Source organism: Collinsella sp., from assembly GCF_052346665.1.
In the GTDB taxonomy this organism is placed as follows: domain Bacteria; phylum Actinomycetota; class Coriobacteriia; order Coriobacteriales; family Coriobacteriaceae; genus Collinsella.
Window position 1 is genome coordinate 1 of record NZ_DAWDUX010000007.1, and the last position, 57671, is coordinate 57671.

General features: G+C 62.3%; 42 protein-coding genes and 2 tRNA genes (1 of these 44 running past the window's edge). 10 read left to right on the forward strand and 34 right to left on the reverse strand.

What is annotated here, in order from left to right; genetic code table 11:
* Positions 1–119 precede the first annotated feature (119 nt).
* From ACT8II_RS02075 to ACT8II_RS02100, 6 genes are all read right to left on the reverse strand, one after another.
* Positions 120–566, reverse strand: a complete 447-nt coding sequence (locus ACT8II_RS02075) for a GatB/YqeY domain-containing protein (RefSeq protein WP_118652183.1) — start codon at positions 564–566, stop codon at positions 120–122.
* Between the two features lie 9 nt (positions 567–575).
* Positions 576–1784 (reverse strand): peptidylprolyl isomerase, encoded by a 1209-nt coding sequence (locus ACT8II_RS02080; protein ID WP_443812899.1) that lies wholly within the window; start codon positions 1782–1784, stop codon positions 576–578.
* A 214-nt stretch (positions 1785–1998) separates the two neighbouring features.
* Complete coding sequence (locus ACT8II_RS02085; RefSeq protein ID WP_443812900.1) at positions 1999–6939, reverse strand: discoidin domain-containing protein; 4941 nt, start codon at positions 6937–6939, stop codon at positions 1999–2001.
* 518 nt (positions 6940–7457) lie between these two features.
* Positions 7458–8114, reverse strand: coding sequence for a phosphoribosylglycinamide formyltransferase (gene purN / locus ACT8II_RS02090; RefSeq protein ID WP_233546015.1), 657 nt, complete (start codon positions 8112–8114; stop codon positions 7458–7460).
* Positions 8115–8268: 154 nt separating this feature from the next.
* Complete coding sequence (gene purM / locus ACT8II_RS02095; RefSeq protein WP_330006476.1) at positions 8269–9375, reverse strand: phosphoribosylformylglycinamidine cyclo-ligase; 1107 nt, start codon at positions 9373–9375, stop codon at positions 8269–8271.
* A gap of 260 nt (positions 9376–9635) precedes the next feature.
* Positions 9636–11285 (reverse strand): amidophosphoribosyltransferase, encoded by a 1650-nt coding sequence (locus ACT8II_RS02100; RefSeq protein ID WP_118652171.1) that lies wholly within the window; start codon positions 11283–11285, stop codon positions 9636–9638.
* A 294-nt stretch (positions 11286–11579) separates the two neighbouring features.
* Between ACT8II_RS02100 and ACT8II_RS02105 the strand changes: the two genes are divergently transcribed.
* Positions 11580–12035 (forward strand): hypothetical protein, encoded by a 456-nt coding sequence (locus tag ACT8II_RS02105; RefSeq protein ID WP_443812901.1) that lies wholly within the window; start codon positions 11580–11582, stop codon positions 12033–12035.
* A 14-nt stretch (positions 12036–12049) separates the two neighbouring features.
* A complete protein-coding gene (locus ACT8II_RS02110) occupies positions 12050–13510 on the forward strand; it encodes a cysteine desulfurase family protein (protein ID WP_118652165.1) in 1461 nt (486 codons plus the stop codon).
* A gap of 440 nt (positions 13511–13950) precedes the next feature.
* Here the strand turns inward: ACT8II_RS02110 and ACT8II_RS02115 are convergent, their stop codons facing one another.
* On the reverse strand, positions 13951–15645 hold the full coding sequence (locus ACT8II_RS02115) for a phospho-sugar mutase (RefSeq protein ID WP_118652162.1): 1695 nt from the start codon (positions 15643–15645) through the stop codon (positions 13951–13953).
* A gap of 281 nt (positions 15646–15926) precedes the next feature.
* Here ACT8II_RS02115 and ACT8II_RS02120 point away from each other — a divergent pair, with 281 nt between their 5' ends.
* Positions 15927–16793: a bifunctional hydroxymethylpyrimidine kinase/phosphomethylpyrimidine kinase gene (locus ACT8II_RS02120; RefSeq protein WP_118652159.1), complete on the forward strand. Its 867-nt coding sequence runs from the start codon at positions 15927–15929 to the stop codon at positions 16791–16793.
* A gap of 115 nt (positions 16794–16908) precedes the next feature.
* Here the strand turns inward: ACT8II_RS02120 and ACT8II_RS02125 are convergent, their stop codons facing one another.
* The 14 genes from ACT8II_RS02125 to ACT8II_RS02190 form a co-directional block, all read right to left on the reverse strand.
* Entirely contained in the window at positions 16909–17817 is a 909-nt protein-coding gene (locus ACT8II_RS02125; RefSeq protein ID WP_118652156.1) for a hypothetical protein, read from the reverse strand.
* A 3-nt stretch (positions 17818–17820) separates the two neighbouring features.
* The gene (locus ACT8II_RS02130; protein WP_118652154.1) at positions 17821–19596 is read right to left on the reverse strand and encodes an ABC transporter ATP-binding protein; all 1776 of its coding nucleotides are present in this window, start codon (positions 19594–19596) and stop codon (positions 17821–17823) included.
* A gap of 183 nt (positions 19597–19779) precedes the next feature.
* Positions 19780–20439: an NUDIX domain-containing protein gene (locus tag ACT8II_RS02135; protein WP_369834756.1), complete on the reverse strand. Its 660-nt coding sequence runs from the start codon at positions 20437–20439 to the stop codon at positions 19780–19782.
* Between the two features lie 124 nt (positions 20440–20563).
* The gene (gene purD, locus ACT8II_RS02140; RefSeq protein WP_118652152.1) at positions 20564–21871 is read right to left on the reverse strand and encodes a phosphoribosylamine--glycine ligase; all 1308 of its coding nucleotides are present in this window, start codon (positions 21869–21871) and stop codon (positions 20564–20566) included.
* 187 nt (positions 21872–22058) lie between these two features.
* Complete coding sequence (locus ACT8II_RS02145) at positions 22059–23345, reverse strand: adenylosuccinate synthase (RefSeq protein WP_118652150.1); 1287 nt, start codon at positions 23343–23345, stop codon at positions 22059–22061.
* Between the two features lie 261 nt (positions 23346–23606).
* Positions 23607–25001 carry a replicative DNA helicase gene (gene dnaB / locus ACT8II_RS02150; protein ID WP_199588915.1) on the reverse strand — a complete coding sequence of 465 codons (1395 nt, stop codon included), beginning with the start codon at positions 24999–25001 and terminating at the stop codon, positions 23607–23609.
* Between the two features lie 579 nt (positions 25002–25580).
* Positions 25581–30959, reverse strand: coding sequence for a discoidin domain-containing protein (locus ACT8II_RS02155; protein WP_443812902.1), 5379 nt, complete (start codon positions 30957–30959; stop codon positions 25581–25583).
* A gap of 480 nt (positions 30960–31439) precedes the next feature.
* On the reverse strand, positions 31440–31964 hold the full coding sequence (rplI, locus tag ACT8II_RS02160) for a 50S ribosomal protein L9 (protein ID WP_118654073.1): 525 nt from the start codon (positions 31962–31964) through the stop codon (positions 31440–31442).
* Between the two features lie 11 nt (positions 31965–31975).
* Complete coding sequence (rpsR, locus tag ACT8II_RS02165; RefSeq protein WP_006721901.1) at positions 31976–32242, reverse strand: 30S ribosomal protein S18; 267 nt, start codon at positions 32240–32242, stop codon at positions 31976–31978.
* 62 nt (positions 32243–32304) lie between these two features.
* Positions 32305–32784, reverse strand: coding sequence for a single-stranded DNA-binding protein (locus ACT8II_RS02170; RefSeq protein WP_118654072.1), 480 nt, complete (start codon positions 32782–32784; stop codon positions 32305–32307).
* Between the two features lie 55 nt (positions 32785–32839).
* On the reverse strand, positions 32840–33133 hold the full coding sequence (rpsF, locus tag ACT8II_RS02175) for a 30S ribosomal protein S6 (protein WP_118654071.1): 294 nt from the start codon (positions 33131–33133) through the stop codon (positions 32840–32842).
* A 399-nt stretch (positions 33134–33532) separates the two neighbouring features.
* Positions 33533–34792 carry a DUF4013 domain-containing protein gene (locus tag ACT8II_RS02180; RefSeq protein WP_118654070.1) on the reverse strand — a complete coding sequence of 420 codons (1260 nt, stop codon included), beginning with the start codon at positions 34790–34792 and terminating at the stop codon, positions 33533–33535.
* Between the two features lie 374 nt (positions 34793–35166).
* A tRNA-Ser gene (locus ACT8II_RS02185) sits at positions 35167–35257 on the reverse strand.
* A gap of 53 nt (positions 35258–35310) precedes the next feature.
* Positions 35311–35401, reverse strand: a tRNA-Ser gene (locus tag ACT8II_RS02190).
* A 718-nt stretch (positions 35402–36119) separates the two neighbouring features.
* Here ACT8II_RS02190 and ACT8II_RS02195 point away from each other — a divergent pair.
* Positions 36120–36974, forward strand: coding sequence for a trimeric intracellular cation channel family protein (locus tag ACT8II_RS02195; protein ID WP_294122266.1), 855 nt, complete (start codon positions 36120–36122; stop codon positions 36972–36974).
* A 230-nt stretch (positions 36975–37204) separates the two neighbouring features.
* On the opposite strand, the gene ACT8II_RS02200 is transcribed toward ACT8II_RS02195, so the two are convergent.
* Positions 37205–38101, reverse strand: a complete 897-nt coding sequence (locus ACT8II_RS02200) for an aldose 1-epimerase family protein (RefSeq protein ID WP_407496215.1) — start codon at positions 38099–38101, stop codon at positions 37205–37207.
* Between the two features lie 407 nt (positions 38102–38508).
* Between ACT8II_RS02200 and ACT8II_RS02205 the strand changes: the two genes are divergently transcribed.
* The 3 genes from ACT8II_RS02205 to ACT8II_RS02215 are packed head-to-tail and all read left to right on the forward strand — an operon-like array spanning position 38509 to position 42653.
* On the forward strand, positions 38509–38985 hold the full coding sequence (locus ACT8II_RS02205; RefSeq protein ID WP_118654067.1) for a MarR family winged helix-turn-helix transcriptional regulator: 477 nt from the start codon (positions 38509–38511) through the stop codon (positions 38983–38985).
* On the forward strand, positions 38978–40741 hold the full coding sequence (locus tag ACT8II_RS02210) for an ABC transporter ATP-binding protein (RefSeq protein WP_443812903.1): 1764 nt from the start codon (positions 38978–38980) through the stop codon (positions 40739–40741). The genes ACT8II_RS02205 and ACT8II_RS02210 overlap by 8 nt, the downstream gene beginning before the upstream one ends.
* On the forward strand, positions 40734–42653 hold the full coding sequence (locus ACT8II_RS02215; protein WP_118654065.1) for an ABC transporter ATP-binding protein: 1920 nt from the start codon (positions 40734–40736) through the stop codon (positions 42651–42653). Before ACT8II_RS02210 ends, ACT8II_RS02215 begins: the two co-directional genes overlap by 8 nt.
* 91 nt (positions 42654–42744) lie before the next feature.
* Here ACT8II_RS02215 and ACT8II_RS02220 read toward each other — a convergent pair whose 3' ends face one another.
* The 7 genes from ACT8II_RS02220 to ACT8II_RS02250 all read right to left on the reverse strand — a co-directional run bounded on the left by ACT8II_RS02220 (position 42745) and on the right by ACT8II_RS02250 (position 48991).
* A complete protein-coding gene (locus ACT8II_RS02220) occupies positions 42745–43134 on the reverse strand; it encodes a type II toxin-antitoxin system Phd/YefM family antitoxin (RefSeq protein ID WP_443812904.1) in 390 nt (129 codons plus the stop codon).
* A 161-nt stretch (positions 43135–43295) separates the two neighbouring features.
* Positions 43296–43487, reverse strand: coding sequence for a hypothetical protein (locus ACT8II_RS02225; RefSeq protein ID WP_118654063.1), 192 nt, complete (start codon positions 43485–43487; stop codon positions 43296–43298).
* Positions 43488–44369, reverse strand: coding sequence for a cytochrome c biogenesis protein CcsA (ccsA, locus tag ACT8II_RS02230; RefSeq protein WP_233546210.1), 882 nt, complete (start codon positions 44367–44369; stop codon positions 43488–43490).
* Between the two features lie 45 nt (positions 44370–44414).
* Positions 44415–45251 (reverse strand): heme exporter protein CcmB, encoded by an 837-nt coding sequence (locus ACT8II_RS02235; protein ID WP_294122254.1) that lies wholly within the window; start codon positions 45249–45251, stop codon positions 44415–44417.
* Complete coding sequence (locus ACT8II_RS02240; protein ID WP_118654061.1) at positions 45252–46031, reverse strand: ABC transporter ATP-binding protein; 780 nt, start codon at positions 46029–46031, stop codon at positions 45252–45254.
* On the reverse strand, positions 46028–48226 hold the full coding sequence (locus ACT8II_RS02245) for a heme lyase CcmF/NrfE family subunit (protein ID WP_443812905.1): 2199 nt from the start codon (positions 48224–48226) through the stop codon (positions 46028–46030). Before ACT8II_RS02245 ends, ACT8II_RS02240 begins: the two co-directional genes overlap by 4 nt.
* An 81-nt stretch (positions 48227–48307) precedes the next feature.
* The gene (locus ACT8II_RS02250; RefSeq protein WP_443812906.1) at positions 48308–48991 is read right to left on the reverse strand and encodes a cytochrome c maturation protein CcmE domain-containing protein; all 684 of its coding nucleotides are present in this window, start codon (positions 48989–48991) and stop codon (positions 48308–48310) included.
* Positions 48992–49144: 153 nt separating this feature from the next.
* On the opposite strand from ACT8II_RS02250, the gene ACT8II_RS02255 reads away from it, so the two are divergent.
* Positions 49145–49909 (forward strand): type III pantothenate kinase, encoded by a 765-nt coding sequence (locus ACT8II_RS02255; RefSeq protein ID WP_294122247.1) that lies wholly within the window; start codon positions 49145–49147, stop codon positions 49907–49909.
* 111 nt (positions 49910–50020) lie between these two features.
* Here ACT8II_RS02255 and folP read toward each other — a convergent pair whose 3' ends face one another.
* Positions 50021–51778, reverse strand: a complete 1758-nt coding sequence (gene folP / locus ACT8II_RS02260) for a dihydropteroate synthase (protein WP_443812907.1) — start codon at positions 51776–51778, stop codon at positions 50021–50023.
* 173 nt (positions 51779–51951) lie between these two features.
* On the opposite strand from folP, the gene ACT8II_RS02265 reads away from it, so the two are divergent.
* Positions 51952–52788, forward strand: a complete 837-nt coding sequence (locus ACT8II_RS02265; protein ID WP_302741968.1) for an exodeoxyribonuclease III — start codon at positions 51952–51954, stop codon at positions 52786–52788.
* On the opposite strand, the gene ACT8II_RS02270 is transcribed toward ACT8II_RS02265, so the two are convergent.
* The 4 genes from ACT8II_RS02270 to ACT8II_RS02285 form a co-directional block, all read right to left on the reverse strand.
* Complete coding sequence (locus tag ACT8II_RS02270; RefSeq protein ID WP_443812908.1) at positions 52680–53759, reverse strand: cation:proton antiporter domain-containing protein; 1080 nt, start codon at positions 53757–53759, stop codon at positions 52680–52682. The genes ACT8II_RS02265 and ACT8II_RS02270 overlap by 109 nt on opposite strands.
* Before the next feature lie 65 nt (positions 53760–53824).
* Positions 53825–54586 carry a DUF6580 family putative transport protein gene (locus tag ACT8II_RS02275; RefSeq protein WP_443812909.1) on the reverse strand — a complete coding sequence of 254 codons (762 nt, stop codon included), beginning with the start codon at positions 54584–54586 and terminating at the stop codon, positions 53825–53827.
* 5 nt (positions 54587–54591) lie between these two features.
* Positions 54592–56283: an ABC transporter ATP-binding protein gene (locus ACT8II_RS02280; RefSeq protein ID WP_443812910.1), complete on the reverse strand. Its 1692-nt coding sequence runs from the start codon at positions 56281–56283 to the stop codon at positions 54592–54594.
* Positions 56280–57305: an energy-coupling factor transporter transmembrane component T gene (locus ACT8II_RS02285; protein WP_443812911.1), complete on the reverse strand. Its 1026-nt coding sequence runs from the start codon at positions 57303–57305 to the stop codon at positions 56280–56282. The genes ACT8II_RS02280 and ACT8II_RS02285 overlap by 4 nt, the downstream gene beginning before the upstream one ends.
* Positions 57306–57436: 131 nt before the next feature.
* Between ACT8II_RS02285 and glmU the strand changes: the two genes are divergently transcribed.
* Positions 57437–57671, forward strand: the beginning of a protein-coding gene (glmU, locus tag ACT8II_RS02290; RefSeq protein WP_443812912.1) for a bifunctional UDP-N-acetylglucosamine diphosphorylase/glucosamine-1-phosphate N-acetyltransferase GlmU. It continues 1166 nt past the right edge of the window; only the first 235 of its 1401 coding nucleotides appear in the window; it begins with the start codon at positions 57437–57439; its stop codon lies off the right edge, out of view.

A 57671-nucleotide genomic window follows, 5' to 3' on the forward strand; every position in this document is an offset into this window, starting at 1 on the left:
GAGGCCGCTTAGCGGTTATGATTTATCGCGTCCAAGTTTCGGGGCGCAGTTCACTCCTGCTGCCCGTGATGTGTAAAAAGGGGTTTGTCCCCATTTTGCACGTGCCCTTTTTACACGCGCTATGCCAGGCGGGCTCCCACCATCTGCGCGGCGGCTGGCTTGTCAAAGTTCCCGTTCGTCGCCTTGGTAAGCGCACCCATCACGCGGCCCATGTCCTTCTTGGACTCCGCGCCGATCTCGGCGATAACCTGGTCAATCAGGGCCGCGAGCTCGTCGCCGGACACCTGAGCGGGCAGCAGGCTCTCGAGCACGGCCACCTGCTCGCGAAGGTTCTCGGTGCGCTCGGAGTTATTACCCGCCTTCTCAGACATCTCGAGTGTCTCGTTGGTCTGCTTGAGCGTGCGCTTGATCTGGGCGGTCGTCTCCTCCTCGGTGATCTCATGCGCCCCGCCGCGCGATGCGGCGTTCTTGAGCTCGCCCAGCACCAGACGGGTGACACCCAGGCGGACCTTGTCCTTCGCCTTCATCGCGGCGACCATCTCGGCATGAAGCTCTTCGTACGTCATAGCTATCCCCTACTCCTCGGAATCCGTGCCCTCGTCCGCTTTCGCCTTGCTCATATCGACGTTGTACGGAACATCCTCGGGCATCTCGTTAATCTTGATGTCGGCCTTGTCAATGTAATCATTCAGCCAAGTGGAGTACTTCGCACTCTCCTCCTCGGTCTTGATCTTGCTCGAAATCGCATCGCGGATGGCCTCGGGAATCTCGTCAGCAGAAGAAACGCTCTCAACGTTGAACTGATCGGTGCACAGAATGATGTGGTACCCGTAGGTCGTCTTTACCAGACCGCTCATCTGCCCCGTGGAGAGCGCGCTGAGCGCATCCTGATACTCGGTCACAAAGGTGGTGAGCTTATCCCAGCCCACGTCGCCACCGTCATCGGCGGATGAGTCCTCGGAGTACTCTTTCGCCGCATCGGCGAACTCGATCTCGCCGGCGTTCAGCTTGTCAAGCACCTCCTGAGCCTTGGCCTCAACCTCAGCGCTCTCTTCATCAGTTGCATCGTCGGCGACCTTGAACAGGATGTGGGACGAACGACGGGCGTCGTTGTAGGTGTCGAGGTTCTCATTGATGTAGGAGACGATCTGGTCATCGGTGGGGTCCTCGACAGATGCGACCTTCTCACGCAGCCTCTCTTGAGCGAGCGAGCTCTTGGTGTTCTCCTGGTAGGTCTCTTTGGTGAACCCGAACTGGGTAATCATATCAACAAAGGCGTCCTCGTCGCCGCCGTAGTTTTCAACCGCCTCGTCCCAGGCCTCGTCAAGATCATCTTGGGAGACGGTGATGTCGTACTCCTTCTCCGCCTGCGTGAGCAGGTACTGGCGGGCGATGGAATCGATGACGTTCTCGCGATAGCTCTCGGGCGTAAGCCCCTGTTGAGACAGGTACGTCGCCCAGTCTTCATCGCTCTCGTACGAGCTCTGGCGCAGACTCATGATCTGCTCGGTGACGGTGTCTTCCTTAATGTTGACGCCGTTCACGGTTGCCGCGACGCCGCCCGTGAGCTTATAGTCCTCCTGGCTCTGCACCTGGTTGAGCACGCCGGAACACGCCATCGCACTCACGGAAAGCAACATGGCGGCGATGCCAATCACCACGAGCACAATCTTGCCTGCTTTGGAAAGCTTTTCCTTGCGCGCCTGCTTCACCTGCTTTTTGCTTGGCGCCGCCTCGGGCACCGGGTCGCGCTTGATCTTGGCGCTTCGTTTACTCACTGCCATTTGAGGTCTTCTTTCGTAGCTCTGTATGGTTCGTCGCTTGGGCGACGAGTCCCGTGTTCACACATTTGGTTATTGTCTCACACGCACTTTTAGATGCGGATGGTATTCGAGCATTCCCACACACTTCCCTTTACGGGGCCCTCAGCACACAAGGCACGGGGCCCTCCGCATGCGCAGAGAGCCCCGTGCCACCAAGGGAGTGCGGGGGACGACGCTAGCGCGTCTTGCGGCTGTGGGCAATCATGACCGCACCTGCCGCAACTGCGATGACGGCAGCTGCGCCCACACCCACCACCAGGAGCATGGAATTGTCTCCGGTGGTCGGCAGTCCGCCGTTGGGCTTGTTCGCGCCAGGCTCATCGGAAGGATCATCGGGCGTCTCGGGAGCAACGGGAGCATCCCCGTCCTCGACCCACTTGGCCGTGAGCATAAGGTCGCTCGTGACCGGCGTGTCGAAGTCCCACTTGTTCTTCCAACCGCCCTTATAGCCATCGGTGAACCAGCCGTCGAACAGATATCCGGCAAGCTCGGGCATGGGCTGAACGGGGACCTTGTCACCCCTCTTGACCACGATTACACGATCCTCATGTCCGGGAATGCGATCGTCGAAGGTGACGGTGAACTCGTCCTCGTCGGGATCGGCTGTCTTCTCGTCAAGACGCAGAGACTCAATTGCCTGAGCGAGCTCGCCCTTGAGTGCGAAGACGGAGTTGACGTCGCCGCTCTGATCGGCAATGACCTTCTCGGCCTCGGCGATCTTGGCCTGCAAGGCATCCCATGTCTCGGCCGTGAAGGCATCGTGCTCGCACGAACCGTCCTTCTGAATGGCCTTCGCGGCGTCAACCAGCGTCTGCAGGGTCGTGTAGTCGGGCTTTACATCGGCGTTGATCAGATTGAGCTCGGCGGCGCTGCCAAAGCCGCCCTTGCCCTCATCGACAACGAGCTTGATCGCCTTTGCCCTGACAGGCTTATCGAAGGTGATGGTTTGCGCACCATCGGCATCCTTCAAAGAACCCTTAGCCACCTCAACCATCGATTCGTCAGTGCCAGCTTCTGATGCCATAACCGTATACTTGAGAACCGTACCGTTACCGTGGCCGCTGCGAGCGGTGTACACCAGTCCGCCAAGCGTCATGACGTCCTCTTTGCTGGTCAGAGTAATGCTATGTGGGCCACTGGGCTTGCTGGGGCTGTACATGCTGTGCCAGTACGTACCAAGGTTGCCATCGAGAACATTTGAGGCCTTACCGTTTTCTCCTTCAGTCTGCTCCGAGTTGGCGGTTGCTGCAAGCTTGCCCTGATCAACAAGCGTGAGGTCGCCTCCCGTCTTGAGCTCGAGCGCGTCAAGCGCGCTCACGATGGCACTCTCATACGAATCGACCGTGGACTGCATGCCCGCAGGCAGGTTCTCGCGGACTTGAGCCCATGCGGCCTGAACGCGCGCAACAGACGCGTCGGTAAAGAGCTCGTTCAACAGTGCTGCGGCGTCACCGTCAAGCTGAAGCTGCGCGTAGGCGTCAAGGCGACAGTAGTCGGCAGCCTCGTAGGAAGGCTTGCCGTCCTGGTCGGTTAGCAGAGCGTTGATCTGCGCAACCAGGTTGTCAATGTCTGCCTTGGCCGGATTGGCGTTCAGGAACAGGGCATATGCCTGCTCAAGAAGTGCGCGCAGCCCGGGGACGTCCTGCTCGGCAAGAACCTTCTCAGCGGTGATGACCGCGTAGTCGAGAGGCATTGTCGAAGCAAGCGGCTCTTCGGAGGCTTCGGTCACGCGTACATCGTCCACATAGCCCTCAAAGGCGTTCGTGGCAGAGCCCAGCGTATTGACCGGGAGCATGCACGTGGCCTTGAGCTTGCCGCGGCTACCGTTACCGGTCGAGCCGATAGTCTCTACTTTCTCGCCGTTGACATACAGCGTAGTGACTTCGAACTCGTTCTTGAACTCAAGCTCAACCCACTCGTCGACCGGCAGGGTGTAGTTGAAGGAGTAATCGCGGTTCTCGCGGGTGATGCCGACCTTGCCGGTGTCCTTCTGAACCGCCTTGATAGCACCGTACTCGGACTCGAACAGAACCTGCTCGTCAGTCGACGCGCTCGTACGCTTAACCTTCACGCGCAGATCGCTGCCCAAACCGAGGGTGGTAAGGGCGTCGTCCTTGACGGACACGTAGGATTCGCCGCCGTTGAGCTTGAGGGCACTGCGGCCGTCAACCTTCTCAATCTTGGCGTTCTCGCCCTCGACAAGGTCGCGTTTCAGGCCAGAGGCGTCCGACAAGTCGTCCATGTTCCACTGAGCGATGGTGCCATCCTCGGTAGTTGCGACGTCGTAACCAAAGTTGCTACCGGGGGCGTCACCGAGCTTGGCAACGATCTCCTTGGCGGCAGCGGTATCAATCGAGCCGCTCTTGCCCCAACTGTTGGCACCGAACAGACCAGCGGAGCGGTTGATGCGGTCATAGATGTCATACTCGGACATGCCGTTTTCCTGGTTGTCGCACATGTCGTTCCAGACGGCAAATGCACCACCGATCATCTGCGGATCGCCAGCGGGAACAGAGTACCCACTAATGCTGTTCAGTCCGTCGGTGTAAGCAGCATCGCCCAGGTAGTCGTAGTAGTACGTTGCATTCGGAACGACGTAGAAGACACCGTCCTGACAGTCGATAAGCTCGAAGCCCAAATCGTACATCTGCTTAAGATCGGCCCAACCAGGGTTCCAAAGATTCATCTGGCGGCGCTGGCCAGACTCGGAGATGCCGCTGACATTAACTGTACCCTTGATGCTCGTGAGGGAACCCCACACACGAGCAGTCTTTCCGTTCCCTTCGGCATACTTGAACATATCGTTCACGAACGTGCGGTATGCGTTGCCGTCGGCACTGTACTCATCCGCGCCAATATGAATGACATCTGAGCCGGCGAAAACGGCATTTTCGCCACCCTTCACGTACTCGTCAAAGATGCTCTGGACGAACTTGAGGCTATCGTTATACAGCGTAGTGAGATTGAGATGGTCGTTCTGGCGTCCATCGGTGCCGTGACGCAGGTCGGGACGCACCTTGGTCAGCGCCAGCGAATGCGCCGGGGTATCGATCTCGGGAATGATGTTCACGCCAAGCGCCTTGGAGTGCTCGATGTACTCCTTGAAGTCGGCCTTGGTGTACCACACGTCGGTGGAGGTGAGGTCGGCCTGGTTCTTGCCGTCGTTGCCGCCCTTCTTGATGTCGGACTCAAGACGGAAGCCAGAGTACGCCTGGAAGACATCCTTCCCCGCTTTGGTGTACTCCTCGAGCGGAATATAGTTGTCGTTCAGGTGAATCTGGAAGTCGTTCAGCTTGAACCATGCCATCTGCTCGGTCATCTGCTTGAGCCAGTCGAGCGTGAAGGTCTTTCGACCCACGTCGAGGATGAGACCGCGCACCTTGTAGAGGGGGTAGTCGCGGGTGGTGCCCACCGGGAAGGTGGAGTTGCCCGTCTTCATACCCTGGAGGATGGTCTTGCCGCCCCAGTTGGCGCCCGCCACGGCCTCGGCCTTGACGGTGATGCTGTTGGCGCTCGCCTCGAGCAGGTAGCCCTCATCCTTGAGGCCCCGAGCCTTGTCGGCGCCGAGCGTGAAGAAGATGTCGCCAGCTTGGGCTGCGGTGCCCTGGACCACCTCGAGCTTAACGCCCGTGATGATTTGGAAATCCGCGGCAAAGTCCTCGGCCATGACCTTGAGCGAGTCCTGACCGTACACTACGCGCTTGGCGGCAGATGCGGCGAACTGTCCCTCGCCACCAACCCACTCGCGGAGCTCAGGCAGAATCTGCGGCGCGGCATTAGCCTCGGCCTTGGCGGTCATGCTGCCGGGGACCTTGACGTCGAACTCCTTGAACGCGTAGTCCGTGTTGTCCTTGGTGTTCTCGATCTTGAAGGAGGCCTTGACGGTCACGTCGGAGATCGGACGGTAGATGGTGCCATTCAGATCGATGACCTGCTCGTAGTCGGTGCCGTTGTACTTGATCTTGTAGCCCTCGGGAACGTCTTCAGGCAGGGTATAGGAGAGCGTCTTGGTGTCGGCAGTGACCTCGGCGACCTTGATGTCGTTGAGGTAGTCCGCAGGCTGCTTCTCAGGTGCAGCGGGCACTTGGTTCCATGCCTCGAACTCCATGCAGGAGACACCATACCCTGTGCTCATACCGGTGACGCGCAGTAGGAGGTAACGACCGGTCGCAGGAGTCTTCAGGGTAATCTCATTGAGACCCTTAGTGTTGTTCTGCTCATTGACAACCGGGGCGCCCCAGCTCTGGTAGTTGTCGCCCTCGGCGTTCCAGACGCTTTCATCGTTGGAGACGTACACCTCGAACTTGGTTGCGTAGTTGGAGGCATCTTCCCACTGGATGTTGAAGTGCTTGATGGTTTCTTCCTTACCCAGATCAACGCGCAGCCACTGGGTCGGCGCGGTCTCGGTCATCCAGCGATCGTTGCTCTTGCTCTCCTTCTTGCCATCGACTGCACGGGCACCGTTCTTGTTGTGGTAGTCCTTGCTGGCCTTGGTGGCCTTCTTGAGTGCGAGGTTGGTTGCCTCGGTAGTCGGCTCATCAGGCGTCTCTGTCTGCTTGTCGGCATATACCTCGAGCTCGTAAATGGAGACCGCATCCCAATCGACGGCATCGCCATACGGGTCATTGCCCGTGAAGCCGGTGATCAGAAGCCGAACATAGCGCGCAGACGTCGTATCGAAATTGATGACGCTCGTCTTGTCCTTGGGGCGCTCGGTCGTCGTATAGACGTCCTTCCAAGTCCACTTGGTCGAGTCGTTATCCTTTGCATCTTCGGCCTTCGCGACCTGGATCTTGAATCCCGTGGCCTTGCGGGCCTCCCAGTAGACCTTTGCGGACGAGACCTGCTCGTCCTTGCCCAGATCAACGTAAATCCAATGCTCGCCATGGCTGGCGTCAACCGCACTACCCCAACGAGACGACTTCGAAGTCGTGTCGCCATCGGTCGCGTTCTTCGCCTTAACCGAATCGGCCTCTTGGCTGTCGGCAACGGCGTTTTTGTTCAGCGCCAAGTTGCCTTCGGCGGCGTACACCTTCTGCGCAGGCAGGAGCATCGTCGCGGCACACAGCGCCGAAAGGCACCACGCGACGACTCCTCCCCAGCGTAGCTTCTTCATACGCATCCCCTTCCGTTTGCGTATCCCCGTCTCGGCAAGGAACCTTACCGGCTGGCGTCCGAGCGCCAATCCGCAGCAACCAACGCCTTGCCGATCCATGGGCATCCCCAACATAGATTGCTTCACTGTACGGATTCACGTTGGTGCGCGTGAAGGAGAAATCCACTCGGATTATGCATCTTCTATTCAATTTTATTCATTTTTTATTGGTTTTTTCAGAAAGATACCAGCTTTGTTGTTATGCATATACAAATGTGCATTTGACACTGAGGGTCTTTCGCCCCCCAATTGTTTAACCCACTAGCCAGGAAGGCATTCTAGGGGCTTTCTTCCGATTTTTCTGATTCCCGCCACATTTATGTGAAATGGCAGACGGACGGAATACGTCGGTAAACGGCGCACCCTATGGAAGAGCGGTGCTTCAAAAGGAAGCGAGAAGAGAGCTCGAAAGGTCGACCATGGCGAGTTGCAAATAACGCGCGCCGGATAAGACACCGGCGCGCGCTTCTCGTACACGACTAACGCACTTCGACCGTAAGGTTCTCCCGCACGTGGACACGACCATCGGCGAGCATTTGCACCACCTCGGGATACAAAACATGCTCGATGGCGTGGATGTGCTCTTCGAGGGTATCGACGTCCCAGCCCTCCTCGACCACGAGCGCACGCTGGGCGATGATCGGGCCCATATCGTACACCGCGTTGGCAATGTGCACCGTAACGCCCGTCACCTTGACACCGCGATCGAACGCGTCCTGGATACCATGGGCACCCTGGAAACTGGGAAGTAGGGCGGGGTGGATGTTAATCACTCGATCAGGGAACGTGACGAGCAGTGGTGCATGCACCATGCGCATATAGCCCGCCATGATCACGTATTCGCAACCGGCAGCCAGAAGCTCGTGCGCGATGACTTCATCCGCCTGGATGGGGTCGGCATAGGTCTCCTTGGAGAGCGTGAGGGTCTGAATACCCGCAGCCTCGGCGCGCTTGAGGCCGTACGCGGAAGGACGACTCGCCACCACGAGCTTGATCTCCGCGTTGAGCTCGCCGGCGTCGATTGCGTCAATAAGCGCCTGGAGGTTGGTGCCCGAGCCCGAGAGCAGCACACCAATGGGCAACGGGGCACGGTCCGCCTGGTCCTGCGCGGCGCGTTCGTCTTGCAGCTCGTTGATACCGGGTCGCGCATGCGAAGCGGCGGTATTTCCGGCATCCACTTCGCGCTCTGCGGCATCGCCAAAAAACGCGTCGCTCGGAAGCGCCTCGGGGGCGAGGGCCGCCTCCTCGATGAGGCGACGGTACTCGTCGGCGGCCGCCTGGGCCTCGTCCCTACTGCTCATCTGCGTACTTCACCTCGCCGGAGCCCGCAACGCAGGTGCCCACGCGGAAGGGCTTCTCGCCCATGGCGACGAGGGCCTCGGTGACTGCGGCCTCATCCTCGGCAGAGACGATGAGCATCAGGCCGACGCCCATGTTGAAGGTCTTGCAGGCCTCGTTGGGCGCGAGCTCCGCATGCTCGGAGATGTAAGTGATGACCGGAGGAACGTCCCAACCCATCTTGGCACCGTCGCGCAGCACGAGGGCGTCAACGTCCTTGGGCAGGGCGCGGTTAAGGTTCTCGGTGATGCCGCCGCCGGTGATGTGGGCGATGGCGTGCACATGCTTGCCGGCCTCGCCGCGGAGCAGCTCGAGGATGGGCTTGACGTAAATGCGGGTGGGAGCCAGCAGCGCGTCGGCGAGGAGGACGCCGGGCGCGACCTCGATGGTCTCGAGCTCAGCCTTCTTGGCCTCTGCCTCGGGCGTGCCCGGCACGATGCCGTCGACGCCGATGACCTTGCGCACGAGCGAGTAGCCGTTGGAGTGGACACCCGTGGACGGCAAGCCGATGATGACATCGCCCTCGCGCACGTTGGCTGGATCGATCATCTTGGGGCGGTCGACGACGCCGACGGTGAAGCCAGCGAGGTCGTAGTCGTCCGGACGCATGACGCCGGGGTGCTCGGCCATCTCGCCGCCCACGAGCGCGCAGCCTGCGAGCTTGCAGCCATCGGCGACGCCCTTGACGATCTTGGCCATGTGCTCAGCCTCGATGTGGCCGATGGCGACATAGTCGAGGAAGAACAGGGGCTCGGCGCCGGAGGCGAGGATGTCGTTCACGCACATGGCGACAAGATCCTGGCCCACAGTCTCGTGACGGTCGAGGATCTGGGCGAGCACGAGCTTGGTGCCCACGCCGTCCGTGCCGGAGATGAGGATCGGATCCTCCATGTCCTTGAGCGCCGCGGCGGAGAATAGGCCGCCAAAGCCGCCGATACCGCCAATGACCTCGGGGCGGTTGGTCTCCGCGACCATCTGCTTGATCGCATCGACCGCGCGGCCGCCCTCGGCGGTGTCGACGCCGGCGTCCTCGTACGTAACGTGCTTGCTCTCGGCCATGTGAGGTTCCTTTCGACCCAGGGAATTCCTAGTACAGCATGATAGCAGGGCACAGCCCGCATCGACCAAACCCCTCAATTGGGAGCGGATGCGGCCAGTCGCGGGCGCCTCGTTGCAGGGCCGCGCGTGCAACGTCGAAAAAATCGCGATTGAAGCGCGTCATTTTCGACATTACACGCGCGCACCCGTTCTATTCGCATTACGCGTGACGCGTGCCAAAGGGACACGTCCCCAATTGGCACGCGACGGCACGCCTCGTCTTAGCCCTCGTGCGCCTCTTCCCAGCTGCGGTCCTCGGCCTTATCAACAACGCACGTCTCGGTCACGAGCTCGGGCTTGGTCAGGTTGCGCGGCACGTATCCCTTGATGAACTTCTCGCGACCGAAGCTCTCGGGAATCGCGACCGGATACTCACCGGTGAAGCAAGCGGTGCAGTAACCCGCCTTGGGTACGCATTCGAGCAAAGCGTCCACAGACAAGAATGCGAGCGTGTCGGCGCCGATGAACTCGCAGACCTCCTCGACCGACTTGGTCGCGGAGATGAGCTGGCTCTGCTCGCCGGTGTCCACGCCGTAGAAGCACGGCCAGATGTCCTCCGGGCAGTTGATGCGGATGTGAATCTCCTTGGCGCCCGCCTGGCGCAGCATGCGGACAAGCTGGACCATGGTGGTGCCGCGCACAATCGAGTCGTCCACGACAACGATGCGCTTGCCCTCGATCACATCGCGCAGAGGATTGAGCTTGAGGCGCACGCCCATGGCTCGCAGCTCCTGCGTGGGCTCAATGAACGTGCGGGCAACGTAGCGGTTCTTGATAAGGCCGGTGCCGTAGGGGATGCCGCTCTCGAAGGCGTATCCCTCGGCGGAGGGCAGGCCGGAGTCGGGCGTGCCGATGACCATGTCGGCTTCAACGGGGCACTCGAGCGCCAGTTTGCGACCCATATCGTAGCGGCAGGCATAGATGGACTTGCCATCCACGATGGAATCGGGACGGGCGAAGTACACCTGCTCGAAGATGCAGTGGGCGCTCTTCTCGGCGGCAGGGACACCCTGCTCGGACACGAGACCCTCGGCGCTGATGCGCAAGATCTCGCCGGGACGGATATCGCGCACGTACTCGGCGCCGATGATGTCGAGCGCGCAGGTCTCGGAGGCAACGACCCAGCCTGCGGTGGAGGCGAGCACCTCATCGCCCACCAAGTCCTCGGCGGACGCGGCATCACTCGGCAGCGCGGAGGCCGCGGCGGCGGCATCGGCGGCGGCGAGGCCCTCGTCGCTGGTCAGACGGCCGAGCACCAGCGGACGAACACCGTGCGGATCGCGGAAGGCGTACAGTGCCTCCTCGTTGATAAGCGCCATGGCGTAGCCGCCGCGAATGAGCTCCATCGTCTTGCGGATACCCTCGCGCAGGTGATGCGTCTCCTGCGTGAAGTAGCCGATGAGCTTGACTGCGACCTCGGAGTCGGAATTTGAGTTGAAGGGAACGCCGAGCTCGATGAGCTGACGGCGCAGCTCGTCGGTGTTGACAAGGGTGCCATTATGGGCAAGGGCGACGATGACCTCCCCGATAGTGGCAAGGTGGGGCTGCGATGCCTCCCAACTCTTAGCGCCGGCGGTGCCGTAGCGCACGTGACCCACAGCGAGCTGACCGGGCAGCGAGCAAATGTCGGCGTTGGAGAAAACGCGGCTCACCAGGCCCAGGTCCTTGCGGACCATGACGGTTCCGCCATCGCCCACGGCGATGCCGGCGGATTCCTGGCCGCGGTGCTGCAGAGCGCGCAGGCCGAAATAGGTGAGACGGGCGACGTCGCGGTCGGGCGCCCAAACGCCGAACACGCCGCACTCGTCGTGCGGATGATCGGTGTCGGAATCGAACGCGGTGAATTCGGACAGGTTGGTGTCGAGAGACATGCGGCTTCCCCTCTGGATACCATGCGCGGTCATACGTTGGGAATTATACGCTCGCAAAGCGTTCTGCCTGCGCGCACGCCGAAACGACATGGCTTCGCGACTCAAATCCCATTCATTCAAATCCCATTCATTCAAATCCCATTCATGGCCTCAATTTAGCGCCTGTCCCTCAATTGAGGTCGCGGCGGTATGGTGAAACGGGGCGTTTTGGAACGAACAGCGGCACCACGGGCGCACTCCCGCATGATTCACCATACAATGGCGGTATTACACCCGCTATCCCACGAGGTGGACATGGACGAGCAGAACGCACCGCGCCCAACGGCAGTCCCGCGCGGAGTCTCCGAGGGCGCGCACCAGCGACCCGGTCGCAAGCACATGGGCATCGCAACCAGCGACCCCACCTATCTGCCGCCCGTCGACAACCCTCGAGCACCTGCGAGCAATCGCGCGACGCACATACCCAGACGCAAGGCATCGCTTGGAAAGGGTGGTTCCGCCCAGGCGAGTGGCGGCACGGCACGCACGGGCGGATACATCCCGCCGAGCACTCCCACGCTGCAGGTTCGCGGGCGCGGCGGCGAGCAGGGCCTCGGCCAGCCGAGCAGCTATATTTCTCAGCCTAAAAAAGGGCGATCCATCTTCGTGTCCCGGCATGATCGCGCACGCAAACGCGTGCAGCTCCTCCTGCTCATCTTGATACTTGCCGCCATCGCCCTCGCCCTGTTCTGGTTCTTCGTTCTTCGATAGCGCCATTGACCGCCATGACCAACGCCAACGAACCCTATGTGTACGCCGACAGTGCGGCAACCACACCGCTCTCGCCCCGTGCGCTTGAGGCGATGATGCCGTACCTGACCACGAAGTTCGGCAACCCAAGCGGGATCCATCGCATGGCGCGCGAGACGGCCAGCGCGCTCGACGGAGCACGCAACGACATGGCGCGCCTCCTTGGGGCGGCGAACGCGTCGGACATCTACTTCACGAGCGGCGGATCCGAGTCGGACAACTGGATACTACGCGGCGCCGTGCAGCGCTACCGGGACCTCTACGGAGCGGCTACGCCCGTTCGGATTGTCACGAGCGCCATCGAGCACCATGCGATCCTCCACTGCTGCGAGGCGCTCGAGCGGGAAGGCGTCCAGGTGACGTACCTGCCCGTTGATCGCCAGGGGCTCGTGCACGCCGAGGACCTCGAAGAGGCACTCACCGCCAACGAACGCGCCGCCGCATGCGGTATCGAGGCTCCCGGATTCGCCGCGGCTCCCGGGCACACCACTGCCTCCGCGGGTGGCGATGCCCCTGGACTCGCCACCCCGCCCGCCACTGCCTTGGTCTCGATCATGCTTGCGAACAACGAGGTCGGCACCATCGAACCCATCCGCGAGCTCGCCGCCGTTGCCCACGCCCACGGTGCTCCCTTCCACACCGATGCGGTGCAGGCCGTGGGGCACATCCCCGTCGACGTACAAGAACTGGGCATCGACGCCCTTTCGCTCTCCGCGCACAAGTTCCACGGCCCACGTGGCGTTGGGGCGCTCTATCTGCGCAAGGGCTTCTCCATTCCACCGCTCATCACCGGCGGGGCCCAGGAACGCGGTGAGCGCGCCGGTACCGAGAACGTCGCAGGCATCGTGGGCATGGTCACCGCCCTCGAGGAAGCGTGCGAAACGCTCCGGTCCGACATCCTGCGCATCTCATCCTTACGCAATGAGCTCATTCGCCACCTTCTCGGCGAGGTCGAGGACATGGCCCTCACCGGCACGCCAATCAAATACGCCTCAGCCGATGGCACGAAAACCCCGTGCACCCCGGCCTGCGATGCGTCAGCTCTCCCGGACCGCAATGCACCAGTCTCCCGCGCCACAGATGGCGGCGCGACCGGTGAACCCAGCGCTGCCTCCGACGGAGAGGCCCTAGACCGCTCTCCCTCAATCGGCCGTCTCCCCTCGATCGCATCCTTCACCTGCGACGACGTTGACGGCGAGCTCCTCGTGGTCCTGCTCGACCGGGCAGGCGTCGCGGCGGCAACCGGTTCTGCCTGTTCCACCGGCTCAACCGAACCTTCGCACGTACTCACTGCCATGGGGATTCCCGCGCAGCGCGCCCGCGGTGCGCTGCGCCTTTCGCTCGCGAGCGACATCACCGCCGAGGACGTCACCCTCCTCAGCAAGCGTATCCCCGCCTGCATCCGCAAAGCGCGCCTCATCAGCTCCATACGGTAAAGGGCGGTGGTCGAAAGCGCGGTTGCCGAACGGGCAGCTGTCGGACGACGGCCCTCCGTCCATCAGCTCGCCCATCAACCCGCTCTCATCATCGGACTTCACAGCCCCTCGCGATCGGCATGGCCACGCCGACCGCCAAGTTCGATGAGGTTTTTCGTATCAATTTTGCAATTCCGCGAGTACAAGGTAATTTCAGCTGAGTCCGACCTGCGTTTTTCATTGCAAACCATGTCTGCTACCAACCGAAATTAAAAATCAATACGAAAAACCTCACCCAACTCGCGCTCGGCGCGTCTCAACCGCCCGCCACGCGCCCCAAGCGCAGCCGAACATCAAAAGACGGACCGCCCGCAAAAGCGAGCGGCCCGTCTTCAGCTCCAGGACACGCGCGAAAACGCATGTATAAAACGCACCCGTCCCTAATTGCACATCACTGCGCGCTAGGACAGCAGCTTGCGGCCATCTTCCTCGATTGCGGCAATGAGTGCATCGGCGGCCGCGGCGTCCTCGCCCTTGGCAAAGATGTAGAGCTTGATCTTGGGCTCGGTGCCGGAGGGACGCACGATGGCCTTGTTGCCGCCCTCGAGGTCGAACTCGATAACGTCGGCCTTGGGCAGGCCATTCACGCAGTTCGCGTAGTCCACGACCGCCTCGACCTTGGCGCCGGCGATCTCAGAGGGGGCCTCAGCGCGCAGGGCTTTCATGATGCCGGTCATCTTGGCGGCGCCGTCGGCGCCGGGATAGCTCAGCGAGACGGTCTTGTTGTGATAGTAGCCGTACTTCTCATACAGCGCGCGCATGGCCTGAACCAGGTTGAGGCCCTGCAGTTTGTAGTACTGGGCCATCTGGCAGATGAGCATGGAGGCATTGACGGCGTCCTTGTCGCGCACGTGGTCGCCGGACAGATAGCCGTAGCTCTCCTCGAAGCCAAAGATGAAGCGGTCGACCTCGCCGGCGTCGGACAGGCCGGTGATGATGTCGCCGATGTACTTGAAGCCGGTAAGGCAGCGGCGCAGCTCAAAGCCGTACTCCTCGGCCAGCGCGTCAACCATGGCAGAGGACACGATGGTGGTGACGGCGACCTTGCGGGAGAGATCCTCGCCACGCTCGGCGCGCATCTTGCAGATGTAGTCGAGCAGCAGGACGCCCATCTCGTTGCCGGTCAGCAACGTGTAGTCGTCACCATCGGCGCAGGCCACGCCCACACGATCGGCGTCGGGGTCGGTCGCGAGTAGCAAGTCGGGCTTGACCTCCTGGCACAGATCGATGCCCTTCTGCATGGCCTCGCGGATCTCGGGGTTGGGATACGGGCAGGTGGGGAAGTCGCCGTCCGGGTCGCGCTGCTCGGGGACCACGGTGATGTCGGTCACGCCAACCTTGTTGAGGACGGTAGTGACCGGAATCAGACCCGTGCCGTTGAGCGGCGTGTACACGAGCTTGAGCGGGGCGTTGGCGATCTGCTCGGGCGTGAGGTTGTTCACGGACTTGGCGGCCACGGCGTCGTAGTAGGCGTCCAGCACCTCGTCGCCGATCCACTTGACCAGGCCCTGCTCGACGGCGGCGTCGAAGTCCATGGTCTTGACGTCATGGAACGGGTCACACGCGTTCATGGCGGCGGAGATGGCGTCAGCGGCCTCAGAGGTGATCTGGCAGCCGTCGGGGCCGTAGGCCTTGTAGCCGTTGTAGGCGGCGGGGTTGTGGCTCGCGGTCATGCAGATGCCGCCGGAGCACTCGAGGTAGCGGGTGGCCCAGGAGAGCGTGGGCACCGGGGAGATCTTGGGGTAGACGTAGGAGGTCACGCCGTTCGCCGCGAGGATGGCAGCGGTGGTCTTAACGAACAGCTCGCCATTGTTGCGGCTGTCGCGCGCGATAGCGACCGTGGGGTTCTCGAAGTTCTTCACCAGGTAGTCGGCGAAGCCCTGCGTGGCGCGGCCGACGGTGTAGATGTTCATGCGGTTGGTGCCGGCCCCCAGCGTGCCGCGCAAGCCCGCAGTGCCGAATGCGAGGTCCTGGAAGAACGCATCGGTGATCGCGCTCTCGTCGCCCGCCTCCTTCATCGCCTTCAGCTCGGCGAGAAGCCCTTCATCAGTGACATTCTCGATCCACGTGGCGAGAAGCTCATGCACATCAGCCATGGTCTTACCTTTCCCAATCCAACTTACCGTGCGGCGCCCGCCCAAAACGGACGCGGATATCTGCATCATACGCCCTCATGCCGCCAGGCGTGGCAAATTCCCCGAGTCGCAAGCGGAATATTCGGTGAGGGGTCAAAAGGGCAAATGGCGCGATTTTCCCAACTCACATCTAGCCCAAATGCAAGATGAACATTTGTAAAACTCCTACGTACCTTATCGGGAATTGACCTATCCTGTTGAGCCGTACGCTGGTCCATAAGTCCGCGGAAAGGAATTGAATCATGACCAAACTCTATCAGCGTGAAGGCGCGTACATTCCGCGCGTGGCGGCCGTGCACGACATGTGCGGTTACGGCAAGTGCTCACTCGGCGTGGCGATCCCCGTGCTCAGTGCGGCGGGCGTCGACGTCTGCCCGGTGCCCACGGCCCTCTTTAGCGCCCACACCAAGTTCCCCGTCTTCCACATGCACGACACCACCGACATGCTCGAGGCCTACCTCGACGCCTGGCGCGAGGAGAACGTGGAGCTCGACGGCGTGTATTCGGGCTTCCTTGGCTCGGCCGAGCAGGTCGCCGTCATCCAGCGCCTGTACCGCGAGTACCCGAACGCCCTGCGCATCGTCGACCCCGTCATGGGCGACGGTGGCGTGAAGTACCCCACCTACACCGACGAGTTGTGCAAGGCCATGGCCGCGCTCGTCGACGGTGCCGACGTCCTCACACCCAACCTCACCGAGGCGTCCATCCTCACGGGCATCCCCTACGAGGGTCAGGACGTCTCCATTGAGTTCGTGCAGAAAAACGCCAGCGCCCTACTCGACATGGGCGCCAAGACCGTCGTCATCAAGGGCGTCGTGCACGAGGGCGAGCCCATCATCCGCAACTACATCGCGAGCGCAGCCGACGGCGGCGCCGTGGAGGAGGTCTCCAGTGAGCTTCTCCCCTACATGCTCCATGGCACGGGTGACCTGTTCGCCAGCGCGCTAACCGCCGCCATCTACACCGGCCGTACCACGCGCGAGGCCGTTGAGTTCGCGGGCGACCTCGTCCGCGACGCCATGCGTGTGACCGTTGAGCAGCCCGATTTCGAGATGCGCGGCGTCTCCTTCGAGCCCACCCTCGGCAAGGTCGCAGCTCTGCTGGGCTAAGCCCGCGTGCGCCGCACCCGCGGTGCACCCCTGGGTGTGCCAAAGGGGCACGTCCCCAATTGGCACGCCAAATGCCCCGGACCGGACTGGCACGGCCGACGCCGCGGCCCGCTCCCTACTCCGCCAACAGGGCGTCTTTGTCGCGCAGGGTGAGTTCCTCGTCGATCTCGCTCTGCGTGGCGCCGGGGTTCTCCGTGAGCGAGCTCACCGAATTCACCTGCTCCTGAATAGCCTCGGCAAGGTCGTCATCCATACCGATGATCTTGAGCTCCCAGTCGATGTTCGTCGGCGTGCTCGACTGCGACTTGGTCCACACAAACGTGAGCATCGCGCGACGCGTTCCACGCGCGGGAACAAAGCCGAACAGGCTATCGTGCTGATACGCGCCTTTGCTATCCACAAGCGCGTACACGTTGTAGACAACACGGTTGATCTTATCGTTGAGCAGCGCGTTGGTCGCCAAGGCGCTCGCCTGAATCTGCGAGTTCGACAGAATCTCAAGCTCGTTGCGCGAATCCGTGTCCACCACGGAGACCTCGACCGCTCCGGTCTTCTCGCTCGCCTCATCCACCGTGAAATCGTCGGGAAACTGCGTGAAGCCGTTACCCCACTCCACGCCCGATTCCATTGCGTGCGAGACCGTGTCGACGTTGGTGCGCTCGGACAGGTTCGCCGTGTTCAGGCGCCTGCTCACGCCGTACACGATCTGCATGCCCATCACAAACACGAATACGCCCAGGATAACCGCAATGGCGGTGCGGGAAATCGCCTTACTTACCTGCGAGCCCGACGGATCTTGCTCTGACAGCGGGTCGATTTTGCCGGCACGCGCCTGCGAGCGCTCGTGGTCGGCGGCATCGCGCTCAGCTTCCGCGGCCTCGCCCGCCGTCCGTCGCGCGAGCAGCCGACGCTTGAGCCTCCCCTCGCGCGCTGCTGCTCGATTGGGATCGAGTACGCCAGAGGAATCGAGTTCGGAAAAAAGCTCCTCCGCCTCGTCGGGTGTCATATTGTGCTTGCTGCTCATCGCCTACCTCACGTCGCGCGCCCGCGTGCCCTCAAACTGCATCCGATAGTAACGGGCATACGTACCGCCGCGCGCGAGAAGCTCGTCGTGCGTGCCGCGCTCCACAACGCGACCATGCTCAACCGTCGCGATTTCATCCGCGTTTTTAATGGTGGAGAGACGGTGCGCGATGATGATCGTGGTGCGGTCGGCAGCAAGGCGCTCGAGAGATTCCTGAACGGCCTCCTCGCTCTCGTTGTCGAGGGCAGAGGTCGCCTCGTCCAAGATTAGGATCGCGGGGTTCTTGAGGAACACGCGCGCAATGGCCACGCGCTGCTTCTGGCCTCCGGAAAGGCGACTGCCGCGCTCTCCCACCAGCGTGTCGTATCCCTCAGGCAAGCTGGCAATGAAATCATGGATGTTCGCTTTACGCGCCGCGTCCTCGATCTCCTTGTCCGTCGCGCCCGGGCGGCCGTAGGCGATGTTCTCGCGCAGCGTGCCGTCGAACAGATAGACGTCCTGCTGCACCAAACCGATGGCGCGGCGCAGGCTCTTTTGCGTCACCGAGCGCACGTCCTGGCCGTCAATGGAAATCGATCCGGACGTCACATCGTAAAAACGCGGAAGCAGCGAACACGTGGTGGACTTACCGCCACCGGAGGGCCCCACGAGCGCGATCGTCTCGCCCGGGCGAATGCTGAGGCTCATGTGGTCGATGACCGGTCGCTCGCGCTCGGCGCCGTCCTCTCCGATCTCGGCGTCGGGGTAGGAGAAGCAGACGTCGCGATACTCGATGGCGCCCTGGCGTACCTGCAGCTCGGTAGCACCGGGCCTATCCTGGATGTCGGGGGCTGTCTGCAGCACTTCGTCCATGCGGTGGAAACCTGCGGCGGCCTTCTGGAAGTTCTCCGTGGAGTTCACGAGCGTCTCGATGGGTGTGGCGAACAGCGAGATGTACAGCGCGAACGTCGCCATGTCGACGGCCGTCATCTGCCCCTGAGCCACCAGATAGCCGCCGAGCACCACGATGGTCACGTACAGCACGCCAGTCATGAGCGCGCTGGTGGCCTGGTAACTTCCCATCACGTGGTACTGCGCGACCTTGGAGTCGAGATAACGGTCGTTGGAGGCGCGGAACTTGGCGCGCTCCGTTTCCTCGTTGGCAAACGACTTCACCACGCGCATCCCGGCGAGCGAGTCTTGGAGCTGCGCATTCACGTCGGAAATGCGATGGCGGTTGTCGGCGAACACGGCGCGCATATGGAAGTTCTGGCGCACCATGATCACAACGAACACGGCGGTGATGAGTGCCATCGCGCCCGCCAGCACCGGAGAAATGGTGAAGAGGATCACGAAGGCGCCGATGATCTCGATACCGCAGATGATGATCCACTCGGGCACGTGGTGCGCCGCCTCGCAGATGTCGAACAGGTCGTTGACCACGCGGCTCATCATGTCGCCGGAGTTGTGGGCGTCGAAATAGGCGAAGCTGAATCGCTCGTACTGGTCGAACAGCTCCTCGCGCATACGCGACTCCATGCGGGCGCCCATGATGTGGCCCTGCGCCGACACGAAGTACCGGCACGCGCAGCGAATCGCGTAGAGAATGATGAGGCCAGCGGCGATATACCCCAGCGCGCCCATAATGGCGGCCTGCCCCTCGGTGAACAGCCCGTTGGTCAGGCCGCGCAGGATGCTCGGAAACGCCAAGTCAATGCCAGCAAGCACCAGTGCACACAGCGTGTCCGCAATAAAAAGCCCCTTCTCGGGCCCATAATAGGAAAGAAACCGTTTGAACATAGGCAAAGCCCTCAACAAACCCTTCACTCTAGCAAACCCGACCGTCCCACGGGCGCTCTCCCCCGCGCCGCAATCTCGCCGAGCAGGTCAACGCAGGTGGCGGGGGAGGGTTTTTGCGCCTGGGCGATTCCGCAGGAACGAGGACCAGCCCAGGTGTAAATACCCTCCCCCGCCGCCGGCCAGCTACAGCCGATGCGAGATCGCGTCGCAGGCGAGCGCGCCCACGACGGTCTTTGCGTCCTCGATCTTGCCGTCGAGCACCGCATCGATGAGCTCCGCAAGCGGCACCAGGTCCACGTTCACGAACTCGTCGTCATCCGGGTGCGCGCCGGCAAACGTGAGTCCCGTGGCCATGTAGATGTGAATGACCTCATCGCAAAAGCCGGGCGTGGTCGCAATCGTGGTGAGGTACTGAATGCGCGATGCCTTAAAGCCTGTTTCTTCAAGCAGCTCGCGCTTTGCGCATTCGATCGGGTCCTCGCCCGGATCGAGCTTTCCGGCGGGTATCTCAACCGTCACGCGATCAATCGCCGTGCGATACTGACGCACCAGCACAATCTTGCCGCTTGAGGTGAGCGCAACCACGGCGGAGGCACCCGGATGCCGAACCAGATCGCGACCAGCGATGCGCCCGTTCGGCAGCTCGACCTGAGCGCTGCGCACATCGAGGAACTTGCCCTTCCAGGCCTGCTCCTCCGAGAGGATGCGCTCGTGCAGCCCAGCATCGCGCGGATCGTCGTCGCCGAGCACCAAGGCGGGCTCGGTCTGCTCCATCTCGTTAGCCTCCGCTTCAACGACCTCGGCTTCGAACTCCTCGTTCCGCCCTTCGTCCATCATCGTCATCCTCCTACTTGCATCTTTGAAATGAGAGGTAGGAATGTCGAAAAAACGTCGAAATTTGACGCCGATTTTCGACATTCCTACCCTCTTCGTCCCATGAGAGCGGTCAGCGCAAAGTACGGCGACCCTATGCGTCCCAGGCGTCGCGGCCGCGCAGGGCGCGCAGACCGATGTCGTGACGAAGCGTCTTGCCCTCGAAGTCGATCTTATCGCAGGCAGCGTACGCCAAGTCGCGGGCGGCCTCAAAGGTGTCGCCCAACGCCGTCACGTCGAGCACGCGGCCGCCCGAGGTCACGAGCTCGCCGGCGTCGGTCATGGCGGTGCCGGCGTGGTACACGGTCACGTTCTCCATGGCCTCGGCATCCTCGATACCGGTGATGGCCTTGCCCTTTTCGTACGAACCGGGGTAGCCGGCGCTCGTGAGAACCACGGAGACGGCCCACTCGTCGCGCCACTCAAGCTCGATCTCATCCAAACGACGCTCGGCGCAGGCCAGCATGACCTCGACCAGGTCGCTCTTAAGGCGCGGCATGAGGACCTCAGTCTCGGGGTCGCCAAAGCGCGCGTTGTACTCGATCACCTTGGGGCCCTGGGGCGTGAGCATGAAGCCGCCGTACAGGCAGCCACGATAGTCGATGCCCTCACGCTGCGTGGCGGCGATGGTCTCCTCGAGGATGCGGCACATCTCGGCATGCTCCTCGGGCGTCACGATCGGCACCGGGCTGTACACGCCCATGCCGCCGGTATTGGGGCCCAAATCGCCCTCGAGGGCGCGCTTGTGGTCCTGCGAGGTGGCCATGGGGCGAACCGTCTTGCCGTCGGTGAAGGCCAGCAACGTGCACTCGGGGCCGGTGAGCATCTCCTCAATGACCACGGTGCTGCCCGCGTCGCCAAAGGCGCCGTCGAAGCATCCGTGCACGGCGTTCAGCGCCTCGTCGAGTGTGAGCGCCACCACGACGCCCTTGCCTGCCGCAAGGCCATCGGCCTTCACGACCACCGGGGCGCCCTGCTCGCGCACGTACGCAAGTGCCTCATCCTCGCTGGTAAAGGAGCCGTACGCCGCTGTGGGAATGCCGGCGCGGGCCATGAGCTCCTTGGAGAAGCGCTTGGAGCCCTCAAGCTGAGCACCCTCGGCACCCGGGCCAAAGCACGGGATGCCAGCTGCGCGCACCGCGTCGGCGACGCCCACCACGAGCGGAGCCTCGGGGCCAATGACGACCAAGCCGCAGCCGGTCTCGCGGGCGAAGTCCGCCACGGCGGCGGGGTCCTCGGCATCAAGCGCCACGTTCTCGCCCACGGCAAGCGTTCCGCCATTGCCCGGGGCGATGTACAGGGTGCCGCAAAGCGGGGACTCGGCAAGCTTCGCCGCCAGGGCGTGCTCGCGACCGCCGCTGCCGAGCAGCAGGATGTCGATAGTGTTCTCGGTTGCGCTCATGCGTCCTCCTTATGCACGAACGGGCCCCAAACGGAGCCCGCTCAAAATTAACTCAACCAGAGATGTATCTCAGGTCCGAGGTAACGGGCTTTCCAGGTGCCGAAGATCGGGGTGAACGAGGAGGGAGCACGCCTAGCGTGCGGCGACCGACGAGTGAACCCCGAGCTTCGGGTGGCTGGGAAGTCCGTTACCAGTCGCGGACGATGGTCTGTTCACGATCCGGGCCCACGGCAACGAACGAGATCTTGCAGCCGGCGAGCTTCTCGATGTAGGCCACATAATCCCGCGCTGCTTGGGGCAGCTCATCGAACGTACGGCATCCGGTGATGTCGCACTTCCAACCGGGCAGCTCCTCATACACCGGCACGGCGCTCGCGAACGCGGCGGCGTGCTCGGGTACGCTCGTGTAACGAACGCCGTCGCAGTCGTAGGCCACGCAGACCTTGATGGTGTCGAACTCGGACAGCACATCGAGCTTGGTGAGGGCGATGTCGGTCAGGCCGTTCACACGCGTGGCATAGCGGGCAATCACGCCGTCGAACCAGCCGCAACGACGGCGGCGGCCGGTGGTCACGCCGTACTCGTAGCCGACCTCGGTAAGAGTGCGGCCCTCTTGGCTCGTCTCATAGTCGAGCTCGGTGGGCATGGGGCCGGAGCCCACGCGGGTGATGTATGCCTTCATGATACCCAGCACGCGGTCGATGTTCTTCATGCCCACGCCGGAGCCCGTCACGGCACCACCAGCGGTGCAGTTGGACGAGGTCACAAACGGGTACGTGCCGTGGTCGATATCGAGCAGCGTGGCCTGCGCGCCCTCGAACAGAATGGTCTTGCCCTGCTCGACCAGATCGTTGAGCAACAGTCCCGTCTCGCAGATGTAGGGACGCAGGCGCTCGGCCATGGGGAGGTAGGTCTCGGAAATCTGGTCAACCGTGTAGGTGGGCAGGTTGAAGATGCGCTCGAGCTGAGGATTCACGCGGTCGAGAACCGCGGACAGCCTGGACCGGAACGTCTCCTCGTCCAGCAGGTCCTGCATACGGATGCCGATGCGCGCCATCTTGTCCTGATAGCACGGGCCGATACCGCGCTTGGTGGTCCCGATGCTGTTCTTGCCGAGCAGCTCCTCGTACGCGCCGTCGAGGTCGATGTGATAGGGCATGATCACGTGCGCGTTGCCGGAGACCTTGAGGTTGGCGGTGGAGATGCCATCGCCCTCGAACATGTCGATCTCCTCAAGCAGGACCGCGGGGTTCACCACGCAGCCATTGCCGATGACCGAAATGCATTCGGGATACATGATGCCCGAGGGAACCTGGTGAAGGCCGTACTTCTTATCGCCCACCACGATGGTGTGACCGGCGTTGTTGCCGCCCTGATAGCGAACGACGCAATCGAACTCGGGAGCGATCAAGTCGCAGATCTTGCCCTTGCCCTCGTCGCCCCACTGGGTTCCCACCAACACTGTTGACGGCATGACTACTCCTCATTCCGTGCGCGCGGAGGCTTGATCCGCACGAGTCGTCTTGTACGCCGGGGGTTTATCCGGCACGGCCGGGCAAAATCGACCCAGCGTTCCCATTATAGGCGTACTACGGCCCCGCGCCGCCAGCGATGCGGCACGGGACCTCATTCCACCATTACTCAATAGGGCTAGACACGCCCCCTGCCGGCGAACACGCTGCGACACGTCTGCGACAAAATGTCGCAGACGTGGGGGGGTTGGGCTGAACGCGCATTACTCGGCGGCGTGTTCGTCAATCTCGTAGAACTTCGTGGAAGCGGGCAGGAACATCAGGTCCACATCTCCGATGGGGCCCGAACGGTTCTTCGCCACGATCACGCGCGTGATGCCAAAGTCCGGGCGGTCTTCTCGCTCTGCCTCGCTCTCGGTGCTCGAGCGGTCCAACAGCATGACGATGTCGGCGTCCTGCTCGATGGAGCCCGATTCACGCAGGTCGCTCATTTGCGGGCGCTTGCCCGTACGTCCCTCGAGCGAACGGTTGAGCTGGGAGAGCATGATCACGGGGACGCCGAGCTCCTTGGCCATGATCTTGAGGCCACGACTCATCTCGGAGACCTCGACGGCGCGGTTGCCGTTGTAGTTCTTGCCCGCCGGAGGATTCACCAGCTGCAGGTAGTCCAGGATGATGACGGCCCGCTCCTTGTTGTGGAGCATACGGCGCGCCTTGGCGCGGATCTCGGTGACCGTGGTGCCCGGCGTGTCGTCAATGAGGATATCGAGGCGGCTGAGCTCGCCGATCGCCTCGTTGATGTTCGCCCACTCCTCGGGCGAGATGCGGCCGGTACGAAAGTTCGACATGTTGACCATGGCCTGAGCGCAAATGAAGCGCTGCGCGATTTCCTTGCCGCTCATCTCCAGGGAGAAGAAGCCGACCGTGTAGCCATCGGCGGCGGCGTTGAGTGCCAAGTTGAGTGCGAACGAGGTCTTACCGACTGCCGGGCGGGCACCCAGGACCACGAGCTGGCCCTCGCGCAGGCCCATGAGCATGCGGTCGAGGCTGGGATATCCGGTGGGGGCGCCATGGACGTCGCCGCCCGCGCGCGCGACCTCCTCGGCCTCCTGATACGCCTCGGTCATGAAGTCCGTGAGACCCTTGTACGAGCTCTTGACCTCGCGCTCGGTGACCGAGAGCAGCATGGACTCGGCGCGCTCGATGACCTCCTTGGTGTCGAGCGGAGAATCGTAGGCGAGCGCGCTGATCTGATTGGTCGCGCCAATGATCTCGCGCAGCATGGCATCGCGACGCACGATCTCGGCATGATGCTGCCAGTGCGCAAGCGCGAGCGTGTTGCCCATGAGTTCGAGGATATAGGCCTCGCCGCCCACCGATTCAAGCTTGTCGATGGAGCGCAGATAGTCGATGAGCGAGATGGAGTCGATGGGCATGCTGCTCTCGTACATGCCGGACATCGCCGTGAAGATCGTCTTGTGCGAGGGACGGTAGAAGTCATCGGGGAGCAGCTCGACGAGGGCCTCCTCGACAACCTCGCCCGAGAGCATCATGGCGGCTAAGACGTTGCCTTCGGCCTCTATGTTGTTGGGCAACCCCTTAAGGGCTCCCAAATCGGCAGAACCGGTCTGCGACCATCCGTCGCTCACGATCTCCACGCGCGCTCCTTCCCCACATTCTTCACGCAGGCACCCAAGGTGAGGCCCGCAATATGGCTGGACAACCAATGGTAGGGTATCCCCACGATTCCGAAAAGCACAATCCCAGCTCAAGTCAAGCGTTTTGTGGGGACAGAGCGCACTCCACAGACGGATGTTGAAAAGTCGGCTTCTCCATCTGGGCGCGCATGGGTTATCAACGTTTTCCACATTTTTGTACGATGACCCGTGATGGTTTTCCACAGATGCAGTTCTGACCTGCAGTTTTCAACGTTTTACCAGCTAGAGAAGGTTTCTTTGCATACAGCTTATATGATGATTCGGTGAACACGCAGGTAAAGGCCACTTTTTGAGTATGTTCGCTGGTAGAGGGCTTGCAACCTTGAAGTGGTACTTGAACTTGAGCCCAGCCCCTTCCAACTGGGACTTTTTCACATGTTCGCACGCCAAGACACAGGCCCTGTGGATTTCTCTCAAGTTTTCCCACGGAAGCGACAGCAAAAAGGACCCCGCACAACGATGCGGGGTCCCAAGGGAATAGGGTTCGTAATGTCCCTATGCTGCAACCTGCAGCTTGAACTACCTCCGGTGCTTAGCAAGCGCGAGGCCAGCAGCGGCAATGCCGATGCCCACGATCGCGATGCCGCCCACCATCAGGAGCGTAGAGTCGCCCGTGCCGGGAAGGCCCGTACCAGGCTTGGAGGGCTCGGTGGTTCCAGAGCCGGGCTTCGAGGGGTCGTCCGGATTGGTGCTTCCGGCCTTCTCCCACTGCGCCACGAGCGTGATGTCACCTGTAACGGCAGCAGAGAAGTCGTAGACCTTGCCGTTGAGCGTCCAACCCTTAAAGACGTAGCCCGCGCGGATCGGGTCGTTCGGCTTGGTAACCGCCTTGCCATCGACAACGGTAACGGACTCGGGCGCCACGCCCTCGTAGCCGTAGTCGAAGGTCACCGTGTGCTCCTGCTGGGACTCGGGCTTAGCGAGCTCCAGCGCGTCGATGGCCTTCTGCAGCGCATCACACGCGGCGTCGAACTCACCATAGGTGGTCTCAAACGTGCCCGCCTCGATCTCGGCGCGGACCTTGGCCGCAAACTCCTCGGCGGATTTCAGCGCGGTCTCAAGTTGCGCCACCGAATCGGCAGTGTAGCTGTCCTTGTTCTCAAGGGCGGTCTTTGCCTGGGCGATGATCGCATCGAGCTTCTCGATGCCAAACGGATCGCCCAGCGTCTGCTGCTCGGGACCCATGACCTCAAGCTCAACGACGTGGTTCGTATTACCGGTATGGCCAGGGCGCGTGTTGCCGTTCATGTACACGCGCACGTACCGCGCCTTCGTTCCACGGGCGACGTCGAACGATTTGCCCTCGGCGGTCTCGGCGTACGCCTCGTCTTCACCCTTGCCAAAGCCGTTCTTGTTGTCGGCATCGGAGTTGTAGACGATCGTGTCGTCCGCGTCGAACGTCTCGTCCTCGGAAAGGACGATGGTGGTGTTGGGATACGTGCGGCCGTCGCTGTAGAAGCGGACCAGGTTGATGCCCGTCACGTCCTCAATGGCCCCCAGATCGACCTGGAGATACGAGCTCTCAGCGCGGTCGTCATGGCCGAACTCGCCATACATGGCGCTCGAGCCCTTCTCGCCATCGACCGCCATGCTCGCAGGACGATCGGGGTTGTTCTCGGCGGCGGAATCATCCGCGGTCCAGTGCGCGGAGGCGTTCTTGCCCTTTGCGTGGTTCACGAACTCGGGCTCGCCCAGGCCGGGAACCAGCTTGGCACGGGCGGCGCGCAGTGCGTCATAGGCAGCCTGCTGGGCAGCGGTGTCGCCACTCTTCAAGGCCTCCTCGGCCTGCTCAAGCAGAGCATCCATGTTCGCCGCGGCCCAGGACTCGGCGGTCACCTTGTCCTTGAGGGCGCGGGTCTCGGCAATAAGGTCCTCGAGCGGAGAGGCCGGAACCTCGTCGTAGCCCAGTGCGCGGTCGTACACCTTGTAATCGGTCGCGGCGGCATCGACCTTGATCTCGCCCGCCTTGATGCTGTAACCAGCGGTCTTCTCGACATCGTAGCCGTTGCCGGAAATCTCGCCGTTCACGTACAACTTGAGCATACCGTTGTTCTCACGGGCACCGCTGATGGTCGTGATGCCGGAGACGGTGCTTTCGGACGTGGCGGTCACACCGTTAACGGTGAAGTAGGCCTTGCCTTCGGCATCGATACCGAGCGCCCACTGATCGCCCTGGGAGAGCAGGACGGTATCCGCTGCGGCGTCCTTGACGGTCGCCACAACGGTAAAGCCATTCGGACCCTCCACGGAACCAGCGGCACGCGTCCCTGTGAGGATGAGGCCGTCGGCATGGAAGGTACGAACAATGGAGCCCTCAAACGTGTTGCCGGCAGAATCGGCACCGGCAATCGCCTTGATCTCGACCGCCGCGCCGTTGGCGGGAGCGGCAGGCAGGGTGATGTCAAAGGTCTTGAGGTCGGCGTAGGCGGTGATGGCGTCCTCGGCCAGCTCCACCTTCTTACCGTCGATCAGCACCTCGAGCTGGGTATTGTACACGTGCTCGGAAGCCTGAACGCGCAGCGTCGTATTGCCCTCGTTGTACAGGCGCTCAAAGGTAGGCGCCGTTGTGTCACCACCCTTGGAGAGGTGCCAAATCTGGGTCTCGCCGGGCTTCAGGGTCACGGAGACCTTCTGGCCCTTGGCGATGGTCCTGGGTGCCTCGGCAGCGCTCTTGCCACCCTGGGTGTACACGTGGTCGCGCACGACCTGATAGGTGCCATCCTCGGTGCAGCCAATGCCGGCGTCGAGGGTGAACTCGATGGTGCGCTCGGCGTTAGCCGGGTTGCGCATGGAGATGATGCCCTCGTTGCCCGCGGTGTTGAAACCTGAGAAGCCGTAGGCCTCCTGCGTACCGGGCGTGTTGACCGTGGGATTGCTCGTCAAGCCAGCGTTCGACGCGGGGTCGCCGCCGATCCACTTGGCGTTGCGGAGCATGTCGAAGTTGCCCTCTTCCCATGCGAGGAAGTCGGCGTTGATGAGGTACTTCTCGTCGTTGAAGAGCGAGTCGGAGTAGTAGAGCTCCCAGAAGGCGGTGCCGCGCGTGCCCTGCATGAACAGGTAATTACGGAACTGCTCGCCGTCCATGGAGTCGGCGGTGATGCCGGTGCCCTCTTTACCGTAGATCGGATCGTGGTTGTAGAGGTTTGCGAGCGGGAACTGGAACTGGTTGGAGTTGATGAACTCGTAGTAGCAGGCGTCACGGTACGTGAGCATGATGTTCATCTTGTCGTTGCCCGCGCCGCCGTGGACCTCGCCGCGGTCGCCCACGCACTGGATCCACACGGAGTTGGACCACTGCAGGAACCACGGGCTGGGGTTGACGTAGCAGGTGAGCGAGATCCACAGATCCTCGATCTGCTCGGTGCTGGCGGTCTCCCACACCTTGTCGAACAGGACGATCCACTTCTCCCACAGGTCGGTGGCGTGGAAGTACCCGTTGGGACCACCGTACATATGCTGGTGAGCCTCGTCATAGCCCACGGCGCTCTCGCCCGAGGCAAAGGCGCCGTACTGGGCGCTGTCGGCAAAGCCGTCCCACTTCCAGTAGTTGACGCCGTAATCTTCCATCCACGTAACGGCCATGTCGGTGAAGTTGGTCACGTAGCGCTGGTCGGCCACGTCGATGGAGCCGCCGGCAGAGGAGCCCTTACCCGCATCCTGGATGATCGAGGCAAGGTTGCCGTAGTAGTTGTAGCCGCCGCGCGGGCCGATCCAAACACCAAAGTTGGAGCCGAGCTTGCGCACCAAGTTCGAAGACGGGGTCAGACCGTCGGGGAACTTGTTATTGAACTGCCAGAAACCGGTGTTGTTGACGCCGTACTTGCCGTCAACCGAGCCGTTCCTGCGCAGATCGTCGCCCGTGGTGTACTGCGTCTCGTTCTTGCGGTACTGGTTCCAGCCATCGTCGACCACGTAGGACTCGAGCGGGCGCACGCCGGTCTCGGAGAGCTGCTTATCCACGGCCTTGAACGACTCGATGATGTTCTCGTCGTCGATGAACATCATGTTGTCGAACCAGGAGTTGTACTGGATGCGGAACTCACTCGGCTTGGAGATGCTCGTGATGTAGGCGTAGAAGTCGGACTGGACAACGTTCATGTCGGAGCCGTTCGAGTGGGTGGCACCGCAGACCGTCTGCCACGAGACGTACTTTCCGTCCGTGGTGAGCTGGTTGTCGCGCTTGAAATCGGCGAAGTTCTTGCCCGTCCAATAGCGGGTGCGGCCCAGGCTGTCGGCAATCTGCGTGTCGGTCTCGGGGAACTCCGAGCCCATGAACAGGCCGTTCACGTAGATGGGCTGGCCGAGCGTCGCCTTGGCAGCGTCCATCTGCACGACGCCGGACTCCTTGGGGACCGTCCACATGGTGTCATCGCTCGACGTGACGATGTGCTCGCCGTCGATGAAGTTGATGCGAGCCGTTTCGTCCTCAAGCTTGACCTCGAGGAACTTGCGCATGAAGTGGTCGCCGTCGTACATGACGACCTTCTCCACCACGGTGCCGTCGGCGGAGCCGAACTGGGCGGCGTCAAAGGTGAAGGCGATCATCTTGCCGGGCTTGTCCGTGGTATCGGAAATCGCCACGTCCTTGAGTTTGAGCTTGCTGGCGGCAAAGCCCGAACCCTCGCCCTTGGGAACGGAGGTGAACTTCTCGGCGAACAAGTCGAGCTCAGATCCGGAGACAAAGTTGCCGTTCGCGCCCTGCGTCACGCGGAAGCCCACATAGCGACCGCTCTGTGCCTCATCGAGACCAAAGTAGATCATCTTGGACGTGTTGCCATCGTAGGCACCGGCGTAGTCGACCGTAAAGGAGCCCTTCTTGCTGGTCTCCTTATAAAGGTCGCTCTTGCTGTCCGCAACGTACAGCTCGAACTTCTGCACATTGCCGTTCGAGGTGGCGCTGCCCGGACGACCGGCGTAACCGACGGTCTGGAAGGCGGACTTGGCACCCTCGCCGCGATCGATGGTGATGTCCACGGGCATCTGGTTCGTAGTGCCCGTGCCATCGTTGTTGTAGCGAGAGTGGAAGTAGGTGCCAACGTTGCCGTCGAACAGCGCGGCGACACCGCCGCCGTCACCGTTCTGCACCGAGCTCGCCTCGGCAGACCACGAGGTGGTGGCACTGGCGGTGACCACACTCTTGCCAGCGGCGTCCTTGGCGTCGAACTCAGCGACGTTGATCGCGGTGTTGATTTTGTTAGCATCCCAGTGATGGGACTCAGTCGCCGTGAGGCGAAGCGCCGTGGTGGTAACGGCCTTGTTCAGCTGAACCGCAGTCTTGCCAGTAGCGTTGAACTCGCCCCGCGCAGCCTCAGTCCAAGCGTCGCCCTGCTTATACTCAAGGACGTACTTCTTGATACGACCGGTGCAGCCCCAGTTGGTTCCGCTTACGCGCGGCGTGTATTCAAAGGACGCGACAGTCTTCGCACCGTCAAAGTTGATGATTATCGACTGCCCGCCCTTGGTGTCTTCGGAGCACCAGTAGGTGGCAGGATCGCCGTCAATCGCGTTTGCGGCGGCGTTCCCCGCCTCGTCCATAGTCGACGAAACCTCGACGGTCGCCGTCGCGGGCGCCTTCCCAGCGGGTTTGACACTCGTCAGCGCCTCACTTGGCTCCACGCGAGAACTCTCAACGAGCTGCTCGATATAGAACTCCTCGGAGCCCTCCTGAGGCGTGAATTTCGATTTTCCAAGCTTGTTGTTTATTTCGGTGGTCTTGAGGACACCGTCCTTGATGGACCACGTACGCGATATCGCATCGTTTCCCATTGTGACGGTATCACCGGTTTTATTGGCGATTACGCTACCGTAACCCGCCGCCATTGCCTGCGCCGGAGCAGAAAAACTGAGCACGCCAGCTACTGCAAAAGCGGCAACTGTCGCAAATCTGCTCTTCCTCATCCGCACCCCCCTTTCCTCACTTGCGGACCATCTGCACAGTCCGCCCCCAATTAAACAGATTGACCATATCCCAAGCGGGTAAGTGGTTTAGATACGAGGGGGGGGGCACCGCCAACGGCCGATTATCATCGGCAAACGGTCAGTACTGGTTACAACCAGAAGATACCTTCCACATTTTTATCAGGTCTTATTCAGACTGGTATTTGTGGTACCTACCAATCTTTCCGTCATGAGCGCAGACTGAAAACACGCTGAACACCGCTGTTGACTGATTCCCGCGCAGGCCCAAGCCGCACACACCGGCACGCGCCCCGATGGCACGCGTGCCTTGAGTCCGGCAGTGACCCCTCGAGCGCCATCGGGGCGCCAGTGGATCACGTCCTCATTTGGCGCGCCCGCATCGGCCCAACAGCAAAATGGGGTCCCGCGCTTGGCACGGGACCCCATTCGAGTCGCTATATGCTATGCGTGCGGCACGTGCTACTCGGCGGCAGCCTCGGTCTCAACCTCGGCAGTCTCCTCGGCAACAACCTCAGCCTCGGCCTCGTCAGCCTCGGCCTCCTCAACGCCCACGAGGACGATGATGGAGGTGCGGATCTCGCGGTAAATGGAGATGGACACCTCGTGAGCGCCGGCAACCTTAATCGGCTTACCGAGCTCGATGCGCTTGCGGTCGACCTCGACGTCCAGCTGGGCCTTGATCGCGTCGGCGATCATGGCGGCGGTGACGGAACCGAAGAGGATGCCCTCCTCGCCGACCTTGGCATCGACGAGGACCTTCTGGCCCTCGAGCTTGGCCTTGAGAGCCTCAGCATCGGCAAGACGGACGGCTTCGCGCTTCTCGATATTCTTGCGGCGCTCCTCGAGCTGCTTGAGGTTACCCTTGGTAGCAGCAACGGCGAGCTTCTGCGGAATCAGGTAGTTCTCGGCATAACCCTGAGCGACGTCGATGATGTCGCCCTCGCCGCCCTTGCCCTTGATCTCGTCAAGCAGAACAACTTTCATGGGTACCCTCCCTACTTCTTCTCGCGAGGACCGCGGGTGGACACCACGGGCACGGCGTACGGCAGGAGAGCCATCTCGCGGGCGCGCTTGATGGCGTTCGCGATGTCGTGCTGATGCTGCGTGCAGGCGCCAGTGACGCGGCGCGGCTTGATCTTGCCGCGGTCGGTCATGTACTTGCGGAGGAGCTGAGTATCCTTGTAGTCGATATACTCAGTGCCCTCCTTACAGAACTGGCAGTACTTGCGACGCGGCTGACGGGCAGAATAATCATTAGCCATGTCTCAATACCTTTCGTGAACGACGGCTCGGCTTATGCCGTGCCGTCAACTACAAATCACCCCTAGAACGGGATGTCCTCATCGTAGACGTCGACCGCAGGGGGAACCGGAGCCGCCATGGGCGCCGGAGCCTGCTGCGGAGCGGACGCAGGAGCGTAGCCGCCCTGCTGACCGTAGGACGGGGCAGGCGCATAACCACCCGCATCGCCCTGCTGACCGCGGGACATGAACTCGATCTCATCGACGATGACCTCGAGCTTGCTGCGGCGCTGACCGTCACGCTCCCAAGAGCTGTAACGGAGCTTGCCCTCGATCGCGACCTTCGACCCCTTCGAGAGATAGCGCTTCACGGCCTCCGCGCGGGTGCCGAACATCGTGCAGTCCACGAAGTTCGGGTAGTCCTCCCACTCGCCCGTCTGAGGATTCCGGCGACGGTCGTTGACGGCCACGCCGAAGCTCAGGACCTGCGTGCCGCCAGAAGTAACGCGCAACTCGGGATCGCGGGTAAGATTACCGGAAATGTTGACTCGGTTGATGCTCATACGTGTTCACTACCTCTCATGCGGCGCATATGGGTGCCGCATCCATACAAATGACCTACTCCTGGTCGTCGCGACGGACGATCATGTGGCGGATCACGGCGTCGGTAATACGAAGCACGCGATCGAGCTCCGCGATGGAAGCCGGGTCTGCATGGAAGTTGATGAGGGTGTAGTCACCTTCGGTGAGCTTGTCGATCTCGTAAGCGAGCTTGCGCTTGCCCCACTCGTCGACGTTGTCAACCTTACCATTGCCCTCGGCGATCGTGGTGTCGATGCGCTTCATCACGGCGAGACGAGTCTCGGGATCGAGGTTGGGGTTAACGAAGAACAGCAGTTCATAAGCCTTCATGTGGTCACCTCCTCTGGACAAACGGCTTCGGGTCGTGAAGGTGCGCCCGAAGCAGGAAAAGACGTGCTAACTATAGCCGAGTCTGCACATCTTGCAAGGTGCCCCATCATCCACCCCATGACCTCCACAAATGCAAGAGCCTCTGCCCCGGCGCTCGCGTGTGTGATCCGCCATGGCACCAGCATGCCACGCCATCCCGACACAATTCTGCGTTTTGCAGCGCAAGCCCTGACCGCCCTTTCCGCATCATCCGACACGACCCACGCCCTCGCAGGTCATCGGCACGTCGACCCCGCCATGCAATGGCCCCCGTACGTGGGTTCTCCTCAGAACTACCACGCACGGGGGCTCACGTCGTCTTCACACGATGCACACAAGGTACCGGGTCTTTTCCGGACCTTATTTGTCCTCGGCCTCATCATCCGAGGTAATGGGGCCCAAAAGGATAGGCTCCTTAGAATCCTCCGCGCTCCCCTGCTCGGACTCGCCCGAGGAGTCGGTGCAACTTGCCGCATCGCTGGACGGGCAAGAGCCCTCCTCCGCGTCCAAGGGAACAACCGGATCGACGGGAATATCGGCATCCTCCGACAAGGGCGTAACCGGGTCAGCCTGCGGGGTCGACGGCTCTACAGGCGATGCGGCGGGCTCCTGCGCCGCATGGGCAGACGGCTCGGCGGGAACGGACGTGGACGGCTCGGTAACGAAATCGGTATTCGTCGCGCCTGCAGGGGTGACGGGGGGAACGGGAGCGGACTGCACGCCAGACGCGTAGCCATCCCGATGCGGCACGTCAGCAGGCAACGGATCGCCCGAAACACCCCAGCGGTCCACGTCAAAGCGGCAGAACCACTGTCCCATCGCGTTCATCGAAACCAGGCTCATTGCGGTGCTGATCACTCCGCCAATAAACGTGAGGGCGATGACGCACAGCAAGAACAGCAGCAGCGGACCAGCGCCGATCTGCAGCAGCCGTTCGAGAATGAAATGCCAACCGCTCATATAGGACCCCGAGATGCCCATGAATGCGGTGGCGCTCATGAGGCTGCCCACGGCAACCAGACCGCAAACAAGCGTGACGATGAACGCATAGGCGCCCGAGATAAGCCCACCTATGAACACGACGCCAAACGTATGTAGAAATCCGCCGAAATCGCGGCCGATCATCTGGAAGAGGCGGTCGAGACGCCAACCCGCGGAAAAGCTGTCGTACAACGTGGAACGAAGCGACGCCGCCTGCAAAAACGAACCCATAAGACCACTCGCGAAGATGGTGAACAACGAGAACGTCGCACCGGACGTTACGGCGAGCATCGTGCTCACCGCGTTGCCGCCCGTCAGGCCGGAGACGAGCAGATACAAAGATCCGGGGAACACGACCTGCAAAATCAGTGCCACCACGATTCCCATCGAAATCGTGACCAAAAACGCACGGCCGCCGGTGGAGAGCACCTTGCCGTAATCGACCCCGCGCTGCTTGGGTGCCGAGTCTACACCCCAAGCGGTGAGACGTGCCCATTCCATTCCATAGCCGAGCAGGGCAATCTGCCCCAAAATGGGAATCCAGCCCACCAGCGTCAGCACCAGGACCGGCTTAAGCCAGCCCTTATCGCGCGTGAGCATATGCCATGAGGATACAAATCCCAGGTTTCGTGCGTTCATCCTGCCTCATCTCCATGTTGGAAATCTTTTTCAAGATGCAGTGTATCCCGATGAACGCCCCCTGTACACGCGCGTGCACGGGATTAAGCAGGGCTTAAGACGAGCGCAAGTCAACCGTAAGGATCCTCGCGGGTTCGAATCCATGCAAGGTAAACGAAAAAGCGAGCCGCGCGGGCTCGCCTCTGTTTCGAAAATGGCGGAGGAGGAGGGATTCGCCGGGCGCTCCGCGCCCTCCCCTCGCTGCGCGCCTACGGCGCTTGCGGGCTACGCTGGAAAACGCTGCCGCGTTTCCTCAGCTCCGCCCCCTCACGGGTTCGAATCCACGCAGGGGATACGAAAAAGCGAGCCGCACGGGCTCGCCTCTGTTTCGAAAATGGCGGAGGAGGAGGGATTCGAACCCTCGTACGGGGAGTACCCGTAAACGGTTTTCGAGACCGCCGCATTCAACCACTCTGCCACTCCTCCGTAAGAAGTGAAAACGGCACGTCACCCATATGGATGCGTGCCGCTGAAAGTTCTGGCGGAGAGTCAGGGATTTGAACCCTGGAGACGCTTTTGGCGCCTACACGATTTCCAATCGTGCTCCTTCGGCCACTCGGACAACTCTCCGTGAATGCAGGGGCTATTGTACCGTACTTTCCCACGCGCGCAAGTGAAATTGTGAGAAAGATTGCCAAACCCGGCGGGCCTCTTGATTTCCAACTTCAGCGAAACACTTAGCACACTCAGCGCAACACGTTTCGATAAGCGCGGGAAGACGGTGACCATGGCGGGAATCCGCAGAGACCCAGCGGGTCGATAGAGCCCTGTCGCCCATCACCCCCCCGTTAGGTGCCCATCGCCCCTCCGCAAGTGCCGTCAGGGCTGCGGGCACCCGTCAACGCCAGCAGGATCCCGTCACCGCCCGGGCCCAAGCACCCATCGCGTGCCCCATCTGGCGCCTTGGCCTCTCTCGGCAGCTCGGGTCCTTGGGTAGCTCGAGTCCCATCTGGCCCCCTGGGCAGCCCGAGCTCCGCACTTTGTGAGAAAAGACGGGTTTGAAATGAACGCATCATTTCAAACCCATGATAAATCACATTACCATGCCCCTTTATGTGAGGAATCGTGGGTTTGAAACTCCCATTCTGTTTCAAACCCACGATTCCTCACATCCAAAACGGACCCCGGCCGCGCAGGGCAAATATCGATGCGTACTTCGCCCCGCGCCATACCTCGGCTAAGATTGATAGGCGCAGGCGCCGCTGCGCATCGAAGGCGCGGGCGTCGGCGCGCAGGACAAGTGCACTGCAGGCTCGCATCGCAGGCGCATCGTGAAGGGAGACCAGCCATGAGTCCAGCCGTCTTGGCAGTTACTGCACACGCTGCCAACGCGATGGCCTTGGGCGAAGAGATGGTCCAGATTCCCATTGCGTTCGAAATGGTCGCCGTCATCGTGGCGGCGGCGTCTGGTGTGCTCGCCGCGCGCGAAAACAAGCTCGACCTCATCGGCGCCATCGGCCTCGCCGTGCTTGTGTCGCTGGGCGGTGGCTTGACCCGCGATGTCATTCTTCAGGAGCACAACGTCTACATCCTGCAGCAACCCCTCGCCCTGCCGGTATCCATCGGCACCGCGGCGGCCGTCTTCGCCTTTCCCTGGATGGTCGAAAAGCCCGACCGGCTTATCTCCGTTCTCGACATCTTCGCCGTCGGCCTGTTCGCCGTCATGGGTGCCGACAAAACAATGGCATACGGCTACCCGCCCATCACCTGCGTGATGATGGGCTTCATCACTGCCGTGGGCGGCGGCATGCTGCGCGATATATGCCTTGCGCGCGTACCCTATATCTTCCGGCGCAGCAACCTGTACGCCATGGCGGCAATCGCCGGCGCCATCACCTATATGGTGCTCATCGAAAGCCTGGGAATGTGGAACATCGCTGCTGCGTTCATCAGCGTCGCGCTCACGATGTTCATCCGTTGGTGGTCCATCCGGTTCAACATCATGAGCCCCACGGAATTCGATCCGCACAAGATGCCCGAACCTGTCAAGAAAGTTGCCCGCCCTGTGGTTCGGCCCATCCAACGCGCCGGGCGACGCATAAGCGCCAAGATGTCCCACGAGGCCGAACACGCACGAACCCGGTCGCGCGACGGGTCGGACTTGAAGCGCGGCGGCTCCGCGAGGAACCGGAGATCTCAGTAATTAGATAGGGTGCTTTTACTGAAAGGGAATTTTGCAGCACAACGCTTCAAGCTCCGACATGCGCAGCTGAGCCACGCCACGCCTCGCACGAAAATGGCCCCACGCACGGCGGGCCGCCGCCCCGTGGCAACGACCCGCCCATCGGCACGCTCTCTCATGCGGCACAAAGCTTGTCCCAGTTCACGCTCGGCGCACGCGATTTGCCCGAGTATACGCGATCGGTCCGAGCATTAAAGCGCGGTCATGCTAAAGCTGTACTCCGCGGTCTTGCCGGGCGCCAGGATCGTGATGTCGCGCTTATGCTCAAGCACGTCGTCCTCGCTCGTGAGCGTGGCATGGCCGGTCCAAGGCTCCAGCGCGATGAACGGCGAGTTGCCCTCTTGGGCGGACCACAGACCAATGTACTTGAAGTCGGCGAAGTCGACACGCATGCCGCGACCGCTCTTGGTGCCGCGCAGCGTGAGCGTTCCGCCGGGGACATCGGTGAGCATAACGGCATCGTGCGCGAACAGGCTCCGCGTAACCGGCAGCACGTCCGAATTTTCGACTGGGACGAAGGACTCATCGAAGGTGAGGAGGCCGCCCTCGGCGATGCGAGGTGCGGTGCACGTCCAGGGCTCGGCGAACTCGAAAACGTAATCCTCGAAGTCCTCGCTCTCGGCGCCCGGCGCGGGAACGTTAAACGCGGGGTGGCCGCCAACGGAGAACGGCAGATCAACGTCGCCGGTGTTGGTGACGGTGAACGTCTGTGTCAGCGTGGCATCGCCCGTGATTGCGTAGGTCATGTTGAGCTTGAAGTGATATGGGTAGGCCTTGAGAGTCTCGGGGGTGTCGCGGTACTCGAACGTCACCGCATACCCATCCTCAGCCATGCCGACGACGGCGTGCTCCGCGGTGCGGGCGAGGCCGTGGCGTTCCATGCGGCAGGCGCCCTCTGAGCACGTTGCCTCCCCGCCACGGATGGAGCCCACGATGGGAAACAGCACCGGTGCGTGCTTGCCCCAAAACGTTGGATCAGCCTGCCACAGATACTCCCTGTCATCTACGACGAAGCTTGTGAGCTCGGCGCCCATGGATGATATCTGAGCGGTGACGTTGCCTTTGGCAATGGTGGTGACAGTCGACATGGCAGGACCTTTCAATCGAGGGCGAAGCGGCGCACATGGCAACCCCGCCAGGCTGGCGCCTCCAATCGGGCGCCGTTGCATCCATTATCCCCGTTTTTCGCTCTGCGAAGCCCCTTTACGGAGCCCGGTGCCCCACCATCGAAAGTCTGTCGCAGTTTTGCGCGAATTCCCAAGCATTCATAGCCGTAGAACCTCTTCTACCTGCGTGTTTGCGAGTCTAATCAATCGGCCGCTCAGCGGGGAGTCAAAATGCGGCAAAACCTCAAGCTTGACGGAATGCTTCTAAAACGGGTTGTGCACGAACCAAAAATTAATTCGGTTCCTGATTATTTGGTACCTTGACTGTTGTTCGCAAGAGTCCTAATCTCTACACGGCCAAACAACAATGACATATATGGGAGGTGGAGATGACAGACCATGAGTACCACGAGGCGCTTGACGCGAGCGCCCCGGCGGAGACTGACGAGGACATTGCCCGTGCCAAGCGCATCCTGCAGGGCCTGGGTTTCTGCGGGCACTATATGCACTTTCACGGCGGTGGGCGATCGGGGCAGGTGCCCATCCTGTGCATGCTCGACCGCTGTGGGGGTCGACTCTCGCAGCAGGAACTCGGATCTCGCTTTGAGATCAAGCCCGGCTCGTTGTCGGAGATCCTATCCAAAATGGAGTGTGCGAGGCTCATTGAGCGTACGCGCGACACCAAGGACCGCCGTCAGCTTTTCGTGCACCTCACGCAGGCGGGTCGGGAGCTCGCCCAGCACGAGCACGACAAGCGGGAGGCCTTCAGACGCGCCGCGTTCTCGGCACTCACCGTCGAAGAGCAAGAACAACTCGCCGAAATGCTCGAGAAGATCCGTGTGACCTGGGAGGAGTTAGATGGTTAATACGCTTGCTGCATCCATTCGAAACTACAAGTGGCCCACAATCGCCACGCCAATCTTGGTGTTGTTCGAGGTCGCCTGCGAGATGGCGATCCCCTTTGTGACTGCCAACCTCATCGACGTCATCAAAGACGGCGCAACGGTCGCCGAGATCCTGCCCACGGCCGGGGTCCTCGTCGTCATCGCTCTCATATCGCTGCTGTTCGGTGCCGCTGCGGGCATTACCTGTAGCTACGCGAGCTGTGGATTCGCCAAGAACCTCCGTCACGACCTCTTCTACAAGATCCAGACGTTCTCGTTCGCCAACATCGACCGCTTCTCCAGCTCCTCGCTGGTCACACGCCTCACCACCGACGTCACCAACGTCCAGCAGGCGTTCATGCTCATCATCCGCATCGCCGTCCGTGCGCCGCTCGTGCTGGTCTTCGCGTTCGCGATGGCTTACGCCATGGGCGGTTCCATCTCCTTCGTGTATCTCGCCATGATTCCGCTGCTCGGTGGCGGTCTTGGTTTCATCATCCACAAGGTCGGCCCCATTTTCACCCGCGTGTTTCACAAGTACGACGCGCTCAACGAATCGGTCGAGGAGGACGTCACCGGCATGCGCGTGGTAAAGAGCTACGTGCGCGAAGACTACGAGAAGCAGAAGTTCGCGCACGCCGCGCAGGACGTCTGCGCCGACTTCACCCGCGCCGAAAAGCTTCTGGCTTTCAACAACCCGATGATGAACCTGTGCGTCAACGGCGCATTCGTCCTCATCATCTTCCTCGGGTCCAAGCTCATCATCACGAGCCAGGGCGAGCTATTCGACGTCGGCCAGCTCTCGTCCACCTTCACCTACGGCTTCCAGATTCTCATGAGCCTCATGCAGCTCTCCATGATCTTCGTCATGGTGACCATGGCCGAGGAAAGCGCCAATCGTATCGTCGAGGTGCTTCACGACGAGCCCACCATCGCCAATCCGAACGAACCCATTTATGAGGTCGCGGACGGCTCCATCGACTTCGACAACGTGAGCTTCAAGTATTCCGAGCATGCCGAGCGGCAGGCGCTCGATGGCATCGATCTTCACATCGCCAGCGGCGAGACCATCGGCATCATCGGCGGTACCGGATCCGCGAAGTCCACGCTCGTCAACCTCATCGCACGCCTATACGACGTCACCGAGGGCACGGTCCGTGTGGGCGGGCGTGACGTTCGCGACTACGACCTCGACTCCCTGCGTCATCAGGTCGCCATGGTTCTGCAGAAGAACGTGCTCTTTAGCGGCACCATCGCCGACAATCTGCGCTGGGGCGATCCCGATGCCACCGACGATGAGGTCCGAGAGGCGGCACACCTGGCCTGTGCCGACGAGTTCGTCGACGGCTTCCCCAAGGGCTACGATACGTGGATCGAGCAGGGGGGCTCCAACGTCTCCGGTGGCCAGAAGCAACGCCTCTGCATTGCGCGCGCCCTGCTCCGCCGCCCCAAGATCTTGATTCTCGACGACTCCACGAGCGCCGTCGACACCAAGACGGACGCCAAGATCCGCGCCGGTCTGGCCGAATACCTGCCCGAGACAACCAAGCTCATCATCGCGCAGCGCATTACGAGTGTGCAGGACGCCGACCGCATCATCGTCATGGAGGGCGGCCGCATCGCCAGCATCGGTACGCACGACGAGCTCATGGAGAGCTCCGAGATCTACCGCGAGACATTCGTCTCTCAAAACAAGATGAGCGAGGAGGCTCAGGAAGGAGGTGAGGCGCATGAGTAAGGCAACCACCGCAGCTCGCGCAAAGAATCGCCGCCCCGGAACGCTCAAACGTCTCGTCAAGATGCTGTTCTCGTTCTACCCCGTCCTGTTGCCGTTGGTCATGGCCGGCGTACTCCTATGCGGCCTCATCAACTCAGTTGGCTCGCTCTTCCTGCAAAAAGCCCTCGAAGTCATCTCGTCCTCTTGGCAGACGGGTGACTGGGCGGCGGCACAGCCCAAGATTGTGGGCCTCGTGACCGCCCTCGCCATTATCTACCTCATAGGCAACCTCTCCTCCCTGTTCTGGAATCGCTACATGGCCGTCATCACGCAGGGCTCTCTCGAGAAGCTCCGTGAAAAGATGTTCAATCGCATGCAGGACCTTCCCATCAGGTATTTCGACACCAACCAGCGCGGCGACATCATGTCGCACTACACCAACGACATCGACACGCTGCGCCAGATGATCTCGCAGTCCCTTCCCAACCTCCTACAAACCGTCATCGTGCTCGCCACCGTCTTGTTCATCATGTTCTACTTCTCGGCATGGATGGGCTTGGTGATCATCGCCGGTGTAGCCGTCATGACGTTCCTCACCAAGCTGCTCGGCTCCAACTCCGCGCGCTTCTTCATCGCGCAGCAAACCGAGCTCGGCGTTGTTGAGGGACACATCGAGGAAGTCATGAACGGCCAGAAGGTCGTCAAGGCGTTTTGCCACGAACATGCGGCGGAGGAGGACTTCGACGAGCGCAACGAGAAGCTCTTCGAGGTCTCGCAGAAGGCCAACATGTTCGCCAACATCCTCATGCCCATCCTGATGAACCTCGGCAACCTCATCTATGTCGTGGTTGCGCTTGCCGGTGGCGTCTTTTTGGCGCTCGGCGTGCCCAACCTCTCCTTCTCCGGCCTTCCGCTGTCCATCGCCGTGGTGGTTCCCTTCCTCAATATGACAAAACAGTTCTGCGGCCAGATTGGACAGGTCTCCCAGCAGATCAACGCCGTGGTCATGGGTCTCGCCGGAGCGGACCGCATCTTTGAGCTGCTCGACCAGGAGCCGGAGGTTGACGAGGGGTACGTGACGCTTGTCAACGCCCAGGTCAACCCCAGCACCTGGGAGATCGAAGAGGCTGATCACCGCACGGGCCTCTGGGCGTGGAAGCATCCGCACAAGGCCGACGGCACCGTGACGTACGTTCCGCTGCGCGGCGACGTCCGCATGGTCGATGTCGACTTTGGCTACACCCCCGACCATGAGGTTCTGCACGGCGTCTCGGTCTACGCCAAACCCGGTCAGAAAGTGGCGTTTGTCGGTGCTACGGGCGCAGGCAAGACCACGATCACCAACCTCATCAATCGCTTCTACGACATCGCGGACGGCAAGATCCGATACGACGGCATCAACGTGAACAAGATCAAGAAGGCAGACCTTCGCCGATCCCTGGGCGTGGTGCTCCAAGACGTCAACCTGTTCACCGGCACCGTCATGGACAACATCCGGTACGGCAAGCTCGATGCGACCGACGAGGAGTGCATCAAGGCAGCCGAGCTCGCAGGTGCCGACGACTTCATCCGCCGCCTGCCCGATGGCTACAGCACCATGCTTACCGGCAACGGTTCGCAGCTCAGCCAGGGCCAACGCCAGCTCGTCTCCATCGCCCGTGCCGCCGTCGCCGATCCGCCCGCGATGATTCTCGATGAGGCGACGAGCTCCATCGACACGCGCACCGAGGCGATTGTCCAGCGCGGCATGGATGCCCTTATGCAGGGACGCACCACGTTCGTCATCGCGCACCGACTCTCGACGGTCCGCAACTCCGATGTGATCATCTGCCTCGACCACGGTCGCGTAATCGAACGCGGCACGCATGATGAGCTCATCGCCAAGAAGGGTTACTACTACCAGCTCTACACCGGCGCATTCGAACTCGAATAGCGGACAAGCCCCCGCATCTTTGCCCAATCCCTCGCCTCGCCCACCCGAACCGCGCTTTGCGGGTACGGGTGGGCGAAGTTTTTGCGTGTGGCTACACCGTCGACATGAAATCGGCGGCAAGGGGTCGTATCTCGAACCAGGGGATGCCGTTTCTCACCACGGTGATCGTCTCCCCCGTACTGTTGGCATACGCCGCCAACCTGCTTAGATGCGTCTTTGCCGCTCGCATGGGAACACGGCCCTCATCGCGCAGCCATCTGCCGAGCGGTACTCCGCACCAACTGTCCCCACCCGCCTGCTCATCGCTCACCGAATCGATGAGTGCTTGTTCCAAAAAGCCCCGCGGTCCCGCATTTGGATCCGCCTTCACGCACAACCCGGTCATCTCGTCCTCCTTCTCTGTGTGGAGCACGAGCGTATCAGGCGCTTCCGACCAGTTCTCCAACGGCTTCTCACGCATGGCTTGCAGCTGAGTCCGCATGTTCTGACACCCCAGCTCAGCACCCCTACCTTCGTTCACAAGGGCATCGTAAGGCACACGCATCTTCACGTGATATACGGAAAACGACCCTTGACAGCCACCTGCCAAGGGCCGTTTTGGCTTTATAGGGGTTTAAGCTTTCGCAGAAGAAGGAATGTGCCCTATCGGGACTCCCGTTCCCGCTCCTCGAGCGCGCGCCTGAGCGCTTCGATGTCGGCCTCCGTGCGCTTTGATTTGCGCCACAAGGAGAGTACGAACACAAACAACGCCAGCAAGATGCCCACATACGCAGCCAAGACAAAGGGCGCCGCAGGCAAAACAGTCGAATAGACCTCGGAAAGAATCGGATCCATTTAGCCCTCCTCAGGCTCGTTGGTTGCGGGAGAAACGACCGCGGCGCAGCTGGCGCCATCGCGGCCATCGGCAACGACGGTCGCGGCCTTTGTCCGCAGGCGCTCAAGCGCCTCGGCGGCGGCCGCACGGGACGCGGCGGAATCGAAATCCTCAAGGCGCCGCTTGAGCTCCTCAACCTCATCGGCGGCGGCATTCACCCGCAGCGCATAGCGATACAGAGCAAACGCGACCATGAGCACACCCGCCATACCCAGCAAAAACGGAATGAGCATAAGCGGCGGCAGACCAGAATCCGTCCTGAACACCACCGGATGCACCGAGCTCGGCACCAAGCGCGTGATGAGGAACGAAATGGGCGCATCCACAAACGAGACAACGCAAAACACTGCGGCGAAGCGTGCGATCTTCTCGGGATCATCGAGCGCGTTGCGCAGCACAAAGTACCCAATCACCAGCAGCATCAGGATGAAGTACGTAGTGAGTCGAGGCTCCCACACCCACCAGACGCCCCACTCGAAGCGCGTCCAAAGATCGCCCGAGATCATGGTTGCCACGATGAACACAAGCGTGACCTGCATGGCGGTGCGCGAGCGCACATCGCGCGCACGGTCCTTGGTCACAAGGAACCGCAGGGCGTGGTAAGCCGCCACCCCCATGAACACGAACGAGGCAATCGCAACGGGAACATGCAAGTAGAAGATCTTTTGGCTCAGCAGCAACTTGGTGGTGACCATTTGCCCCGCAATCACCACGGATTCGGACAGTCGCGCACCCTGCACGAGCGGCGCCAAGGTGAACGTCCATACCACGTCAGTCGCGATGAGCAGCGCGCCCAGCACGAGCAGGGCGGGCACCATTGCATTAGATTTCTTCAAGGTCACAAGACCCCCTTCCTTTTTGATTAGGTATGGTACCAGCTCGTTGGATCACGAATCGAGAACGAACTCGTAGAGGCCCCAAGCGGCTGCAATCATCACGACATCGTAGGTGCCGGCGAGCGCAAGGCTCCTCCAGAACGTGGCAAAGGTTCCCTCAACGCCAGCGAGCGCGACGCCGGTGGCCGAGACGCATGCATACAGCAGCGGAAACGCCACCGGTATGAACAGGATGGCGAGCAAGACGTCCTTGCCGCGCGTGTCGATCGCCATGGTCGACAGCAAGGTGCCCACACCGGCGACGCCCACCGTGCCCACCAACAACGGCAGCACGATCATCGGCGCAGTGGCGGACAGCGGTGCACCCGAGAGGAAGAAGACGAAGAACAGCGGTACGGTCACCAGCTCAACGGCGAGCAGGAACAGCAGATTCGAAGTCGTCTTGGCCAAGAACACGACCGCGCGGTCAACCGGCGCCAGCAGGATGCCCTCCAGGCAGCCCGACTCGGTCTCGTGCGAAAAACTGCGATTGAGACCAAGCAGGCTCGTAAACACGATAAGTGCCCACAGCAGACCGCCGGAAAAGGAGACAACCTGCAGTTTGTCCCCCACCTGCGCCAACGCGGCCCCGTACACCGTCAGCACCAAAAGCGAGTACACAGCCATCGAGGTGAGCATCTCGCGCGTGCGCAATTCCTGCCGCACGTCCTTGCCCAACAGGGCGCGATACTGGGCGAACGCCGAGGGTTTGGAGGTTGAGGGCTTGGCCGGGGCGTCCGAGGCGCGCGGGACGCCGATAGCACCCGCGCCAACGGCGGCACCCGGAGCGACAACGGCACCCTGCGCCCCCACGTCGCCACGACGCAGGCTCTCCCGCTTCTCCTCCATCTACGCCACCCCCATTCCCACGGTCGCCAAATACAAGTCGCGGAATGCCCCGCGGTCCACGTCGGCCTTCTGGGCGCACACCACGACCGCGCCCTGCGCCAGGATGAGGGCATGGGTGCATAGGTCGTAGCCCTTCTCGAGGTCATGACTCACCATCACGAAGGTCCGCCCCTCGCGCACACGGTCGATAAGCTGGTCGAAGAGCTCCGCCGCATGAGGGTCGAGTCCGGAATAGGGTTCATCGAGCAACACGATCTCGGGGTCGCTGATAAGTGCCCGGGCAATCGAGAGCCGCTGCTGCATGCCGCGCGAGAACGTACGCACGCAGTCGTTCCGCCGATGATCGAGCTCGACCAAACGCAGCAAATCGTCGATGCGCGCCTGTGCCGCAGCACCCGCCATGCCGTAGAGCGAGGCGAAGAACGCCAGGTTCTCTTGGGCGGTCAGGTCTCCATAGAGCATCGGCTTGTGGGAAATGAGCCCTACGCGAGCGCGCAAGGCATCGGGCTCCTCCAGGGCATTTACGCCGAGCATACGCAGTTCGCCGCATGTGGGGCGCGCCAGCAAGGCGAGCTCGCGCAGTAACGTCGTCTTGCCGGCGCCGTTGGGGCCAAATATCGAGAGGAAGGCGCCTTGGGGCAGCACGAGGTCGACCCCATCCAACGCGCGCCTGCCGCCGAACTGCTTGACAAGGCCACGCGCTTCAATGGCGAACGGATCGCACGCTCCCAAAGCCCCATCGCGGGAACCGGGGGCAAACGGCAGGGGACGGGCCGTCATCGCGCATTCGCCTTCGCTTGGGCACGAGCGCGCTCGTCTGCCGCCAGCAGCGGCGTGGCACGACGCGGCGCGAATGCCAAGACGATGCCTAAAGTCGAGATGGCGCCGCCCGCCCAAGTCAACAGGATGAGCGGGTTGACCTTGACGTTGATGGAAAGCGTGCCGTCGGCGTTCAGGCCCTGGAACGCCACGAACAAGTCTTCGAGCGGACGCGTAAGCACCGCGGCATCGAGGGTCGACTGACTCGTTGCGGCGGCAACCTTCATGGAAGGTGCCACATGCCCCATTAGGTTCCCCTGCTCATTAGCCACATCAAGTTCCACGCGCATGACTTCGTTATCCTGGCTGTCGGCATAGCGCTCGGTATCGGTCAGGGTCAGCACGTAGCCCCCCACCTGGACCGACTCGCCCTTCTCGCCGGCAAGGCTCACCGTCACATCGCGCACGTACATCATGGAACCCACCAGACCGAGCGCGGCGATCGCAATGCCCAGGTGGCACAGGTAGCCGCCGGCCTGCGCAGGCGAGCGACGGAACAGGTTGAACGCGGCGGCCGGCGCGCCCTCTCCTTTGTTCCGCATGCGGGCCCGCACCCCGCGCACCAAAAGGTAGGCCGAAGCGGCAATCAGCAGCGAAATAGCCGCGAGGGCCACGATTGTCAGCGCGAAGTAATACACCGCGGGCCCCTGTTCGGCCAAAGCGTCGGCAGCCGATCCGCCATCGGCCAAGATGGCACTGTAGGTGGGCATCAGCTTCGTCCCAAAGAGCACAAGTCCGGCCACAAAAAGGCAGGCGGCCACCGCAAGCGGACGGCGCATATGCCCCCAAAACGCAGGGCCCTGCGTCTTGCGCCAACCAAGGAGCGGACACACAGCCATGAGCAGTAGCACCACGACGGCGACCGGCCGCGCCACGGCGTTATACGCACCCGCCGCGACCACGGCGCCGCCCAGCGGCATCCATGTGGGAAGGGCGCTCGACACCGTAAGGTAGGCCACGAGCGCGCCCGCCATCACCATGATGATGTTCGTGAGATAGTACGATCCGTTCTTGGAGAGCATCGACTCGATCTGGTCGTCATCCTCGCCGATCTCGCCGTGACGGTACAGCAGGCCAAGCAAAAACGCTAGGCCACTTGCCACCATAATCGCTAGGAAGAAATATGTGGACACCGGGTCCTCGGCAAACGCATGCACACTTTGGACCAAGCCCGAGCGCGTGATGAACGTGCCAAGCACCACGAAAATGAACGTGATGGTGGCAGTGAACATGCTCCAACGCTTGAAGATGCCGTGCTTACGGTACATCGTAAAGCTGTGGATCATCGCCACGCAGGTGAGCCAGCTCATAAGGCTCGCATTCTCCACGGCGTCCCATGCCCAAAAACCGCCCCAGCCCAGGACCACGTACGCCCACACGGCACCCAGGCCCATGCCGATGGACAGGAAGATAAAACCGAACACCGCAACGCGGTCGCACAGTTCGACCCAGCGGGCCGAAAGATCGCCCGTGATAAGAGCCGCCATGGCGTACGCGAACGTCAACGTCATGGCGGCGTAGCCGATGAAGGTCGCCGGCGGGTGGAGAATCATCGCCCAATGCATGAGCAACGGGTTCATGCCGCCGATCTTGCTGGCGAGCGTGCCGTCGGCGTTGAGGTACTCGGCGGCGGTGGGCATGAACGGATTGTTGGAGCTCGAGAACACGAGCGCTGCGACGAACAGGGCGACGATGACCTGCGCCACGCCCAGGGCCACCAACGTGAGGTCCTCATGTGCGCGGCGGCGACGGCACGCCTGCACGGCAACGAAGGCGGAGATGAGCCACGTCCACAACAGCAGCGATCCCTGGCGACCGGCCCACACGGCACTCACCCGGTAGAGCGGCTGCAGGGGGCTGTCCGTCGCGGGGTAATTCGAAACCACATACGCTAGGCTGTAATTCTCCGTGAGCATGCACACGAGGATGATGCCCACACATGCCGTCAGCAGGGCGAAGCTCGCGTAGACGAACGCCTGCCCAGCGTGGCGCATGCGCGCAATCGGCACCGAGGGTTCCGGGGCCGTTGAGGGCGCGGCGCCGGAACCTGCCGCCCCCGTACTTGCCACTTTGCCGCTCGCCACGAGCAGCACTGCCGACACCAGCGCGAATACCAGGGCGAGCGCCTGGAATACATTACCTATCGTCGATACCATGCAGCACCTTTCCCGTATCTCGACATCCCGCGCGTCGACGCCATGCGCGCCCACGGGCCCATTTCGTTGTCCTTTACGTTCCTACTTGGTGATGGAGGCATCAATTGCAGGCTGCTCCGTCGCCACGAAGTTGCCATCGGAATCAAGATGACCGGACACGACCACGGCGACGCCGTCCGCGATCTGCTCATCAAGCCCTCCGCTATACACCACGTTGAGCGTAGCGCCCTGGGATTCGATGGTGAATCGAATGGCGGAGCTGGCATCGTTGACGTCACCCTCAACATAACCGCACACCTTGGTGTCCTCGAACAGCATGGCGTCCGCCTGGTCGAGTAGACCCTTCACCGTGAGGGATCCCTCGGCGCTCTCGTACTTGGACGGGCACTTGGTGACCATCTCCGTGCAGTTGAGGAACGGCGGGTTGTCCACGTCACCCGTGCAGATGGCCACAACACCCGCGCCAAACGTCGCGGGCAGCGCCCCCTCGTAGCCAACGCGCAGACGAACCGAGGGGTTCGGCGCGCCCGACTCATCCTCAGGCGCGATGTCAAAGGTCACACGCGCGCCGTCCTTCTCGATAGAATCTGCCACGACCACGCCGCTCGCCTGGACTTTTTTACCTTGGTACGATCCGGTTGCGACGTCGGCGACCGTAACCGACGAAGCGGAACCACCCGCCCCCGCAATCGCCACGATCACCAGCATGGCAATGGCAATGATGCCGCCCATCACCACTAAACGACGCTTGGCCTTCTTGTTCATGTCGCTCCTCATGCCCTCGCCACGCGGACGCCCCGACGCGGCGGGAGCCCATGGCGGCGCTCTTTGCGTTTTTGACAGCCAATAAGTATACAATGTGCGCTGGCAGGCCGCATCGTGCGGCAATTCCTCCCCGTTAACGGAAGGTTCATCATCATGCTGCTAGCCATCGACATGGGTAACACGCAAACCGCCCTCGGCCTGTTTGACGGCAACGAGCTCCTGCATGCCTGGCGCATGCCCACCGACCGCGCCTTCACCAAAGACGAGATACACGTGCGCCTGCTCGGCTATTTCCGCAAAGACGGACTCGAGCTCTCCTGCGTGGATGCCATTGCCTTCGCCGGAGTCGTCCCTCAGCTCATGCGCGAATGGGAGGGCGTGGCCGAAGTGATTGGCGCGCGTCTTATCGTGGTCGGGGCGCAAACCTCCGCCGTAACCGCAATTGAGGCAGCCTCACCTGCCGAAGTCGGCGCCGACCGCATTGCCAACGCCACCGCGGCAGCGGCGCTCTATGGCAGCCCGAGCATCGTGGTGGACTTTGGCACAGCGACCAACATCGACGTGGTGAACGAACATGGAGCGTATATCGGCGGGTGTATCGCCCCCGGGATCCGCGTGTCACTCGATGCCCTTACCGCCCGCGCGGCCCGTTTGGCCAGCGTGCCCCTCGAAGCTCCGGCACATGCCATCGGGCGCAACACCGTCGAGGCGGTGCAGAGCGGCACGGTGGTGGGTGCCGCCGCGATGGCGGAGGGGCTGGTCGCGCGCATCAAGCGCGAGCTGGGGCGCGACGACGCGTGCGTCATAGCCACGGGCGGACTTGCGGGCATCGTCTCCGAGGCCACCGACGTCTTCGATGTGGTCGACACCCAGCTCACCATCAAGGGCATCTGCGAGATCTACCGCCGCCTGGCCTAACCCGGCCCAAACTGGGTCAGGCTGGCCTGGGCTGGGTCCGTTCAGCCTGACCCAGTTCAGCCCAGCGCGGTGCCTGCATGCGCTCCCCCACCGCGGACGCGAGCGGGCGGCTTACAGGGTGCCGAGCTCCGCCACTACGTGGCCCACGCGGTCCTCGGGCTCCTTGACGTCGAGGCCCTCGTAGCGGAAGAAGCGCGCCGGGTTATGCATGAGGTCCTCAAGCGGAACCAACACGAAATCGCGCTCGCCCAGGCCGGGATGCGGGAGGCGTAGCTTTTCGCCGCCATGGATCTCGTTATCCATCCACAGCAGATCGCAGTCGATAACGCGCGGGCCGTTGGGGCGTGTACCCTTGCCGCGTGTGCGGCCGAGCTTCTGCTCGATCTTCATGAGCTCTTCGAGCAGGATGAGCGGAGCGAGCTCGGTCTTGATCTCAACCACGGCGTTGGCGAATGCCGGCTGGCGCGTCTCGTACGCGGGCTCGCTTTCGTAGATGCGCGAGCTGGCAGAGACACACGTCATGGGAATCTGCGCAATGAGGTCGCGGGCGGCGCGGATGTTCTCCTCTCGCTGGCCCTTGTTCGATCCGAGCGCCACGTATGCGCGGCGAGGCTGAGGGCGCGCAATGGCCCAGAAGCCGTTGAGGAACTGGTAAAAGCCCGCAACGTCGTGCACGCGAACAATGTTGGCACCCTGCTCGATAGCTCCCAGGCACACGCCGAAGGTGGCGATGTCGCGGTCATGTGCGTCCTCGACACCGGCGATGGCGCCCACCAGGCGCTTGCGCGACACGGCGCACAGCGTGGGATAGCCGAGCGAGGCGATCTTGCCCATCTCGCGCTGGATCACGATGTCCTCGTTGGCATCCTTGCCAAAACCGGGGCCGGGATCGAGGCAGATGCGCTCGCGGTCGACGCCCGCGTGAATGAGCGCGCGGGCCTGATCGGAGAGGAAACCCATGACGCGACGCATGATGGGGGCGGAATCGGGCAGGGTGAAGCGGCGGAGCTGCGACGTGCGGTTACCCGAGCCCGTGCGAGCGGCGGAACGTGCCATAACGGAGGCGAGGTCGTCACCGGCTACTGCGGGCTCCGCGGCAACGGCGGCGGACTGGGGCATGTCGAGCGCGACGACCTCGCTCTCGGCGGCGGGAGACGTCGGCAACGGCTCCGCGGCGGGAGACTCAGCGCTGGGCGCGACGGCGTCGCCGTTCGGGCCAACCGCCGCGGCATCGAACGGGAGCTGCGGTTGCAGCGGCTGAATCATGCCCGAGATGAGCTTGGCCTTGGCGGCGCGCTTGGACTTTCCGGTTGCACCCAAGGCGCGAGCCGCGGCCTCCGCCTCACGAGCCTTCTCGGCCATGAACGCGGCGGCCGAGGTGTCAAGCTGCACGGCGGTATGGGTGCGCGGGCGCTCAAGCTCGCCCACCTCACCTGCATGCATGACCACGAGGCCGCAATCGCTATCCTTCACAAAATCGACCATGCGCGGGTCCGTGAAGCCCGTCACGTCGTTCACGATCGACGCGCCCACGCGCACGGCGGCCTTGGCAACCTCCACATGACGCGTGTCGATCGACACGATGGCACCCGCCCGCGCAAGGGCCTTGACCACGGGCAACACGCGCTGCGCCTCAGTATCGGGATCGACCGGGGTAAAGCCGGGGCGTGTGGACTCGCCACCGACATCGATGATGTCGGCACCGTCGTCGAGCATCTTGAGCCCGTGCGCGATCGCGGCATCGGTGTCGAGGTGCTCGCCGCCATCGCTAAACGAATCGGGGGTCACGTTCAGGACGCCCATGATGCGCGGGCGATCGAACTTGAGCTCGTACTTGCCGCAGCGCCAGACTTTGGAATCGCGTGCCATGAGGATCCTTTCGAGAACGTTCAAGTCCCTCTATTGTATCCAGCGAGGGCAGGCGCGTCACACTCGCGCGCGATTTCCCATTTCCTCTAGTATAGTTACCCGAATGAAACCTTACATCACCCTGCAGATGTAGCTCGTTGATGCACTCTGCAGATGCAGAAATGGAGCCCTCTATGACCGCCACCCGGACTTACCGCCTCGCCTCTTGGAACGTGAACGGCCTGCGCGCCGTCCTCAAGAAGGACCCGAGCTTCACCGACATCGCCGCCGAGCTCGACGCCGACGTACTCGCTCTGCAGGAGACCAAGCTGCAGGAGGGCCAGGTCGACATCGACCTGCCCGGCTACCACCAAACGTGGAGCTACGCCGAGCGCAAGGGTTACTCGGGCACCGCCGTGTTCAGCCGTGAGGAGCCCCTCTCCGTCCGCCACGCCGACGCCGTGCTCGCCGCGGGCCGCGGGGCGGGACTCGACGACGACCGCCTCGAGCTGGTTGCCGCGGCGGCAACCGAGGGCCGCGTGTGCGCGCTCGAGTTCGAGCACTATTGGTTCGTGGACGTCTACACGCCCAACGCCCAAAACGAGCTCGCCCGCCTGGACGTGCGCATGGCATGGGACGACGCCTACCGCGCCTTCCTGCGCTCCCTCGAGGACGAGACCGGCAAACCCGTCGTGACCTGCGGGGATTTCAACGTCGCCCATAACGAGATCGACCTCAAGAACCCCAAGTCGAACCGCGGCAACGCGGGCTTCTCCGATGAGGAGCGGGCCAAGTTCGGCGAGCTGCTCGACGCCGGCTACACCGACACCTTCCGCGCCGCCAACCCCGGCCTCGAGGGCGCCTACAGCTGGTGGAGCTACCGCTTCAACGCACGCAAGAACAATGCGGGCTGGCGCATCGACTACTTCCTGGTGAGCGATTCCATCGCCGACCGCGTGCGCGCCACGGGCATCCGCAGCGACATCTTCGGCTCGGACCATTGCCCCGTCACGCTGGAGATCGAGCTGTAAGCAACGACGGCAATCGCGGGCGGGCGGGCGCATGGCGCGCACCTTTGCCGTCGACTCCCGCGCGTCTCCGTACCGCCGCGAAGCGCGTTATCCGCGCGCGGCACCGAATCCCGCAATCCGCCAGCATCGACCCCCTCGGGCGCGGCACCATCGAGCAAGACCTTGCCGGACGAGAACCCATCCAGCGCGCCCGCGCCGGGCGCATCAGTGCCGACGGCCTCGCCATACAGCCGCGCAAGAGCGGGAACCCCACCCAACGCGTGCTCAAGCGGCATGCGCGCCTTGAACACAAAACTGTTCAGCGCAATAGACAGCACCGCCGCGCCAAGAATCAGGCTGTACTGATCCTGCGTGAGCACGCCGAGCGCCATGCCCGTCTGTCCAATGAGAAACGAGAACTCGCCAATCTGCGACAAACCTGCCGCAATGGTGAGCGAGCTTGCGAGCCCCGCGCGAAACGCCACCGGGAGCACCACCAAAATCACCACCGTGATCAGGTCCTCCACGATGAGCCATCCCGTCGCGATGCGACCCCCCTCGGTGTCGGCGAGGCCCGCGTCGGCCAGGTTTTTGATGAGCACGACCGTCGAAGCGATGGATACGGACAGGCCGAGCATGATGCCCGCCTCGATCGGCCAGCCAAGAGCAAGACCCAGCCCACAGCCGGCGAGCGTGCCGAGGGCTGTTTGCAGCAAGGCACCCGGCACCGCAACGCGGCGCACGGCCACGAGGTCATCGAAGGAGAAGTGCAGGCCGGTGCCGAACATCATGAACATGACGCCCACCTCGGCAAGCTGGCTCATCGCATGCGAATCTCCGATGAAGCCCGGGGTGAACGGCCCTACCGCAAGACCGCCGAGCAGGTAACCCACAACCGGTGGGAGGCGCGCGGCACGGGCGAGGATGCCGCCCAAAAACGCCGCGACGAGGGCGGTTACAAATGTGGCGAGGAGAATGCTGTCTCCGTGCATGTGGACCTCCGGGTGGGCACGCGCCCGGTCGAATCAGCTACATATGATGTTTGCATGAGATCAGTTTACCCACGAAGGCCGTATTTGCGCACCACACGGTTGATGCGGCGCGTCCACGGGCCATACAGGACCGCAAGAAACACCGCGGTCGCAACACCGTGAATGACGTCGAACGGCAGCGATGCCGCCACATACGCCAGAGCGCCAGGCCAGGTAAACGGGCGCACGAACCCCAAGACGCCGTAGGCGTTGATGATCACGCCGTAGAGGGCCCCAGAAGCAAGTCCGCATGTGACGAGTGCCACCATACGCGGCTTACCCGTGGCGCGGTTGTCGAATACGCCGGCGCTTGCGAGCACTCCGCCCAGGTATCCGACCATGCCCCAGGCGTACATCTGCCACGGACTCCACATGCCCTGACCAAAGAAGAAGTTACTGGCGAGCGCGGCGAGGGCCCCAACCATGAAGCCGTTTCGGCGGCCCAGGGTGGCTCCGGCGATGATCGCGATGGCCGAGACCGGCTTGAAGTCCGGCACCGCGGCGAACAAGATACGCCCGGCGGCCGCAAGGGCGGAGAGCACAAGCGTGGGCATAATCTGCCTCAGCGCCGGACGACCCGCCTCGTACCCCGCGAAGAACAAGGCGAGCACCACCGTCACCACCAGCAACATGAGCAGCGCCGTTTGGGCAAAGCCCGCAACGAGGGCCAATCCCATCGCAAGCGGAACCGCAGCGAGGAGCACGACCTCGAGCAGGGCTCCTCCGGGATAGGCGGCCAGCCCGTCAGGCGATGCCGCAGCGCGCTGTTTCTCGTCGTCAAACCTCATGTGCATCACAACCGGTAGAAGATGTTGTTGCGGAAGAACTCGTCGGCAGGCTCCGTGCAGGCAGCCTCGCCGTCAAACAGCAGCGAGACGCTGTTGGCAAGGCTCGAGACGAGCTCCAGGTCGTGCGTCGCCATAACGATGGTGGCACCCCGCACGCGTTCCTCCTCGAGCACCTCCGCGACCCTGCGGCGAGCCGCGCGGTCGAGCCCCTTGGTGGGCTCATCGAGCAGCAGCAAGCGCGGCCGTACCAGGAGCACCTTGCCCAAGGCAAGCAGCTGACGCTGACCGCCCGACAAATCATACGGATGCGCAGCGGCGCGGTCGGCAAGGCCAAGCCTCGAAAGCATGGCCTCGACCTCTTGCGGCCCGTAAGCTCCAACGCTCGACCACTCCATAAGCTCGTCTAGCACGCACTCCTCGGCGAACAATGCCTTGGGGTCCTGCGGCAGCAGGGCCCTCTCGCGCGCATCGATGCGAACGATGCCCTTCTGCACGCGTTTCGTTCCCGCCATCAGCGCCAGCAGCGTGGACTTTCCGCAGCCATTGCCACCCACCAGAGCGTGCAGCTCGCCCGCGCGCACGGACAGCTCGGTGCCGCGCAGGACCCAATCTTCGTCGCGTCCATAGCGAAACCACGCACCACGCACCTCGACGGCAGTGCCGCCGTTCGCGGCACCGGCGTGCATCCGACCAGCGTGCGTGGTCGTAGCAGCCGCCTCGCCTGCAGCTCCTCGCATGGAAACGCAGCGGCCAAACTCCTCGAGCGCCACCTCGTGCACGCGACCGCTCCGCAGCTCGAACGCGCACGTGGCGTAATCTGCCATGAGCTCCGGCGCATGGGTGGCCACGATCACCGTACAGCCCAGCTCGCGATTCACGCGAAACAGCGCATGCAGGAAATTCTTGGTCGCAATGGGATCAAGCTGCGCCGTGGGCTCGTCGAGCAGCAGCAGGCGCGGCTGCATCACCAGCGTGGATGCCAAGGCCAGAAGCTGTTTGCGCCCACCCGAGAGCGCGTCCGTGGCGCAGCGAAACCAATCACCCATGCCAAAGAAATACCCGGCCTCCGCCACGCGACGCCGCATCTCGGCCTGGGGAACGCCCAGGTTCTCCAAGCCAAACGCCATCTCGTGCCACACGCTGTCGCACACGATCTGGTTATCGGGATCCTGGAAGACAAACCCCACCGTACGGGCAGATTCCTCGTCCGAAAGGCCCCCCACCGGACGTCCGAACACCCGAACCGATCCTGCCCGGCACCCAGCTGGCGCAATCTGCGGCTTCACCAGCGACAGCAGGGTGGACTTGCCCGAACCGGTATCACCCACCAATAGGGCAAACGCGCCCGGCTCAATACTCAGGTCGACATCCACCAAAGCGGGCGTGGACGAATGGGGATAGGAAAAAGACAGACCTTGGAAAGAGAGCGCCGGGGCAAGTGCCCGCGCGCGAGCTCCGGTCTTCGCGCGAACTCCGGTCCGCGTGCGAGCTCCGACCCGCTCCGGGGCAGGCGCGTGCGCGGGGGCTCCGGCCTGCGCGCGAGCTCCACCATCGTCCGCGCGGAGCCCCGTGCCGTCCGCGCAAAGCCCGTCGTCCGTGCAAAGCCCATCGTCCGCGTGGAGCTCATCGTCCGTGTGGAGCCCTCCGCCGCCCGTACCGAGCCCTCCGCTGCCCATACCGGCTTGGCAATCGCTCATGCGAATCTCCTCATCTCATATATATGGAGCACGGCGGGCGTGAACATCCAGGCTGCATACGGCAGGTACCCCCACCACATATCAATAGGGCTAAGACGCGGGTAGAACGCGTAGGGCGCGGTCAACGTCCAGGAGGCCCACGCGCACAGGAGCCCTCCCATCAGCAGCATCGCCGCCGCCGCGGCATCGCGCGGCGTGAACCGATACGGCATGTAGGTCGTCCTGCGCTTGCAGGCGCCCCAGCCCCGGGCGCGCATGGCGTCGGCCGTCTCAAGCGAGTCCTCCATAGCCCACCCCATGAGCACGGAGCTCTGACGCAACCGGCTCGCAACGCCGGCGGGCAGCCCTCGACCCCGGGCAGCGCGCCCCCCTGATCTCAACGGCAGGTGCCACCCCGACGCGCCGACAACGGCCTCCGCGCTCGTCCGCAACGCACGCGGCCCTTGCAAACCATGCTCCTTCGACCTCGTCTCTGCACCGCTATCGGCACCGCCCCCCGCAGACACCGCGCAGCTCCGCGCCACATCCTGCGCTGACGCAATCGCGCGACCCTGCCTCAAAAACCTCGGCACCAGGCGCATCGTCATCGAGACCATAAGTGCCACAACGGGAATCGAATTTCCCAACAAGCCCAAAACCTTGTCATACGAAAGCATCGCGGAGGCGGCGGCGAACCACTGAACGCTCGCGAGGAACAAAAGCGCCATCGCGCAGCCGTAGAGCAAGCTCTCCATAAAGACCGGTCGCCCAAAGAACACGAACAGCTCGGTCGACCCCATGTGGACGAACAGGGGGTTCACCAGGGTGATCACGAGAACCACCGGCAGCTGCCAGCGCAGTGACCCCAGCGCCGCCCAGATGCCGCGCGCGCACGCCGCGTATGCAAATCCGCCGGCGAACGAGATAGCCACCAAGACCGGATGCATCGAAAACATGGTGAGAGCGAGCGTGATCGTGATGAACACCGCGGGCACCACGGGGTGCATGGCGTCGAACGCCGTGTGTCGTACTGCCTGAGCCAAGAGCGCACCTCCCCTGTGACAATTGCACGCGCATCCCCCGGTGCGCACCATCCGCCTCCCACGCTGCGGTATCATCGCATTACGCGCGCCATGCGCGCGTGGAACCTGCAACCAATCTTTGGGAGCCATATATGGATGTTACCGCGATTGTAATGGCCGCCGGCGAGGGCACGCGCATGAAGTCAAACCATGCCAAAGTGTCTCACAAGATTTTGGGAAAGCCCCTGGCCTGTTGGGTCATCGACTCCGCGCTCGCGGCGGGCTGCAACCGCGTCATCGTTGTTGTGGGTAGCCACTCCGATGAGGTCCGCGCCATGATCGCCAGTGCCTATGAGGGCACGCCTGCCGCCGGTGTCGTCGAGTGCG

Coding starts and splice junctions, on each gene's coding strand:
- ACT8II_RS02085 (WP_443812900.1), bottom strand. CDS start 6,939: ATGAAGAAGCTACGCTGGGGAGGAGTCGTCGCGTGGTGCCTTTCGGCG.
- ACT8II_RS02110 (WP_118652165.1), top strand. CDS start 12,050: ATGACCAACGCCAACGAACCCTATGTGTACGCCGACAGTGCGGCAACC.
- ACT8II_RS02210 (WP_443812903.1), top strand. CDS start 38,978: ATGGTTAATACGCTTGCTGCATCCATTCGAAACTACAAGTGGCCCACA.
- ACT8II_RS02215 (WP_118654065.1), top strand. CDS start 40,734: ATGAGTAAGGCAACCACCGCAGCTCGCGCAAAGAATCGCCGCCCCGGA.
- ACT8II_RS02075 (WP_118652183.1), bottom strand. CDS start 566: ATGACGTACGAAGAGCTTCATGCCGAGATGGTCGCCGCGATGAAGGCG.
- ACT8II_RS02225 (WP_118654063.1), bottom strand. CDS start 43,487: ATGGATCCGATTCTTTCCGAGGTCTATTCGACTGTTTTGCCTGCGGCG.
- folP (WP_443812907.1), bottom strand. CDS start 51,778: ATGGCACGCGATTCCAAAGTCTGGCGCTGCGGCAAGTACGAGCTCAAG.
- ACT8II_RS02135 (WP_369834756.1), bottom strand. CDS start 20,439: ATGACGATGATGGACGAAGGGCGGAACGAGGAGTTCGAAGCCGAGGTC.
- rpsF (WP_118654071.1), bottom strand. CDS start 33,133: ATGAAGGCTTATGAACTGCTGTTCTTCGTTAACCCCAACCTCGATCCC.
- ACT8II_RS02205 (WP_118654067.1), top strand. CDS start 38,509: ATGACAGACCATGAGTACCACGAGGCGCTTGACGCGAGCGCCCCGGCG.
- ACT8II_RS02120 (WP_118652159.1), top strand. CDS start 15,927: ATGACCAAACTCTATCAGCGTGAAGGCGCGTACATTCCGCGCGTGGCG.
- ACT8II_RS02180 (WP_118654070.1), bottom strand. CDS start 34,792: ATGAACGCACGAAACCTGGGATTTGTATCCTCATGGCATATGCTCACG.
- ACT8II_RS02240 (WP_118654061.1), bottom strand. CDS start 46,031: ATGACGGCCCGTCCCCTGCCGTTTGCCCCCGGTTCCCGCGATGGGGCT.
- ACT8II_RS02270 (WP_443812908.1), bottom strand. CDS start 53,759: ATGCACGGAGACAGCATTCTCCTCGCCACATTTGTAACCGCCCTCGTC.
- ACT8II_RS02195 (WP_294122266.1), top strand. CDS start 36,120: ATGAGTCCAGCCGTCTTGGCAGTTACTGCACACGCTGCCAACGCGATG.
- rplI (WP_118654073.1), bottom strand. CDS start 31,964: ATGAAAGTTGTTCTGCTTGACGAGATCAAGGGCAAGGGCGGCGAGGGC.
- purM (WP_330006476.1), bottom strand. CDS start 9,375: ATGGCCGAGAGCAAGCACGTTACGTACGAGGACGCCGGCGTCGACACC.
- ACT8II_RS02155 (WP_443812902.1), bottom strand. CDS start 30,959: ATGAGGAAGAGCAGATTTGCGACAGTTGCCGCTTTTGCAGTAGCTGGC.
- purD (WP_118652152.1), bottom strand. CDS start 21,871: ATGAGCGCAACCGAGAACACTATCGACATCCTGCTGCTCGGCAGCGGC.
- ACT8II_RS02280 (WP_443812910.1), bottom strand. CDS start 56,283: ATGAGCGATTGCCAAGCCGGTATGGGCAGCGGAGGGCTCGGTACGGGC.
- ACT8II_RS02255 (WP_294122247.1), top strand. CDS start 49,145: ATGCTGCTAGCCATCGACATGGGTAACACGCAAACCGCCCTCGGCCTG.
- ACT8II_RS02080 (WP_443812899.1), bottom strand. CDS start 1,784: ATGGCAGTGAGTAAACGAAGCGCCAAGATCAAGCGCGACCCGGTGCCC.
- ACT8II_RS02245 (WP_443812905.1), bottom strand. CDS start 48,226: ATGGTATCGACGATAGGTAATGTATTCCAGGCGCTCGCCCTGGTATTC.
- ACT8II_RS02105 (WP_443812901.1), top strand. CDS start 11,580: ATGGACGAGCAGAACGCACCGCGCCCAACGGCAGTCCCGCGCGGAGTC.
- ACT8II_RS02200 (WP_407496215.1), bottom strand. CDS start 38,101: ATGTCGACTGTCACCACCATTGCCAAAGGCAACGTCACCGCTCAGATA.
- ACT8II_RS02130 (WP_118652154.1), bottom strand. CDS start 19,596: ATGTTCAAACGGTTTCTTTCCTATTATGGGCCCGAGAAGGGGCTTTTT.
- rpsR (WP_006721901.1), bottom strand. CDS start 32,242: ATGGCTAATGATTATTCTGCCCGTCAGCCGCGTCGCAAGTACTGCCAG.
- ACT8II_RS02145 (WP_118652150.1), bottom strand. CDS start 23,345: ATGCCGTCAACAGTGTTGGTGGGAACCCAGTGGGGCGACGAGGGCAAG.
- ACT8II_RS02220 (WP_443812904.1), bottom strand. CDS start 43,134: ATGCGGACTCAGCTGCAAGCCATGCGTGAGAAGCCGTTGGAGAACTGG.
- ACT8II_RS02125 (WP_118652156.1), bottom strand. CDS start 17,817: ATGAGCAGCAAGCACAATATGACACCCGACGAGGCGGAGGAGCTTTTT.
- ACT8II_RS02100 (WP_118652171.1), bottom strand. CDS start 11,285: ATGTCTCTCGACACCAACCTGTCCGAATTCACCGCGTTCGATTCCGAC.
- ACT8II_RS02115 (WP_118652162.1), bottom strand. CDS start 15,645: ATGGCTGATGTGCATGAGCTTCTCGCCACGTGGATCGAGAATGTCACT.
- ACT8II_RS02250 (WP_443812906.1), bottom strand. CDS start 48,991: ATGAACAAGAAGGCCAAGCGTCGTTTAGTGGTGATGGGCGGCATCATT.
- ACT8II_RS02170 (WP_118654072.1), bottom strand. CDS start 32,784: ATGAGCATCAACCGAGTCAACATTTCCGGTAATCTTACCCGCGATCCC.
- ACT8II_RS02235 (WP_294122254.1), bottom strand. CDS start 45,251: ATGGAGGAGAAGCGGGAGAGCCTGCGTCGTGGCGACGTGGGGGCGCAG.
- ACT8II_RS02265 (WP_302741968.1), top strand. CDS start 51,952: ATGACCGCCACCCGGACTTACCGCCTCGCCTCTTGGAACGTGAACGGC.
- ACT8II_RS02275 (WP_443812909.1), bottom strand. CDS start 54,586: ATGAGGTTTGACGACGAGAAACAGCGCGCTGCGGCATCGCCTGACGGG.